This window comes from Halomonas alimentaria, from assembly GCF_009902005.1.
GTDB classification, from domain to species: Bacteria; Pseudomonadota; Gammaproteobacteria; order Pseudomonadales; family Halomonadaceae; genus Halomonas; species Halomonas alimentaria.
The window spans coordinates 1106872-1162611 of sequence record NZ_WUTT01000001.1; the positions used below are offsets into that span (position 1 = coordinate 1106872).

Annotated in this window: 52 protein-coding genes and 2 tRNA genes; 41 read left to right on the top strand and 13 right to left on the bottom strand. The window is 67.3% G+C overall.

Annotated elements, in window-relative coordinates:
* Positions 1 to 85 precede the first annotated feature (85 nt).
* The gene (locus GRB96_RS05300) at positions 86 to 1066 is read right to left on the bottom strand and encodes a tRNA dihydrouridine synthase (protein WP_161431138.1); all 981 of its coding nucleotides are present in this window, start codon (positions 1064 to 1066) and stop codon (positions 86 to 88) included.
* 182 nt (positions 1067 to 1248) lie between these two features.
* Between GRB96_RS05300 and GRB96_RS05305 the strand changes: the two genes are divergently transcribed.
* Genes GRB96_RS05305 through GRB96_RS05315 form a run of 3 tightly spaced genes read left to right on the top strand, consistent with a single transcriptional unit; the run spans position 1249 to position 4701 of the window.
* Positions 1249 to 1497 carry an OadG family protein gene (locus GRB96_RS05305; protein WP_133483483.1) on the top strand — a complete coding sequence of 83 codons (249 nt, stop codon included), beginning with the start codon at positions 1249 to 1251 and terminating at the stop codon, positions 1495 to 1497.
* Positions 1498 to 1547: 50 nt separating this feature from the next.
* Positions 1548 to 3368 (top strand): sodium-extruding oxaloacetate decarboxylase subunit alpha, encoded by a 1821-nt coding sequence (oadA, locus tag GRB96_RS05310; RefSeq protein ID WP_161431140.1) that lies wholly within the window; start codon positions 1548 to 1550, stop codon positions 3366 to 3368.
* A gap of 10 nt (positions 3369 to 3378) precedes the next feature.
* Positions 3379 to 4701, top strand: coding sequence for a sodium ion-translocating decarboxylase subunit beta (locus GRB96_RS05315; protein ID WP_161431142.1), 1323 nt, complete (start codon positions 3379 to 3381; stop codon positions 4699 to 4701).
* A 79-nt stretch (positions 4702 to 4780) separates the two neighbouring features.
* Here GRB96_RS05315 and GRB96_RS05320 read toward each other — a convergent pair whose 3' ends face one another.
* Positions 4781 to 5398 (bottom strand): IMPACT family protein, encoded by a 618-nt coding sequence (locus GRB96_RS05320; RefSeq protein ID WP_161431144.1) that lies wholly within the window; start codon positions 5396 to 5398, stop codon positions 4781 to 4783.
* Positions 5398 to 5880, bottom strand: coding sequence for a transcriptional repressor LexA (lexA, locus tag GRB96_RS05325; protein ID WP_161431146.1), 483 nt, complete (start codon positions 5878 to 5880; stop codon positions 5398 to 5400). Before lexA ends, GRB96_RS05320 begins: the two co-directional genes overlap by 1 nt.
* Before the next feature lie 188 nt (positions 5881 to 6068).
* Between lexA and ccmA the strand changes: the two genes are divergently transcribed.
* The 13 genes from ccmA (at position 6069) to GRB96_RS05390 (ending at position 21033) form a co-directional block, all read left to right on the top strand.
* Positions 6069 to 6713 carry a cytochrome c biogenesis heme-transporting ATPase CcmA gene (ccmA, locus tag GRB96_RS05330; RefSeq protein WP_161431148.1) on the top strand — a complete coding sequence of 215 codons (645 nt, stop codon included), beginning with the start codon at positions 6069 to 6071 and terminating at the stop codon, positions 6711 to 6713.
* Between the two features lie 7 nt (positions 6714 to 6720).
* On the top strand, positions 6721 to 7461 hold the full coding sequence (ccmB, locus tag GRB96_RS05335) for a heme exporter protein CcmB (protein WP_161433015.1): 741 nt from the start codon (positions 6721 to 6723) through the stop codon (positions 7459 to 7461).
* A 14-nt stretch (positions 7462 to 7475) separates the two neighbouring features.
* Positions 7476 to 8216, top strand: coding sequence for a heme ABC transporter permease (locus GRB96_RS05340; protein WP_161431151.1), 741 nt, complete (start codon positions 7476 to 7478; stop codon positions 8214 to 8216).
* Positions 8216 to 8455 carry a heme exporter protein CcmD gene (ccmD, locus tag GRB96_RS05345; RefSeq protein ID WP_161431152.1) on the top strand — a complete coding sequence of 80 codons (240 nt, stop codon included), beginning with the start codon at positions 8216 to 8218 and terminating at the stop codon, positions 8453 to 8455. Before GRB96_RS05340 ends, ccmD begins: the two co-directional genes overlap by 1 nt.
* A gap of 1 nt (position 8456) precedes the next feature.
* Positions 8457 to 8960 (top strand): cytochrome c maturation protein CcmE, encoded by a 504-nt coding sequence (gene ccmE / locus GRB96_RS05350; RefSeq protein WP_161433016.1) that lies wholly within the window; start codon positions 8457 to 8459, stop codon positions 8958 to 8960.
* A gap of 14 nt (positions 8961 to 8974) precedes the next feature.
* Positions 8975 to 10981: a heme lyase CcmF/NrfE family subunit gene (locus tag GRB96_RS05355; RefSeq protein ID WP_161431153.1), complete on the top strand. Its 2007-nt coding sequence runs from the start codon at positions 8975 to 8977 to the stop codon at positions 10979 to 10981.
* Entirely contained in the window at positions 10978 to 11511 is a 534-nt protein-coding gene (locus GRB96_RS05360) for a DsbE family thiol:disulfide interchange protein (RefSeq protein WP_161431154.1), read from the top strand. Before GRB96_RS05355 ends, GRB96_RS05360 begins: the two co-directional genes overlap by 4 nt.
* Positions 11502 to 11984: a cytochrome c-type biogenesis protein gene (locus GRB96_RS05365; RefSeq protein ID WP_161431155.1), complete on the top strand. Its 483-nt coding sequence runs from the start codon at positions 11502 to 11504 to the stop codon at positions 11982 to 11984. The genes GRB96_RS05360 and GRB96_RS05365 overlap by 10 nt, the downstream gene beginning before the upstream one ends.
* Positions 11981 to 13231, top strand: a complete 1251-nt coding sequence (gene ccmI / locus GRB96_RS05370) for a c-type cytochrome biogenesis protein CcmI (protein WP_161431156.1) — start codon at positions 11981 to 11983, stop codon at positions 13229 to 13231. Before GRB96_RS05365 ends, ccmI begins: the two co-directional genes overlap by 4 nt.
* A 19-nt stretch (positions 13232 to 13250) precedes the next feature.
* Positions 13251 to 16742 (top strand): chromosome segregation protein SMC, encoded by a 3492-nt coding sequence (gene smc / locus GRB96_RS05375; protein WP_161431157.1) that lies wholly within the window; start codon positions 13251 to 13253, stop codon positions 16740 to 16742.
* Positions 16743 to 16967: 225 nt separating this feature from the next.
* The gene (gene zipA, locus GRB96_RS05380; protein ID WP_161431158.1) at positions 16968 to 18551 is read left to right on the top strand and encodes a cell division protein ZipA; all 1584 of its coding nucleotides are present in this window, start codon (positions 16968 to 16970) and stop codon (positions 18549 to 18551) included.
* 134 nt (positions 18552 to 18685) lie between these two features.
* Positions 18686 to 20767, top strand: coding sequence for an NAD-dependent DNA ligase LigA (ligA, locus tag GRB96_RS05385; RefSeq protein ID WP_161431160.1), 2082 nt, complete (start codon positions 18686 to 18688; stop codon positions 20765 to 20767).
* A complete protein-coding gene (locus GRB96_RS05390; protein WP_161431162.1) occupies positions 20764 to 21033 on the top strand; it encodes a YheU family protein in 270 nt (89 codons plus the stop codon). Before ligA ends, GRB96_RS05390 begins: the two co-directional genes overlap by 4 nt.
* Here the strand turns inward: GRB96_RS05390 and mnmC are convergent.
* Together mnmC and GRB96_RS05400 are read right to left on the bottom strand one after the other, a co-directional pair.
* Positions 21030 to 23045 carry a bifunctional tRNA (5-methylaminomethyl-2-thiouridine)(34)-methyltransferase MnmC2/FAD-dependent 5-carboxymethylaminomethyl-2-thiouridine(34) oxidoreductase MnmC1 gene (gene mnmC, locus GRB96_RS05395; RefSeq protein ID WP_161431164.1) on the bottom strand — a complete coding sequence of 672 codons (2016 nt, stop codon included), beginning with the start codon at positions 23043 to 23045 and terminating at the stop codon, positions 21030 to 21032. The two genes, GRB96_RS05390 and mnmC, sit on opposite strands and share 4 nt — an antisense overlap.
* Positions 23046 to 23199: 154 nt before the next feature.
* Positions 23200 to 23499, bottom strand: a complete 300-nt coding sequence (locus tag GRB96_RS05400) for a YciI family protein (RefSeq protein ID WP_161431166.1) — start codon at positions 23497 to 23499, stop codon at positions 23200 to 23202.
* 126 nt (positions 23500 to 23625) lie between these two features.
* On the opposite strand from GRB96_RS05400, the gene GRB96_RS05405 reads away from it, so the two are divergent.
* Together GRB96_RS05405 and GRB96_RS05410 are read left to right on the top strand one after the other, a co-directional pair.
* On the top strand, positions 23626 to 24531 hold the full coding sequence (locus tag GRB96_RS05405) for a PHP domain-containing protein (RefSeq protein WP_161431168.1): 906 nt from the start codon (positions 23626 to 23628) through the stop codon (positions 24529 to 24531).
* A gap of 4 nt (positions 24532 to 24535) precedes the next feature.
* On the top strand, positions 24536 to 25159 hold the full coding sequence (locus tag GRB96_RS05410) for an L-threonylcarbamoyladenylate synthase (RefSeq protein ID WP_161431170.1): 624 nt from the start codon (positions 24536 to 24538) through the stop codon (positions 25157 to 25159).
* Positions 25160 to 25177: 18 nt separating this feature from the next.
* Here the strand turns inward: GRB96_RS05410 and GRB96_RS05415 are convergent, their stop codons facing one another.
* Positions 25178 to 26089, bottom strand: a complete 912-nt coding sequence (locus tag GRB96_RS05415; RefSeq protein WP_161431172.1) for an ion transporter — start codon at positions 26087 to 26089, stop codon at positions 25178 to 25180.
* A gap of 23 nt (positions 26090 to 26112) precedes the next feature.
* Positions 26113 to 26979, bottom strand: a complete 867-nt coding sequence (locus GRB96_RS05420; protein WP_161431174.1) for a CYTH domain-containing protein — start codon at positions 26977 to 26979, stop codon at positions 26113 to 26115.
* A 104-nt stretch (positions 26980 to 27083) separates the two neighbouring features.
* On the opposite strand from GRB96_RS05420, the gene GRB96_RS05425 reads away from it, so the two are divergent.
* The 6 genes from GRB96_RS05425 (at position 27084) to glrR (ending at position 34931) form a co-directional block, all read left to right on the top strand.
* Complete coding sequence (locus GRB96_RS05425) at positions 27084 to 27764, top strand: TIGR00153 family protein (RefSeq protein ID WP_161431176.1); 681 nt, start codon at positions 27084 to 27086, stop codon at positions 27762 to 27764.
* 74 nt (positions 27765 to 27838) lie between these two features.
* Positions 27839 to 29104, top strand: coding sequence for an inorganic phosphate transporter (locus GRB96_RS05430; protein ID WP_161431178.1), 1266 nt, complete (start codon positions 27839 to 27841; stop codon positions 29102 to 29104).
* A gap of 173 nt (positions 29105 to 29277) precedes the next feature.
* A complete protein-coding gene (gene argA, locus GRB96_RS05435) occupies positions 29278 to 30591 on the top strand; it encodes an amino-acid N-acetyltransferase (RefSeq protein ID WP_161431180.1) in 1314 nt (437 codons plus the stop codon).
* Between the two features lie 843 nt (positions 30592 to 31434).
* A complete protein-coding gene (locus GRB96_RS05440; protein WP_161431182.1) occupies positions 31435 to 32922 on the top strand; it encodes a sensor histidine kinase in 1488 nt (495 codons plus the stop codon).
* 4 nt (positions 32923 to 32926) lie between these two features.
* Entirely contained in the window at positions 32927 to 33502 is a 576-nt protein-coding gene (locus GRB96_RS05445; RefSeq protein WP_161431184.1) for a hypothetical protein, read from the top strand.
* Between the two features lie 58 nt (positions 33503 to 33560).
* The gene (gene glrR, locus GRB96_RS05450; protein ID WP_161433017.1) at positions 33561 to 34931 is read left to right on the top strand and encodes a two-component system response regulator GlrR; all 1371 of its coding nucleotides are present in this window, start codon (positions 33561 to 33563) and stop codon (positions 34929 to 34931) included.
* Between the two features lie 64 nt (positions 34932 to 34995).
* On the opposite strand, the gene GRB96_RS05455 is transcribed toward glrR, so the two are convergent.
* Positions 34996 to 35652, bottom strand: coding sequence for a peroxiredoxin (locus GRB96_RS05455; protein WP_161431186.1), 657 nt, complete (start codon positions 35650 to 35652; stop codon positions 34996 to 34998).
* 152 nt (positions 35653 to 35804) lie between these two features.
* On the bottom strand, positions 35805 to 37172 hold the full coding sequence (gene xseA, locus GRB96_RS05460) for an exodeoxyribonuclease VII large subunit (RefSeq protein WP_161431187.1): 1368 nt from the start codon (positions 37170 to 37172) through the stop codon (positions 35805 to 35807).
* A gap of 140 nt (positions 37173 to 37312) precedes the next feature.
* On the opposite strand from xseA, the gene guaB reads away from it, so the two are divergent.
* The 5 genes from guaB to GRB96_RS05485 all read left to right on the top strand — a co-directional run bounded on the left by guaB (position 37313) and on the right by GRB96_RS05485 (position 42503).
* Positions 37313 to 38782, top strand: a complete 1470-nt coding sequence (guaB, locus tag GRB96_RS05465; protein ID WP_161431189.1) for an IMP dehydrogenase — start codon at positions 37313 to 37315, stop codon at positions 38780 to 38782.
* Positions 38783 to 38878: 96 nt separating this feature from the next.
* A complete protein-coding gene (gene guaA, locus GRB96_RS05470) occupies positions 38879 to 40456 on the top strand; it encodes a glutamine-hydrolyzing GMP synthase (RefSeq protein ID WP_161431191.1) in 1578 nt (525 codons plus the stop codon).
* 168 nt (positions 40457 to 40624) lie between these two features.
* Positions 40625 to 41065, top strand: coding sequence for a hypothetical protein (locus GRB96_RS05475; protein WP_161431193.1), 441 nt, complete (start codon positions 40625 to 40627; stop codon positions 41063 to 41065).
* Positions 41066 to 41261: 196 nt separating this feature from the next.
* On the top strand, positions 41262 to 41936 hold the full coding sequence (locus GRB96_RS05480) for a glutathione S-transferase family protein (RefSeq protein WP_161431194.1): 675 nt from the start codon (positions 41262 to 41264) through the stop codon (positions 41934 to 41936).
* A 90-nt stretch (positions 41937 to 42026) separates the two neighbouring features.
* Positions 42027 to 42503: a phosphate-starvation-inducible PsiE family protein gene (locus GRB96_RS05485; protein WP_205743497.1), complete on the top strand. Its 477-nt coding sequence runs from the start codon at positions 42027 to 42029 to the stop codon at positions 42501 to 42503.
* 56 nt (positions 42504 to 42559) lie between these two features.
* On the opposite strand, the gene GRB96_RS05490 is transcribed toward GRB96_RS05485, so the two are convergent.
* Together GRB96_RS05490 and GRB96_RS05495 are read right to left on the bottom strand one after the other, a co-directional pair.
* Positions 42560 to 43558, bottom strand: a complete 999-nt coding sequence (locus GRB96_RS05490) for an NADP-dependent oxidoreductase (RefSeq protein ID WP_161431195.1) — start codon at positions 43556 to 43558, stop codon at positions 42560 to 42562.
* Positions 43559 to 43765: 207 nt separating this feature from the next.
* Positions 43766 to 43969 (bottom strand): cold-shock protein, encoded by a 204-nt coding sequence (locus GRB96_RS05495; RefSeq protein ID WP_161431197.1) that lies wholly within the window; start codon positions 43967 to 43969, stop codon positions 43766 to 43768.
* A gap of 310 nt (positions 43970 to 44279) precedes the next feature.
* On the opposite strand from GRB96_RS05495, the gene GRB96_RS05500 reads away from it, so the two are divergent.
* The 6 genes from GRB96_RS05500 to nadA all read left to right on the top strand — a co-directional run bounded on the left by GRB96_RS05500 (position 44280) and on the right by nadA (position 48461).
* Positions 44280 to 45197 carry a segregation and condensation protein A gene (locus GRB96_RS05500; protein WP_420841744.1) on the top strand — a complete coding sequence of 306 codons (918 nt, stop codon included), beginning with the start codon at positions 44280 to 44282 and terminating at the stop codon, positions 45195 to 45197.
* A gap of 5 nt (positions 45198 to 45202) precedes the next feature.
* On the top strand, positions 45203 to 46072 hold the full coding sequence (scpB, locus tag GRB96_RS05505; protein WP_161433020.1) for an SMC-Scp complex subunit ScpB: 870 nt from the start codon (positions 45203 to 45205) through the stop codon (positions 46070 to 46072).
* Positions 46069 to 46920 (top strand): 23S rRNA pseudouridine(2605) synthase RluB, encoded by an 852-nt coding sequence (gene rluB / locus GRB96_RS05510; RefSeq protein WP_161431199.1) that lies wholly within the window; start codon positions 46069 to 46071, stop codon positions 46918 to 46920. Before scpB ends, rluB begins: the two co-directional genes overlap by 4 nt.
* A 77-nt stretch (positions 46921 to 46997) precedes the next feature.
* Positions 46998 to 47073: transfer RNA gene (locus GRB96_RS05515), tRNA-Lys, on the top strand.
* Between the two features lie 28 nt (positions 47074 to 47101).
* Positions 47102 to 47177: transfer RNA gene (locus tag GRB96_RS05520), tRNA-Lys, on the top strand.
* 255 nt (positions 47178 to 47432) lie between these two features.
* Positions 47433 to 48461: a quinolinate synthase NadA gene (nadA, locus tag GRB96_RS05525; protein WP_161431201.1), complete on the top strand. Its 1029-nt coding sequence runs from the start codon at positions 47433 to 47435 to the stop codon at positions 48459 to 48461.
* A 102-nt stretch (positions 48462 to 48563) separates the two neighbouring features.
* Here the strand turns inward: nadA and GRB96_RS05530 are convergent, their stop codons facing one another.
* A complete protein-coding gene (locus GRB96_RS05530) occupies positions 48564 to 50030 on the bottom strand; it encodes a M48 family metalloprotease (RefSeq protein WP_240894130.1) in 1467 nt (488 codons plus the stop codon).
* A gap of 132 nt (positions 50031 to 50162) precedes the next feature.
* Here GRB96_RS05530 and GRB96_RS05535 point away from each other — a divergent pair, with 132 nt between their 5' ends.
* Positions 50163 to 50411: a sulfurtransferase TusA family protein gene (locus GRB96_RS05535; RefSeq protein WP_161431203.1), complete on the top strand. Its 249-nt coding sequence runs from the start codon at positions 50163 to 50165 to the stop codon at positions 50409 to 50411.
* On the top strand, positions 50408 to 51508 hold the full coding sequence (locus GRB96_RS05540) for an AI-2E family transporter (protein WP_161431205.1): 1101 nt from the start codon (positions 50408 to 50410) through the stop codon (positions 51506 to 51508). The genes GRB96_RS05535 and GRB96_RS05540 overlap by 4 nt, the downstream gene beginning before the upstream one ends.
* Positions 51509 to 51537: 29 nt before the next feature.
* Here the strand turns inward: GRB96_RS05540 and GRB96_RS05545 are convergent, their stop codons facing one another.
* Positions 51538 to 52026 carry a peroxiredoxin gene (locus GRB96_RS05545; RefSeq protein WP_161431207.1) on the bottom strand — a complete coding sequence of 163 codons (489 nt, stop codon included), beginning with the start codon at positions 52024 to 52026 and terminating at the stop codon, positions 51538 to 51540.
* Positions 52027 to 52260: 234 nt separating this feature from the next.
* On the opposite strand from GRB96_RS05545, the gene dapA reads away from it, so the two are divergent.
* From dapA to purC, 4 genes are read left to right on the top strand one after another with little or no spacing between them, the layout of a single operon-like run.
* Positions 52261 to 53145, top strand: coding sequence for a 4-hydroxy-tetrahydrodipicolinate synthase (gene dapA, locus GRB96_RS05550; RefSeq protein ID WP_161431208.1), 885 nt, complete (start codon positions 52261 to 52263; stop codon positions 53143 to 53145).
* A 45-nt stretch (positions 53146 to 53190) separates the two neighbouring features.
* Positions 53191 to 54147 (top strand): lipoprotein, NlpB, encoded by a 957-nt coding sequence (locus GRB96_RS05555; RefSeq protein ID WP_240894131.1) that lies wholly within the window; start codon positions 53191 to 53193, stop codon positions 54145 to 54147.
* Entirely contained in the window at positions 54147 to 54953 is an 807-nt protein-coding gene (locus tag GRB96_RS05560; protein ID WP_161431212.1) for an MBL fold metallo-hydrolase, read from the top strand. The genes GRB96_RS05555 and GRB96_RS05560 overlap by 1 nt, the downstream gene beginning before the upstream one ends.
* A gap of 40 nt (positions 54954 to 54993) precedes the next feature.
* Positions 54994 to 55707, top strand: a complete 714-nt coding sequence (gene purC, locus GRB96_RS05565) for a phosphoribosylaminoimidazolesuccinocarboxamide synthase (RefSeq protein ID WP_161431213.1) — start codon at positions 54994 to 54996, stop codon at positions 55705 to 55707.
* Positions 55708 to 55740 lie beyond the last annotated feature (33 nt).

Here is a 55740-nt window from a genome sequence, read left to right on the forward strand (position 1 = left end):
TACTCGGATTTACCGCCGTTTCTCTATCCCGCCGTCGCCTAAGAGTACTTCGTTTTCACGCCAGTCTGCGAAGAACCTTTCTTTTCTATATCACCGCTGCACTTGTCGCCGTCTGTCGGAGGCCGGCTGCCTCCGTGGTGTCGGCGATCAGGCCCGCGAGCAGGTCATCCAGCCCGGTGAGACGCTTGAGGCGCTGGAAACGTCGGGCCGCCTCGGCGTCTGCCTGGCGCATATGGTTGAGCCACTGCTTTACCAGGGAGGTGACGACGCGTTCGGGCAGAGCTCGGCGCTGGAGGGTGGCGAATTCTTCGAGGATTGCTGCCCGCGCCGCCCAGGGGGTGGGCGGCAGCCGCTCGCCGGTATGCTGCCAGTGGCGGATGCGGGCTGCCAGCCAGGGGTCGGCCAGGGCGCCTCGGCCAAGCATCACGTGTCGGCAGCCGGAGAGGGTGCGGGCCTTCCAGTAGTCCTCGAGGGTCCAGATGTCGCCGTTGGCGATCACCGGGATGGTCAGGTCGCGTCGAATGCGGCCGATCCACTCCCAGTGGGCCGGTGGGCGGTAGCCCTCTTCCCGGGTGCGGCCATGCACCACCAGGTGGCGGGCACCCCCTGCCTGGGCAGCGCGCCCGCAGGCCAGTGCCAGGCGTCGATCGGCGAAGCCCAGGCGGATCTTGGCGGTCACTGGAATATGCTGGCCCACTGTCTCATGCACGGCAGCGACCACGGCATGCACGCGCCGCGGGTCGCGCAGCAGCGAGGCGCCGCCATCGTGGCGGTTGACCAGCTTGGCCGGGCAGCCGAAGTTGAGGTCGACACCGGTGGCGCCTAGGCGCAGTGCCTGGGCGGCGTTGGCCGCCAGGGCCTCGGGATCGGAGCCGAGCAGCTGTAGCTGAACCGGTACGCCGGCCGGAGTCGTCATGCGAGCGCCCTGGAGTTCGGGGCAGTGCTTATGGAAGACGCGCGGTGGCAGTCGGGCATCTACCACGCGGACGAACTCGGTGACCGCCCAGTCGAAGCCCGGCTGCCGGGTCAGCAGGTCCCGGGTGTGGGCGTCGATAACGCCCTCCATAGGGGCCAGGCCGACCCTGCCCGGTACATCTTGTAGTAAATTAACAACGCCGACTTCCACCACAGCACCATTGCAATCTGATCAGAGTGTGGCAGGTTATAGCATCGAAAATTTTGCGCAAGCCGCCATGTCTCGCACCGTTGAGGCGCATGGAGGTACATGTTCAACAGGAGAGGCGCGCGATGCAGGACATGCAGCTGCTGGAAGAGGGACTCTCCCTCATGGCCCTTGGCATGGGCTTCGTTTTTGTTTTTCTTACCTTGCTAGTCATCGTCACCACCCTGATGTCCAAGATCATCGGTCGCTTCTTCCCGGAGCCCGTGGCGCCTCCGGTGCCGGCACGCGGTCGTGGTGCCGCTCCCCAGGACGATGACGTCATGGTGGCCATCAGTGCCGCGGTGCATCACTATCGCCGCCGACACCGCCGCTGAACCCCGCCTGCCTCCCTTCTCCCTACATCCACTACCTCAAGGTCAAACCCATGACTGACAACGCTCGCCCGCTGGGCATCACCGATGTGGTCCTGCGTGACGCCCACCAGTCGCTGTTCGCCACCCGCATGCGTCTCGACGACATGCTGCCCATCGCCGAGAAGCTCGACCGCGTCGGCTTCTGGTCTCTGGAGTCCTGGGGCGGGGCCACCTTCGACGCCTGTATCCGCTACCTCGGCGAGGATCCGTGGGAGCGGATACGGGCGTTGAAGGCCGCCATGCCCAACACCCCCCAGCAGATGCTGCTGCGTGGCCAGAATCTGCTGGGCTATCGCCACTACGCCGATGACGTGGTGGACAAGTTCGTCGAGCGGGCCAGGACCAACGGCGTCGACGTGTTCCGTGTCTTCGATGCCATGAACGACCCGCGCAACCTGGAGCGCGCCATCCAGGCGGTGCGCAAGGTCGAGGGTCATGCCCAGGGCACGCTCTCCTACACGGTGAGCCCGGTGCACACCCTGGACGGCTGGGTCGAACTCGGCAAGACCATCGCCGCCATGGGTGCCGATTCGCTCTGCATCAAGGACATGGCCGGCCTGCTCAAGCCCTACGACGCCTTTGAACTTGTCACCAAGCTCAAGAAGGCGGTGGATATCCCCATCCACATGCAGTGTCACGCCACCACCGGCATGTCCACCGCTACCGCCCTCAAGGCCGCCGAGGCAGGCATCGATAACGTCGACACCGCCATCTCCTCGATGTCGATGACCTATGGCCACAGCCCCACCGAATCGGTGGTGGCGATCCTCCAGGGCACCGAGCGCGACACCGGCCTCGACCTCGAGCTGCTCGAGGAGATCGCCGCCTACTTCCGCGAGGTGCGCAAGAAGTACGCCGCCTTCGAGGGCTCGCTGAAGGGCATCGACTCGCGCATCCTGATTGCCCAGGTGCCGGGCGGCATGCTCACCAACATGGAAGGCCAGCTCAAGGAGCAGGGCGCCGGCGACAAGCTCGACGACGTGCTTAAAGAAATTCCCAAGGTACGGGAAGATTTGGGCTTTATTCCGCTGGTCACCCCCACCTCCCAGATCGTCGGCACCCAGGCGGTGATGAACGTGATGATGGGGGAGCGCTACAAGTCGATCTCCAAGGAGGTCCAGGCGCTGCTCAAGGGCGAGTATGGTGCCGCCCCGGCGCCGTTCAACAAGGAGCTGCAGGCGCGCGTGCTGGAGGGGGGCGAGCCGATTACCTGCCGCCCGGCCGACAACCTCAGCCCCGAGATGGACAAGCTGGCCGCCGAGCTCAAGGAGAAGGCCAAGGCCGACGGCATCCGCCTGGCCGAGGGCGAGCGCGAGATCGACGACGTGCTCACCTATGCGCTGTTCCCCCAGATCGGCCTGAAGTTCCTCAACAACCGCGACAACCCCGATGCCTTCGAGCCGGCGCCCCAGGTCTCCGAGGCCGGCGCCAGCCTGCCCGCGAAAGCAGAGGCCAAGGCACTCGCGACCCAGGGCGGAGCCCCGGCCGGCTCCGAGACCTATACCGTCAAGGTCAACGGCAAGCAGTATGTGGTCGAGGTCGCCGAGGGTGGCGAGATCGGCCAGGTCGCCGAGAAGGGCGAGGCCGCCAAGCCCGCCGAGAGCGCCCCCGCCGCCCCCAGCGGCGAGGCGATCACTGCGCCCCTGGCCGGTAACATCTTCAAGGTCAACGTGCGCGAGGGGGACAGCGTCGCCGAGGGGGATGTGGTGATCATCCTCGAGGCGATGAAGATGGAGACCGAGGTGCGTGCCGCATGCGCCGGTACCGTCTCTTCCGTCAAGGTCGGCGAGGGCGACAGCGTCGCCGTCGGTGACGTGCTGATCGAGCTCTAAGGGCCCCGACATGGAGAAACTACTGACACTCTGGTACGGCTCGGGGGTCTACAACCTGACGCCGGGTCAGGCCGTGATGATCCTGGTCGGCATGCTGCTGCTCTACCTGGCCATCGCCAAGAAGTTCGAGCCGCTGCTGCTGGTGCCCATCGGCTTCGGCGGCATCCTGGCCAACATTCCCGAGGCGGGCCTGGCGCTGTCGGCGCTGGACCAGGCCATCGAGGTGGCCAAGCCAGCGGTGCTGCAGCAGCTCGCGACGGCGCTGGGCGTGACCCTCGACCCCCTGGCCAACGCCGAGGCGTGGCGCGAGTCGCTCAAGGGCGTGGCCCACGACGGGGCCGCGCCGGATGCGCTGCGCGCCGCGCGCGACATCGCGGTGGGCGTCGGTTATGGCGACGGCATGCTCTACAGCTTCTACAAGGTTGCCATCGCCTCCGGCATCGCCCCGCTGATCATCTTCATGGGCGTGGGTGCGATGACTGACTTCGGCCCGCTGCTGGCCAATCCGCGCACCCTGTTCCTGGGTGCGGCGGCCCAGTTCGGCATCTTCGCCACCCTGTTCGGCGCGGTGGGCCTCTCGTCGCTGGGCGTGATGGACTTCTCGCTCAACCAGGCCGCTGCCATCGGCATCATCGGCGGCGCCGACGGCCCCACCTCGATCTACGTGTCGAGCGTGCTGGCTCCCGAACTGCTGGGTGCGATCGCCGTGGCCGCCTACGCCTACATGGCCCTGGTGCCGCTGATCCAGCCGCCGATCATGAAGCTGCTGACCTCGAAGCGGGAGCGCGAGATCACCATGACCCAGCTGCGGCCGGTGTCGAAGCGCGAGAAGATCGCCTTCCCCATCGCCATCCTGCTGCTGGTGGCCTTCTTCCTGCCCGATGCGGCACCGCTGCTGGGGATGTTCTGCTTCGGCAACCTGATGCGCGAGTGCGGGGTGGTGGAGCGCCTCTCCGATACCGCCCAGAACGCCCTGATCAACATCGTCACCATCATCCTGGGCCTCTCGGTGGGCTCCAAGCTGATGGCCGAGAGCTTCCTGGCCGTGGAGACCCTGGGCATCCTGGCGCTGGGCATCGTGGCCTTCGGCATCGGCACCGCCGCGGGGGTGCTGATGGCCAAGCTGATGAATGCGGTGAGCCGCATTCCGATCAATCCGCTGATCGGCTCGGCGGGCGTCTCGGCGGTGCCCATGGCGGCCCGGGTCTCCAACAAGGTGGGCCTGGAGGCCAACCCGCACAACTTCCTGCTGATGCACGCCATGGGGCCCAACGTGGCCGGGGTGATCGGCTCGGCGGTGGCCGCGGGGGTGATGATCAAGTACCTGGGCTGATCGCCACAGGATGCCAGCCACTGCGAAAGGCGCCCTCGGGCGCCTTTCGTCTTTTCCGGGTGGTAACAGGGGGGAGGGGTCAGGCCTCGAGGAGCTCGAGGTGACCGCGCAGCCGCGAAGCCAGCGGGCTCAGCTCGACCTCGACGTCGCGGGGCCAGCCGACGGTGAGGCGCACGCCCTGGGCGTCGTAGTCGGCCGCCTCGACGGGGATCTCGCGCTCGGCGAGCCAGGCCCGGGCCTCGGCCTCACCCGCGAAGTCGACCCGTAACTGCAGCGGGCTACGCTCGATGATCTCGCGTCTCGGCAAGGTCTCCAGTGCCTGGGACACGGCCTGGCTGTAGGCGCGGGCCAGGCCGCCGGTGCCCAGCTTGGTGCCGCCGAAGTAACGTGTGACCACGCAACCCACCTGGCCCAGGCCCGAGCCCTCCAGCACCTGAAACATGGGGCGGCCGGCGGTTCCGCCGGGCTCGCCGTCGTCGGAGAAGCCGATGGCGGACTGCTCGCCGGGCGGTCCGGCTATAAAGGCGCTGCAGTGGTGGCTGGCACCGGGGTGGCGCTCGCGGGCGGCCGACAGCAGTGTCTCGAAGGCGGCCACGTCTGGGGCATGGCAGAGCCAGGCGATAAAGCGGCTGCGTTCGACGTCGGTCTCGGTTTCCCGCCACTCTCCCGGCGGCAGGTCGGGTATCGGGTAGCGCATCAGGCGGCCAGTTCGCCCTGGCGCACCACGCCCATCACCATGCCCAACACCTGGATATCGCTGTTCTTGAGGAAGATGGGGGCCATCTGCTGGTTGGCGGGCTGCAGGCGTACGCCGGACTTCTCGATATAGAGCTTCTTCAGGGTGACCTCCCGGTTGTTGATCATGACCACCGCGGTCTCGCCGTTCTCGGCGCTCTCGCACTGTTCGATGATGATCACATCCCCATCGAAGATGTTGCAATCGATCATCGAGTCACCGCGCACGCGCAGGGCGTAGGTGTTGCGCCGCACCATGCGCCGGGGGACGCGGATATGGCTCACGCTGGGGCAGGCCTCGATGGGCATGCCCGCCGAAACGTTGCCCAGCAGCGGGACCTCGACCATCTCCTGCGCATCGCCGGGCATGGGGCAGGGCGTCCAGGCCTCGGCCAGGCGCTGGTTGGGGCGGCGGATCAGGAACTGCGTGGTGACCTCGGGCATGCTGCATCTCCTGTTGAAACATACAGTGTCTGGTGAGCATAGCAGGGCGCCCGAATCTGGCAAGGCGACCAATCGACGATGCGCTTGATGCATGTCAACCGCGACCTGCTGACGCGGCAGGCGTCTCTGGTAGAAAAAGCCCTTTCCGTGTAGAGTCTCGAGCCAAATTACCCACGCCGGAGAGTGTCTTGACCCTGCGCCTGCAAGCCAGAGGCCTGGCCTGTGAACGGGATGATCGGTGGCTGTTCGAGGATCTCGACCTGGATATCCGCGGCGGTGAGATCGTGCGCGTCGAAGGCCCCAACGGCAGTGGCAAGACCACCCTGCTCAAGATCCTTTCCGGCCAGCTCGCCGACTACCATGGCGAACTGTTCTGGAACGAACGGCCCATGCGCCAGGCGCGCCAGTCCTTCCTCGAGAACCTGCTCTATCTGGGCCATGCCCCGGGGGTCAAGGCGGCGCTGACACCGCTGGAGAACCTCGCCTGGTACCAGGCGCTGGCCGGTGAAGCCGTCCATGAGGCCCCGCGCCTGGCAGCGCTGGAGTCGGTGGGGCTGGCGGGCTTCGAGGACGTGCCGGCCGGACAGCTCTCGGCCGGCCAGCAGCGTCGGGTGGCGCTGGCCCGCCTGGAGCTCACGCCGCGTCCGTTGTGGGTGCTGGACGAACCCTTTACCGCCATCGACCGCCATGGGGTCGCGGCGCTGGAGGAGCGTCTTGTGGTCCACGCCCGTTCGGGGGGCTGTGTGCTGGTGACCACTCACCATGAACTCAAGGCGTCGGAAGAGCTGCGGCATGTCCGTCTCGGCCGGGGAGGGCAAGATGCCGAGCGCTGATACTCGCATGAACGGCAGCGACAGCAAGCGCGATAACGGCGACCGTCAGGTCACTGCAGGGGAACCCCGCGGCGGCCTGACGGTCGCAGTCTGGGCGACGCTCAAGCGCGACCTGACCCTGCTGATGCGTCGACGCAGCGAGGTGCTCAATCCGCTGGTGTTCTTCGCCCTGGTGATCACCCTGTTCCCGATCGGCATCTCGCCGGACCCGGAACTGCTGGCCACCATCGCCCCCGGGCTGCTGTGGGTGGCGGCGCTGCTGGCGGCGCTGCTCTCCCTGGACAGCCTGTTTCGCGGCGACTACGAGGACGGCTCCCTGGAGCAGCTGCTGCTGACGCCACAGCCGCTGCCCATGCTGGGGCTGGCCAAGGTGGCGGTTCATTGGCTGCTGACCGGACTGCCGCTGGCGCTGATGGCCCCGGTATTGGGCATCATGCTGGCGCTGCCGGCGGGCAGCTACCTGATACTGGCCTTCTCCCTGGCCCTGGGCACCGCCAGCCTGAGCCTGATCGGTGCCATCGGCGCGGCGCTCACCGTGGGGCTGTCACGCGGCGGGGTGCTGCTGTCACTGCTGGTACTGCCGCTCTATATCCCGGTGCTGATCTTCGGCGCCGGTGCCGTTCAGGCGGCGATCATGGGCGATGGCGCCGCCGCACATCTGGCGATTCTGGGGGCCCTGTTGGCCCTGTCACTGATGCTGGCCCCCTGGGCGATCGCGGCGTCGCTGCGCATCAGTATCAACGGTTGAGAGGTGGAAAAGGCATGTGGGCCTTCATTAACAAGTTGCGTTCCCCCAAGTGGTTCTACGCCATCAGCGAACGGCTGCTGCCGTGGTTCTGGGTGGCCGCGGCTGCGCTGATCCTGGTGGGCAGCGTCTGGGGGCTGGCCTTCGCGCCGGCGGACTATCAGCAGGGCAACAGCTTCCGCATCATCTACGTGCACGTGCCGGCGGCCTTCCTGGCCCAGTCGATCTTCGTCAGCATGGCGGTGTGTGGCCTGGTCTACATGGTGTGGAAGATCAAGGTGGCCGACATGGTCGCGGCGATGATGGCGCCACTGGGGGCCGCCATGACATTCATCTCGCTGTTCTCCGGGGCGGTGTGGGGCGTGCCTACCTGGGGCACCTGGTGGATGTGGGATGCGCGGCTGACCTCGATGCTGATCCTGTTTTTCCTCTACCTGGGAGTGATCGCCCTGCGCGGCGCCTTCGCCAGCCGCGACAGCGCTTCTCGGGCCGCCTCCGTGCTGGCCATGGTGGGGGTGATCAATATCCCCATCATCAAGTACTCGGTGGACTGGTGGTACACCCTGCACCAGCCCGCCACCTTTACTGTTACCGGGCGTGTCGGCATGCCCATGGAGATGTGGGTCCCGCTGCTGATCATGGTGCTGGGGTTCTACAGCTTCTTCATCGCGGTGACCCTGATGCGCACGCGCAGCGAGATCCTGCGCCGCGAATCCAACAAGCGTTGGGTGCGTGACCTGGCCGGAGGAGAGCGCTGATGGCCTTCGAATCCTTCAACGAATTCATCGCCATGGGGGGGCATGCCCCCTATGTCTGGGCGGCCTGGGCGGCGACCGCCGCGCTGCTCGTCGCCATCGTCCTCCACGCCCGCGCCGAGCGCCGCCAGCTGCTGCGCAGCCTGCAGCGTCGCGTCCGTCGCGAGCAGCGCCTGGGAGTCGATCAGGACGAGGCAGCGAAAGTTTCACATCAATCGGGTGGTAATCGTCATGACACTTAGCCTGACACCGAAGCGCAAGCAGAGGCTCTTCGTGATCCTGGGGCTCGTCGCCCTGGCCGCGATCGCCGTGGGCCTGACCCTCTACGCCCTGCGCAGTAACATCAACCTGTTCTTCAGCCCGGTACAGATCGCCGCCGGGGATGCCCCCTTCGAACGCCAGATCCGTGCCGGAGGCATGGTCAAGGAGGGCACCGTGGCCCGTGATCCGGAGAGCCTCGATGTGGCCTTCGTGGTCACCGACTATGTCGATGATCTCGAGGTGCGCTACAGCGGCATCCTGCCCGACCTGTTCCGCGAGGGGCAGGGCGTGGTGGTGGTCGGCGAACTGCAGTCCGAGGGCTGGCTGCGTGCCGACCAGGTGCTGGCTCGCCACGACGAGAACTACATGCCCCCCGAGGTGGCCCAGGCCCTGGAAGACGCCGGCTACTCGCCGGAGGACTATCAGGCCAAGGCCGCCGAGGTGGGTGAGCGGATGGAAGCCCAGCAGCAAGGCGCCAGCCAGTAACGAGCGGAGAACCCATGCAGATCCTGATGATCCCCGAGATCGGCCACTACGCCCTGGTGATCGCCATGCTGATGGCCGCCGTGCAGGGCGTGTTGCCACTGGCCGGCGCGGCCACCCGCCGCCCGCTGTGGATGGCCTACGCCCGGCCCATGGCGGCCGGGCAGCTGCTGTTCGTGGCCATCGCCTACGCCTGTCTGACGGCCAGCTACATGCTGGACGACTTCAGCGTGACCAACGTGGCCAACAACTCCAACTCCATGCTGCCCTGGTACTACAAGCTCAGTGCCGTGTGGGGCAACCATGAGGGCTCGGTACTGCTGTGGAGCCTGCTGCTGGCCGCCTGGGGCTACTTCGCCTCGCGCTTCTCCCGGGAGCTGCCTCGCGACATGGTGGCGCGGGTGCTGGGCGTGCTGGGGCTGGTCGGCACCGGCTTCCTGGCCTTCGTGCTGGTCACCTCCAACCCCTTCGAGCGCCTGCTGCCCAACGTGCCGGGCGACGGTGCCGACCTCAACCCGCTGCTCCAGGACATCGGCCTGATCATGCATCCGCCGATGCTCTACATGGGCTATGTGGGCTTCTCGGTCGTCTTCGCCTTCGCCATCGCAGCCCTGCTGGGCGGTCGTCTGGATGCGGCCTGGGCCCGCTGGGCGCGCCCCTGGACCAACCTGGCCTGGGCCTTCCTCACCGTGGGTATCGCCCTGGGCAGCTGGTGGGCCTACTACGAGCTGGGCTGGGGCGGCTGGTGGTTCTGGGACCCCGTCGAGAACGCCTCGCTGCTGCCCTGGCTGACCGGCACGGCGCTGATGCACTCCCTGGCGGTGACCGAGAAGCGCGGTGCCTTCAAGAGCTGGACCCTGCTGCTGGCGATCTTTACCTTCTCGCTGTCGCTGCTGGGCACCTTCCTGGTGCGCTCCGGGGTGCTCACCTCGGTGCATGCCTTCGCCAACGACCCCTCACGCGGCCAGTTCATCCTGATGCTGCTGGGCATCACCGTGGGCCTGTCGCTGCTGGTGTTCGCGTTGCGGGCGCCGCGGGTCGGCCACAAGGTCGGCTTCACCTGGCTCTCTCGCGATGCCCTGCTGCTGATCAACAACATCCTGCTGGTGATCATGACGATCACCGTGCTGATGGGCACCGTCTACCCGCTGCTGCTCGATGCCCTGGATCTGGGCAAGATCAGCGTCGGCCCTCCCTACTTCAACGCGCTCTTCGTGCCGCTTACCCTGCTCCTCGCGCTGTTCATGGGGCTCGGCCAGGTGGCGCGCTGGAAGCAGACACCGGTGAGCCTGCTGGTCAGCCGACTGTGGCTGGCGGCGGTGGGGGCCGTGGTACTGGGGGCGGCACTGCCGCTGCTGTTCGCCGAGCGCTGGAGTCCGGCGGTGGCGATCGGCCTGATCGCGGCGCTGTGGATCGTGCTGCCCATGCTGCGTGACCTGTTCGAGAAGGCCCGTAACGCCAGCTCCGTGGGTGCCGGGCTCAAGAAGCTGTCGCTGGCCTACTGGGGCATGCAGCTCGGCCACCTGGGCGTGGCGGTGACCATCGTCGGCGTGGCGGTGGTCTCCAACTACAGCATCGAGCAGAACGTGCGCATGGCACCGGGCGACAGCGTCGAGGTGGCCGGCTACACCTTCACCATGAACGAGCTCTCCAGCCGCCAGGGAGCCAACTTCCTGGCCGACCGGGCCAACATCTCGGTACAGCATGGCGACAGCAGTCGTAGCTTCGCCATGAACCCCGAGAAGCGCCTCTACCTGGCGACCCGCATGCCGATGTCCCAGGTGGCGCTGCGTCCCGGCTTCCTGCGTGACCTCTACGTGGCCATGGGCGAGGACCTGGGCGACGGCAGCTGGGCGCTGCGGGTGCAGTACAAGCCCTTCGTGCGCTGGCTGTGGCTGGGTGGCCTGCTGATGGCCTTCGGTGGTGTCCTTGCGGTGGCCGACAAGCGCTACCGGCGCCTGGCGACCGCGCGTGACCCCGAGGCCAGGGCGGCCCCCGCGCCGGGGCGGGAGGCCAGCGCATGAATCGTCGGCTGATCCTGCTGCTTCCGCTGGCCGGTTTCCTGGCGCTGGCGGTGTTCCTCTATCAGGGGCTGTCGCTGAACCCCTTCCATCGCGAGTCGGCCCTGATGGCGCGCGAGTTCCCCGCGTTCGACCTGGCCACCCTCAAGGAGCCCGAGCGGCGGGTCGATCGTGACCTGCTGACCACCGGCGAGCTGACCCTGGTCAACGTCTGGGGTGAGTGGTGTCCCGAGTGCAAGCGTGAGATGCCGCAGCTGCTCGACCTCGCCGAGCGCCACGACATCCGCCTGGTGGGCATCAGCTGGAAGGATACCCGCGAGAAGGCGCTGGGCTTCCTGGAGGAGTTCGGCGACCCCTTCGAGGTCAACATCTTCGACCCGGACAACGAGCTGGCCTTCGAGCTCGGCGTCTATGGCGCGCCGGAGACCTTCCTGGTGGATGGTGACGGGGTGATCCGCTACCACCACACCGGTTATATCGCGCCGGGCGATGTCACCGAGACGATCCTTCCGGAGGTGGAACAATGGCGCTGATGCGACTTTCGCGACTCCTGACCACGGCTCTTGTCCTGCTGCTGGTGGCGGGGTTGGCACAGGCCGCCGCCATCGAGGTACGCGAGTTCGATGATCCGGTGCTCGAGGAGCGCTATCGCGACCTCACCGCCTCACTGCGCTGTCCGACCTGTCAGAACCAGGCGATCAATGACTCCGACGCCCCGGTCTCCGGCGACATGCGTGATCGTGTCTACCGGCTGCTGATGGACGGTCGCGCGGACATCGAGATCCGTAACCATATGGTGGAGCGTTTCGGCGACTACGTGCTTTACAACCCGCGCCTCGAGGGCCGCACCTACCTGCTGTGGGGGCTGCCGGCGGTGCTGGGCCTGCTTGGCCTGGTGCTGGTGGGCCTGCTGGTACGCGCCCGTCGTAACGCCTCCAACAGGGAGCTCTCCGCCGAGGAACGTGCTCGCCTGGATGCCCTGATCAACCGCGAGAGAACCGAATGACCCTGCTGTGGATCGCCTTCGCCTTACTGCTGCTGCCGGCCCTGTGGCTGCTGGTGGCGCCTCTCAAGCGAGCCCGCGCGGTGCACGACGCCCAGCGCGATCATGAGACCAACGACCGCTCCGCGGATCAGAACGTGGCCATCTACCAGCGCCGCCTGGCCTCCCTGGAGGCCGCCTTCGAGCGTGGCGATATCGATCAGGCCAGTTTCGAGGAGGACCGCCTGGCGCTCGAGCGCAGCCTGCTCGAGGACACCGAGCGACTCAAGCGAGCCCCGCTCAAGGCCTCCGCCTCCGGGCGCCTGGCGGTGCCGCTGGTGATGCTGGCGGTGGTGGTGGCCAGCGTGCTCTGGTATCAGCACGAAGGCGCCGAGGGCGACCTGGCGCTGATGGCCGTACGCCAGGAGGTGATGAGCGATCCCGAGGGCTCCCCCGAGATGCTGATCGAGCGGCTCGAGGAGCAGGCCGCCCGCCAGCCGGAGAACCCCAACGTCTGGAGCATGCTGTTCCCGCTCTATCGTGACGGCGGCCAGGGGCGCGAGGCCATCGATGCCCTGGAGCGGCTGATCGAGATCGAGGGGCGCCATCCCCAGCTGCTGGCGCAGCTGGCCCAGATCGAGTTCTTCGTCGCCGGCCGCCGGCTGACCGACCGCGTACAGGAGTTGGTCGACGAGACCCTGGAGAAGAACTCCAGCGAGCCCACGGTGCTCGGCTTGCTGGGCATCGAGGCCTTCGACCGCGGCGCCTATCAGGAGGCCATCGACAACTGGCGGCGTGCCATCGCCGGCATGAGTGATCCCGCCTCCGGTGAGGCGCTGCGCCAGGGTATCCAGATCGCCCAGCAGCGCCTGGGTCAGGAGCCCGAGGGTGACGTGGCGGTGGAGGAGGAGCCCCAGGGTCCCGGTATCCTGGCCCGCGTCAGCCTGGACGAGGAGCTCGCCGGTCGCCTCGACGACAACACCCCGGTGTTCGTGGTCGCCCGGGACATGGCCGGCGAGCTGCCGCCGCTGGCCGTGGCCCGCCTGACACTGGGCGACCTGCCCACCGAGCTGGTGCTCGACCAGCGCCATGCCATGTCGCCCCAGGCCAACCTCGGCCAGGTCGAGCAGGCACGCCTGGTGGTGCGCGTCTCCGAGAGTGGCCAGGCCACGCCCCAGCCCGGCGACATGTTCGGCCAGCGTGGCGGTGTCGCCGTGGGCGACACCGACGGCGAGCCGGTCGAGATCGTGATCGACAGCGTCGTCGATTGAACGGAGTGGACCGCCCGCGATGCGCCTGACCTCGATCCGCCTGGTGGGCTTCAAGTCCTTCGTCGACCCGGTCACGGTGCCCTTCGACAGCAACATGACTGCCATTGTCGGTCCCAACGGCTGTGGCAAGTCCAACATCATCGATGCGGTGCGCTGGGTGATGGGGGAGTCGTCGGCCAAGACCCTGCGTGGCGAGTCCATGGCCGACGTCATCTTCAACGGCTCCACCGGCCGCAGGCCGGTGGGGCAGGCCGCCATCGAGCTGCGCTTCGACAATCGCGACGGTGCCATGGGGGGGCTTTATGCCCAGTACGCCGAGATCGCGGTGAAGCGCCAGGTCACCCGCGAGGGGCAGTCCAGCTACTTCTTCAATGGCCAGAAGTGCCGTCGCCGCGATATCGCCGACCTCTTCCTGGGCACCGGACTGGGCCCGCGCTCCTACGCCATCATCGGCCAGGGCATGATCTCGCGGCTGATCGAGGCGCGCCCCGACGAGTTGCGCGCCACCCTCGAGGAGGCCGCGGGGATCTCCAAGTACAAGGAGCGGCGCCGCGAGACCGAGAATCGCATGCGTCGCACCCAGGAGAATCTGGAGCGTCTGGAGGATATCCGCGAGGAGCTCGACAAGCAGCTCGAGCGACTCAGGCGCCAGGCCGAGGCGGCACGCCGCTATCAGCAACTCAAGAACGAGGAACACCGCGTCAAGGGCGAGCTGACCCTGCTGCGGGCCCGTGCGCTGCGTGCCAGCCAGGGCGAGGAGGAGAGTCGCGTCGCCGAGCTCGAGACCGCCGTGGAGCGCGAGGTGCTCGGGCTGCGCCAGTGCGAGACCCGCCTGGAGGAGGCCCGTGCCGACCACGACCGCCTGGCCTCCGAGCTCGACGCCGAGCAGTCGCGCTTCTTCGAGACCACCACCGCCATCGCCCGCCTGGAGCAGGACCTGGAGCATGGCCGTTCCCGGGATGCCCAGCTGGCCCGCGACCTCGAGACGGCACGCCGCGAGCTGGCCGACCTCGAGCGTCTCGGCGAGGACGACGGCGAGCGCCTGGTCAGCCTCGACGAGCGTCTGGCAACCCTGGTCCCCGAGCGTGAAGAGCTCGCCGAGCGCCTCGAGGAGCTTGAGGCCGCCCTGGAGGAGGCCGAGCCCGAGGCGGAAGAGGCCGATGCCGCCTGGGAGACGTTCAGCGAGCAGTGGCGCGAGACCAGCCGAGAGGCCGAGCGTAGCCAGGATCGCCTGCGCGAGCTGGAGTCACGCCTGGAGCGGCTCGACGCCGATCTCGCGCGTCGCCGCCAGCAGCAGCAGGAGCTGCCCGACCTGCAGGCGTTGACCGCCCAGCGCGACGAGCTCGCCGAGCAGCTCGCCGAGATCGAGCTCGAGCGCGAGGCACTCGAGGATCGTCGCGATGCCCTGGCCCAGGCCCGGGAGGCCGCTCGCGAGAGGTCGCGAACCGCCGAGGAGGGACGCGAGGTCGAACGCCAGGCGCGCAGCGAACTGGCCGGTGAGCTGGCGTCGCTGGAGGCGCTGATCGAGGCGGGGCTGGCCGACCACGACGAGACGCTGGATGCTCATCTTGCCGAGCATGGGCTCGGCGATGCCCCACGCCTCGGCGAATGCCTGGCGGTGGCCCCCGGCTGGGAGGAGGTCGTCTCCTGGGTGCTGGCACCCTGGCTGCGCGCCCGGATGGCACCACTCGATGGCCGCCTGGAGGCCCTGGCGGCCTCGCCGGGGGAGCTGGGGCTGGTCGCAGCGAGCGAGTCCGCGGCACCGCCCGACAGCCTCGCCGCCCGGGTGGAGGGAGCCGGTGGTGCCGGCCAGTGGCTGGCCACGGTGCGCTGCGCGGAGAGTCGCGATGACGCCTGGTCGCGTCGCCACGAGCTGGCTCCTGGCGAGAGCCTGATCACCGCCGATGGCCTGTGGCTTGGGCATGGCTGGGCACGCCGGCGGGGCAGCGGCGACGGCCCGGATGCGCTGCTCGTCAGCCGGCGCCGCCAGGCCGAGGTGCGCGGGCTCCTCGACGCCGTCGAGGCACGCCTGGCCGATCACGAGACACGCCTGGCGCATGCCCTGGAGGAGGCCGAACGTGCCGATACGGACCTCGAGGCGTGCCACCAGGCGGAGCGCGACCTCGATCGCCGCCATCAGCAGCTCGCCGTCCAGGACAGTGGCCTGGCCAGTCGACTCGAGCACCTGCAGGGTCGCGCCGCCGAGCTGAGCGAGGAGCTTGCCGGCCTCGGCGAGTCTCGCGAGGAGGCGCGCCTGGCCATCGATGAGGTGCGCGAGCAGTGGCAGGCCGCCATGGTGCGCCTGGAGGAGGGCGCCGAGCGTCGGGAACGCTTGGAGAGGCTGCGCCAGGCAGCCCGCGAGCGGCTCGCCAGTCTGCGTGGCCAGCAGCGCCCGCTGGCCGACCAGCTGCAGCACCTGGCCCTCGAGCAGGAGCGCCTGGCCGCCGAGCGTGCCGGCCTCGCCGAACAGCAGGGGCGTGCGGGAGAGGCGCGGGAGCGGCTCCAGGGGCGCCTCGCGGAGCTGGAGGAGGAGCTTGAGCTGCTCCGCGAGCCCGAGGAGGAGAGCCGCGAACGCCTCGAGGAGCTGCTCGACCGGCGCGAGCGCGAGGAGCGCAGCCTCAACGCGGTGCGTGCCCGGGCCGCGGAACTGGTCGAGCGACTGCGCGAGGACGAGCAGGCTCGCCAGGGTCACGAGCGTGCGCTGGAGGGCATCCGCGAGCGTCTGCAGGAGTCGCGCATGCAGGTCCAGGCGCTGCGTCTCAAGGCCGAGGGCCAGGATGAGCAGCTGCGGGAGCTGAACCACGACGAGCAGGCCCTGGGCGAGTCGCTCGACCCCAACGCCACCGAGTCGGCCTGGCAGACCCGCCTCGAGGAGCTCGGCGAGCGCATCCGCCGCCTGGGTGCCATCAACCTGGCGGCCATCGAGGAGTACGACCAGCAGGCCGAGCGCCGCGACTACCTGGAGGCCCAGCACGCCGAGCTGAGCGAGGCGCTGGAGACACTCGATCGGGCGATTCGCCGCATCGACCAGGAAACCCGTAGTCGATTCCGGGACACCTTCGAGCGAGTCAATACGGGTCTGCAGGCACTTTTTCCGCGAGTCTTCGGTGGCGGAACCGCGTGGTTGACGCTGACCGGCGACGATTTGCTGGAGACCGGGGTCGCCATCATGGCGCGACCGCCGGGCAAGAAGAACAGCACCATTCATCTGCTGTCGGGGGGCGAAAAGGCGCTGACAGCCCTGTCCCTGGTATTCGCCATCTTCCAGCTCAACCCGGCACCCTTCTGCATGCTCGACGAGGTGGACGCTCCCCTGGATGATGCCAATGTGGGACGCTACGCCAGGCTGGTGAAGGAGATGTCCGAGAGCGTGCAGTTCATCTACATCACCCACAACAAGATCGCCATGGAAGCGGGCGAGAGGTTGATGGGGGTGACGATGCAGGAGCCAGGTGTCTCTCGGCTCGTGGCGGTGGATGTCGAAGAGGCCGCGGCACTCGCCGAGGCCTGAACGCTTGAATGAAACCCCGAAAAGGGGTAACAAGGAAGCATCACATGTTGCAATGCATGGAAGCAGGGGGATCATCGAAGGGCGATTGCGAAGGGCAGGTCCGGCTTGGCGTGGAAAATCGCCGATGCTTGACAAATAAAAAAAGTGGCCCTTTTTTCGGCAATCGCGCTATGCTGGTGACGGACAACCATCTGGCATGGCGCCCTAGCGAAAGGCTGACGACCCATGGAACTTAGAGAGTGGCTGATCATCCTGGGGTTGGCGCTGGTGACCCTCATCGTGGTGGATGGAGTGCGTCGCCTGCAGCGTCAACGACGTATTCCCCGCCTCGATGAGGTGGCGGAAGACGCCCACGGCACCGACCCCGACGAAGAGGCCCGCAAGGCCGAAATCAACTGGGAACTGCCCAACGGAGGGGCGCGAGTCGTCAGGCCCGCCGATTACAGCCGTGTGCAACCCAAACCCAAGCTCGAGCGCCAGGAGCATCCTGGTCCGTCGCGTGTGCTTTCCAGCTGGAAGGCTTCCGCCCCCCGGCAGGAGGCGCATGAGGCGGTAGCTGCCGAACCGACAGCGCCACGTGCCGCCGCTGCCGGCGTCGCGCATCCTGAGTCATCGGTATCCGCCGAGAGGGCGGAAGAGGCGACGTCACGCGAGAGCGTGAGAAGCTCGGTCAAGAGCGAGCCCGAGCCGCATGTGGCCGCCGCAGAGCGCGATACCGAGGTTCGCAGCACCCGGCAGCAGGCCGAGAGCCCCGTAGAAGAGCGTCGCGAGCCTACCCTCGCCGCCTTCGAGGAAGCCTCCGGGGCTACCTCTGCACCGGGCGAGCCGATGGCAGACGCCGGCGCCGAGCCCCTCGCCGCCGATCCCCGGGATCACGAGGATGCCGAGGACGACGAGCGCTACCGCCTGGTCGATTTCGATGGTGTCGGCGACTCCCTGAAGAGTGGCTCGAAGCGCATGGGCGCCTCGGTCCAGCGCTTCGGGGCTTCGCTGCAGAAGAGCCTGGCCGAGCGTCGCGAGCAGAAGCGCCAGGACAGGATCCGTCGCGAGGAAGAGAAGGCTCGCAAGGCGGCCGAGGAGTCCGAGCGCAAGCGCCAGGCCCAGGCCGACGCGGAGTCTGACCGTGTCGCCCGCGAGGCCGAGCGTCGGCGCCTGGAGTCCGAAGCCGCGGCCGCCGAGGATGGCGACGACCCGCTCTTCGCGCCGCGTCGGCAGGCCGATGAGGCGAACGATGCCATGGCGGTCGCCGAGGAGGAGGCCGTCGAGGCATCTCGCCACAGCGACAAGGTACGGATCCATCCGGTGCTGGAGAAGGCGCTGCGTCACGACGTGAGCGCGGAGCATGCCCGCCTGACCCTCAGCCAGGCCGAGGAGATCATCGTCATCTCGGTGATGGCCCGGGATGACGAGGGTTTCTCCGGTACCGCCCTGCTCGACCTGATGCTGGCCTGTGGCCTGCGTTATGACCGCGAGATGGGGGTCTTCCACCGCTTCGAGACCGAGGACCCCGAGAGCCGTCTGCAGTTCTCCATGGTCAATGGCGTCAAGCCCGGGACCTTCCCCATCGAAGCGATCGATGACTTCCGTACGCCGGGGATCACGCTGCTGATGCCGCTGCCGGGAGCCGAGGACTGCGGCGCCGCCTTCGAGGCGATGGTGGAGACCGCGATGGTCATCGTGCGCCATATGGGTGGCGAGCTGAAGGACGAGAACCAGAGCGTGATGACCGCCCAGACGGTGGAGTTCGCCCGCCAGCGCGTGCAGGAGTTCGTACGCCGCAATCGCCTGCACCGCTATCAGGTCAACTAGCGGCAAACCATAGGCGTGAAGCTGGAATACACCCCCCGTGAGGTAGCCCCACGGGGGGTGTTGCTTTGGTAAGCTAGTCGATCATCTTGCCTCGTGCCCCGAGGCCCACGCGATAGACCGTGACACGGATTGCCATGAACCAGCCCGACTCGAAGATCCGCGACGAGCTCGAGCGCCTGCGCGCCGAGCTAGACGATGCCAACTACCGTTACTACGTCCTCGACGATCCGGTCCTTACCGATGCCGACTACGATCGACGGCTGCGTCGCCTCCAGGAGCTCGAGGACGAGCATCCCGAGCTGGTGACGGCGGACTCGCCCACCCAGCGAGTCGGGGCGCCTCCGGAGGCAGGCTTTCCCGAGGTCGAGCATGCGGTGCCGATGCTCTCCCTGGACAACGCCTTCGACGAGGAGGAGATCAAGGCCTTCGTCAGGCGTGTCGCCGACCGCCTGGAGGCAAATGGTGAGCCGCTGGCCTTCTGCTGCGAGCCCAAGCTCGACGGGGCCGCGGTCTCGCTGGTCTACGAAGGTGGCGAGCTGACTGCCGGAGTTACCCGGGGCGACGGCCGTACCGGTGAGGGGATTACTTCCAGTGTGAAGACGTTGAGGTCGATTCCTCTCAGGCTACGTGGAAAGGAGTGGCCCGATCGCCTCGAGGTGCGTGGTGAAGTCACCATGCGCCACGCAGACTTCGAGGCCATGAATGACAAGGCCAGGGAGGAGGGAAGCAAGGTCTTCGCCAACCCTCGTAACGCCGCCGCCGGCAGTCTTCGCCAGCTCGACCCGCGAGTTACCGATAAGCGTCCCCTGGAGTTCACGGCCTATCAGCTGGTGGATCAGGACATGGCTAGCCTTGCCAATGTCGATGTGCCGACCCACAGCCAACAGATGCAGTTGCTGCGTGACTGGGGGTTTCGGATAAATCCCGAACTGGCGGTGGTCGAGGGGGCCGAGGGGGTCATCGATTACTGCCGGGGCCTCGGCGAGAAGCGTGATTCACTCGGCTACGATATCGATGGCGTGGTGATCAAGGTCGACGACCTGCGCCTGCAGCGCGAGCTGGGCTTCGTGGCGCGCGCCCCGCGCTGGGCCATCGCCTTCAAGTTTCCCGCCCAGGAGGAGACCACCCGCCTCAATGACGTCGAGTTCCAGGTCGGCCGCACCGGGGCGATCACCCCGGTGGCACGCCTGGAGCCGGTCTCGGTGGCGGGGGTCACCGTCTCCAATGCCACCCTGCACAACGCCGACGAGATCGCCCGGCTCGGGGTGATGATCGGCGATACCGTGGCGATCCGTCGGGCGGGTGACGTCATTCCCCAGGTGGTCCGGGTGCTCGAGGAGCGCCGTCCGGTCGATGCACGGGCGATCGTCTTCCCCGAGCACTGCCCGGTATGTGGCTCGCAGATCGAGCGCCTGGAGGGCGAGGCGGTGGCACGCTGCTCCGGGGGGCTCTACTGCCCGGCCCAGCGCAAGGAGGCCCTCAAGCACTTCGCCTCGCGGCGCGCGCTGGATATCGATGGCCTCGGCGAGAAGCTGATCGACGCCCTGGTCGAGCGCGACTGGGTATCCACCCCGGCGGATCTCTTTCGCCTGGAGGCCGAGCGCCTGGCCACGCTTCCGCGCATGGGCAAGAAGTCCTCCGAGAACCTGGTGGCCTCGCTCGAGAAGGCCAGGCAGACCACGCTTCCGCGCTTCATCTACGCCCTGGGCATTCGCGAGGTAGGCGAGGCCACCGCAGCCAACCTGGCGCGACACTTCGGCTCCCTTGAGGCGTTGATGGCGGCCGAGATCGAAGCGCTCGAGGCGGTGGAGGACGTGGGACCGGTGGTCGCCGCCCATGTCCACACCTTCTTCCGTCAGGCCCACAACCGGGAGACCATCGACGACCTGGTCTCCTGCGGCGTGCACTGGGAGGAGGAGGCCGTGGCCGAGCGGCCCCAGCCCCTGCTCGGCCAGACCTGGGTGCTCACCGGTACCCTGGAGAGCATGACCCGCGATCAGGGCAAGGCTCGGCTTCAGGCGCTGGGGGCTAAGGTGGCCGGCAGCGTATCGAAGAAGACCGCCGGTCTGGTGGCCGGCGAGGCCGCCGGTAGCAAGCTGGAGAAGGCGATGCAGCTGGGTGTGCCGGTACTGGATGAGGAGGCCTTCCTGGCGCGGCTGGCCGCCTGGGAAGCCGGCGAATCCTCAGAGGGAGAGACACGGGAGGGCGAGTCTTGAGTGGCGATCGTTTTATCGAGGTGCCCTACCGCATGCTGCCGGGGGAGACCCTGGATGCCTTGCTGGAGGCCTTCGTCACCCGCCAGGGTTATGACACCACCGATACCGGGGAGGGGATGCGCGGCTGGGTGGCCGAGCTCAAGCGCCAGCTGGAGCGCGGCGAGCTGCTCATCGCCCATGACCTGCGTACCGAGACCACCGAGGTGATGACCCTGGCCCAGTGGCGCGCCTTCGGCCGCGACCTGGCCGACGACGAGGAAGGTTAGTTTCCTCGGATCAGGTCGCGGATCAGCCGCCGCCCCGGGTGCAGGTGGTCCACCAGCGGCTGCTCCAGGGGCAGCGGCTCGTCGCAGATCCGTGAGGCGAGCAGCTCGGCGCACAGCGGCGCGCTGGCCATGCCGCGGGAGCCATGGGCGGCGCTGACCCAGAGGCCCGCATGGTGGCCGCCGGGTGTCTCGGGGATGCGCGTCGCGTCCTTGGCCAGTACCGCGTACTCCTCCCGCCAGGCGTCGGCGTCGGGCACCGGACCACAGTAGGGCGTCTTGTCGGGGCTGGCCGCTCGTACGCCGACCAGCGCGGTGAGATTCTCGGGGGCGAGGTCGGCGCCAGCGTCGCGCAGGGCGGCGACGAAGTGCGGCAGGCCGCGCTCCAGCTCCTCCAGATTGGCGCGATGGTCGGCCTCGCGTTCGCTGGTATCGGTATCGCCAGGTCCGAAGGTTGCCCCGAAGTTGAGCACGCCATCCGCCGCCGGAGGCACATAGCCGCCGGCGCAGACCACGCGTCCCAGCCGAGGCGCCCCCGCGGGCAGCGTGAGCTGGCTGAGCTGGCCGCGAACCGGCTGCAGCGGCAGCGAGGCGGTCTGGGCGAAGGTGGCCGTCTCGACGGCGCCGGCGAGCACCACCTGATCGGCCGTGAGCGGCTCGCCCGTGGCCATCTCCAGCATCCAGCCACTCTCCTGCTGGCGGAGTGCCACCACCTCGCCGCGCCGGAAGGTGACGCCAGGCGTTGCCGCCAGGCGCACGCAGAGCTCCATGGGTCTGACCCAGGCGGCGTCGGGATAGTCCAGCGCCGGGGCATCGATCCTGATGCCGGCGGCGGCGCTGGCCGCCTCGGCATCCAGCCCTCGCACCACGCTCTCCGGCAGGGGGTGGTTGGCCAGGAAGCGTGCCTGACGCGCCTGCTCCTTCTCGCTCCGGGCCAGCTGCAGCACCCCGCTGGCCCGCCACAGCTCCTGCCGCGGGTCGAGCCATGCCAGCCAGCGGCGGCTGTGCAGGAAGCCCGCCAGGTAGGTACGGCTCTGCCGGTTGGTGTCGGCGGCAAGCTTGACGTAGAGGGCCCCCTGCAGGTGGGTGCTGCCGAGATCGGCGCGCGCGAAGCGGTCGATCAGGGTGACGGCGATGCCGCGCCGGGCCAGGGCGGCGGCCGTGCTGGCGCCGGCGATTCCCGCACCGATGACTGCCACATGGCGGGGTGGCAGGGCGGTCGGCGGTGTGAACCAGGGCGTCTGTCGCCGGCGCTCATCCATGGGAGGCGTGGCGATCTCGCCGCACAGCATCTCGCGCTTGCGACCGAACCCCGGTGCCTTGTGCCAGGTGAAGCCGGCAGCGGCCAGGCCGCGCTTGACCACCCCGGCGCAGCTGAAGGTGGCGAAGGTGGCGCCCGGCCGCGAGCGGGCCGCCATGGCCTTGAAGAGCTCGGGCCGCCACATCTCGGGGTTCTTCGCGGGGGCGAAACCGTCCAGGAACCAGGCGTCGACCCGGCCTTCGAGCAGCGCCAGCCGCTCGGCGGCGTCGCCCAGGTGCAGGTCCAGGGTGACCCGCTCGTCGAGCCATAGCCGATGCACGCCGCCCACCGGTTCGGGCCACTGTGCCACGAGTGCCTCGCCGCGTTCGGCCAGGTCCGGCCAGGCGGCCAGCGCCCTGGCCAGATCCTCGCGGCCGAGCGGAAACTTCTCGGTGGAGACCAGGTGCAGCCGTGCCCCGGCCGGGGCGTGGGCGTCGAAGCAGGCCCAGGCGCAGAGCATGTTGAGTCCGGTGCCGAAGCCGGTCTCGCCGACCACGAAGGGGCGCGGCTCCCGCCACTCCCTGAAGCGCTCCGCCAGGCGATTGCCGGCGACGAAGACGTGCTCGGTCTCGGCGCGACCGTCATGCCGGGAGAAGTAGACGTCATCGAAGGCGGGGGAGTGCGGGGCGGCCTCGCCGCTGGCATCGCTGCGCCAGTCGAGGCGGGCGGTTTCCAGGGCGGCGAGGGGCGGCAGGCCATCGGGGGCGGCGGTCAAGGGGAGCTCCGGAAGCGTTCAAAATTTGATCGGTCACGCCGCGGGGCCGGGGCCAGGGGGCTGGCGAAAGGCATCCGCGGCGTTTCAACAGTGTTATCCACAGCCTCTGTGCAAAACCGGCTGTTGATAAGCCATCCTGTTCAGGCCGGCGCTCTCAGGGAAGCACCTTCTTGAAGGGCTTCACCGTGACCTTGGCGTAGACCCCGGCGATCATGTAGGGATCGGCGTCGGCCCAGGCCTGGGCCGCCTTGAGGCTGTCGAATTCGGCGACCACCAGGCTACCGGAGAAGCCGGCCTCGCCCGGGTCCTCGCTGTCGATCGCCGGGTGGGGGCCGGCCAGCACCAGGCGGCCGTCGTCGCGCAGCGCCTCGAGGCGTGCCAGATGGTCCGGGCGAGCGGCCAGTCGGCGCTCCAGGCTGTTGTTCACATCCTCGCTGATGATCGCATAGAGCATGGGTGGCTTCCTTCTGTGGGGGCGGCATTGCCGAGGGGCGGGCGTCATTGACCTGCACTGGATTGACCGGCATTGGCCAGGCGCGCACCATGGTAGGCCATTCTGACAAAGTCGCCGGTCGGCGTCATGCCAATGCCTCCACTTCCCGTTCGCTTCGAGGGTGATCCCGAGCCTCTCCGCATCGATCTGCACATGCACTCCACCGCCTCGGATGGCGCCCTGCCGCCCGCCGAGGTGGTGGCGTTGTGTGCCGCGCGGGGCCTGACCCATATGGCGCTGACCGACCATGACACCGTCGCCGGCGTGGCCGAGGCCGCCGCGGCCGCCGAGGAGAAGGGGCTTGTACTGATCGCCGGCTGCGAGCTCTCCACCCAGTGGCGCGGCATCGGCATCCATGTGGTGGGATTGTTGCCCGACGGCGCCCGGGGCCCGCTGGTCGAGGGACTGGCGGCCCAGGCCGTGGCACGCGAGAAGCGCGCGGGGACCATCGCCTCACGCATGGAGAAGGTCGGTCTCGCCGATGCCCTGGCCAAAGCCCGGGAGCAGGCCGGCAGCGAGCGTCCCCTGGGGCGCCCCGACTTTGCCCGGGCGCTGGTCGCGGCGGGGCTGGTCCCCGATGTGGCGACCGCCTTCAGGAAGCACCTGGGAAACGGCAAGCCAGGCGACGTCAAGGCGCTGTGGCCGGGTCTCGCCGAGGCGGTGGGCTGGATTGTCGATGCCGGCGGCGTGGCCGTGCTGGCCCATCCGCTGCGCTACTCCCTGACGCGGCGCAAGCGCGGCCTGCTGCTCGACGACTTCGTCGCCGCCGGCGGCCAGGCGGCCGAGCTGGTCAGCGGCTTCCAGAACCCCGACGTGACCCGCGACCTGGCGCGCCAGCTGCAGGAGCGCGACCTCTACGCCTCCCAGGGCAGCGACTTCCACTTTCCCGGCGGCCACCTGGCGCCGGGCAGCATGAGCCCGGTGCCGCGCACCGCTACGCTACCGGTATGGACCCATCCGCGGCTGGCGCCGCGACTCAATTCAGGAGCGTGACCACATGAGCCAGTTCTTCCAGATCCACCCCGAGAACCCCCAGAAGCGCCTGATCGACCAGGCGATCGGGATCATCCGTGCGGGCGGCGTGGTGGCCTATCCCACCGACTCCGGCTATGCCCTGGGCTGCCACCTGGGCGAGAAGAAGGCCATCGACAAGATCAAGTGGCTGCGCTCCCTGGACGACAAGCACAACTTCACCCTGGTGTGCTCCGACCTCTCCGAGATCGGCACCTATGCCAAGGTCGACAACGCCGTGTTCCGCCTGCTCAAGGCCCACACCCCCGGCGCCTACACCTTCATCCTCAACGCCACCACCGAGGTGCCACGCCTGCTGCTGCACCCCAAGCGGCGCTCCATCGGCGTGCGCGTGCCTGACCACGCCATCACCCACGCCCTGCTGGCGGCCCTCGGCGAGCCGCTGATGAGCGTGACCCTGATCCCGGTGGGCGAAGAGTTGCCGATGACCGATGCCGAGGAGATCCGCGACCGCTTCGGTGCCCACCTCGACCTGATCATCGACGGCGGCGCCTGCCACCTGGAGCCCACCAGTGTGGTGGACCTGCGTGACCTGCCGCCGGTGATCCTGCGCGAGGGGCGCGGCGACGTCGAACCCTTCCGCGAGTAAGTCTCTCCCCCGTGGCGGTCAGGCGTCGTTGCCCTTGCCGCCATGTTCCTCCCACCAGGCCTCCTGCTCCTCCTCGGAGAGCTGCGGGTCGGGGCTGTCCTCATCCAGCCAGGTGCCGCACAGCAGGCAGTACTTGGCGCGCTGCTCGTGGCGGTCGTGGCCGCAGCCGGGGCAGGCCTCGTCGGAGTAGCGGTCGGCGCGGATCGAGCGAATCACTTCGGCGGAGAAGACCCCGGTGGGCACGGCGATGATGGAGTAACCGATCAGCATCACCATCACCGAGATCGCCTGACCCAGCGGGGTCACCGGCACGATGTCGCCGAAGCCCACCGTGGTCAGGGTGACGATGGCCCAGTAGATCGCCGTGGGGATGCTGGTGAATCCGGCCTCGGCGGGCTCGATCAGGTAGACGATCGAGGCGAAGATCGAGACCAGCATGAAGACGGTGAACAGGAACAGGAAGATCTGGTGGCTGCTGCGCTTCAGGGCCCCGATCAGCAGCCGGCCTTCGCCGACGAATTCCATCAGCCGCAGTACCCGGAAGATGCGCAGGGTGCGCAGCAGACGCACCATCACCAGGGTCTGGGCCCCGGGCAGAAGCAGCGCCAGCCAGGTGGGCAGGATGGCGATCAGGTCCACCATGCCGTAGAAGCTCTTGAGGTACTGAAGAGGCCGCTCCAGGCAGTAGAGGCGTGCCGCCAGTTCCAGGGTGAAGGCGATGGTGAACCCCCACTCCAGCCAGAAGAACAGCGTGCCGTAGTCGGCCCGCAGGCTCTCGATGCTCTCCAGCATCACCACCAGCACGCTGGCGAGTATCGCCACGATCAGGGCGATATCGAAGCCCTTGGCCAGCGGGGTATCGGACTCGAAGATGATCTGGAAGACCCGGGTACGCAGGCCTTCGCCGGCGGGTCTGGGCAGGTGGTTCACGGGCGGCGTCCTTGTAGGTGGGGTCAGGCCAGGGGCTCTCGGCCCGACAAATGGTGCGACAACTCCAGCAGGCAGCGTCCGAGGGCAGGCGTCAGCCACCTATCATCGACCAGGGCGTCGGCGAGTGCACCTGCCGCCTCGCGCGTAACAGTGTCGCCCTGCGCGGCGAGTCGCCGGAAGGCTTCTCGGGCCGCCGCGTGGCACTCGGCGCGACCGCTGTCGGCGTGGGCGTCAAGTGCCACCACGGCGCGGTGCAACCAGGCCTGTGGCGAGCCCCCCTCGGGCAGGCGCCACTCGCTCGCGAGCAGGGCGCCGCCGCGAGCCGCCTTGCTGGTGTCCGAGGGGTGCAGTGCCACGCGCGCGGCCAGCGCCTCGGCCAGCGACCACAGGGCGGCGGGCTCCCCCGCCTTGAGCTCCAGCTCCAGCTCGCGGATCGCCACGCGGCGATCCCCTGCGATGATCTCGCCCTCGTCCAGCGCCAACTCGATCCTTGCCCCGCGGTGCTCCAGCTGCCAGGTCTCGCGACGAAAGTCCGTGGTAAAGCGCGCCTCCAGGCGTTCCAGCACGTCCCGGCCCAACGCGGCCGGCGGCAGCCCTGCCAGGCCGGCCAGGTCCAGCCCCGGCCCCGGGACCTGCCACTCCCACTCGCCGCGCCGCGACAGGCCACCACCGCCTTCACCACGGGTTTTCACCGTCTGCAGCAGACGGTCATCGAGCCGGCGCAGGCGCAGTGCCATGCGCGCCGCTTCCAGCTCACCCGCGGGGGTGTCGAAGTAGGTGTTGCCGAGGAAGGCGACGCCGGGTGTGATGTCTGCGAGCAGGGGGTGATGGCGCAGGGCGTCGGGGCCTTCGGGACCCAGGGCAAGCTTCAGTTCGATCTCTTGACTCATGTGGCGGCGGCCTCGATCAGATGACGTTTGAGTGAATATTTCATGACGATAGCAGCAGGGGTCACTATACTGTCGCCGCCATTTTCCAGGTTTCGAGATGCCCTATGGTGACATCCAATCCCTTCTCCGCGATGTTCGGTCGCTCGCCATTCCAGCCGTTGCTGACCCATATCGTCAAGACGAGCGAGTGTGCCGACCAGCTGCTGCCGTTCTTCGAGGCGACCCTGGTGGGCGACTGGGATGCGGCGGCGATCCACCGCGAGTCGGTCACGCGCCTCGAGCATGAGGCCGATGAGCTCAAGACCGAACTGCGCCTCAACCTCCCCAATACCATGTTCCTGCCGGTATCACGCTCCGACCTGCTCGATCTGATCAGCGTACAGGACAAGATCGCCAACAAGGTCCGCGACATCACCGGCATCATGCTCGGCCGGCGCATGCAGGTGCCCGAGGAGCTGGCTCAGCCGATGCGTGACTACATGCGCACCGCGGTGGCCTGCGTGGCCCAGGCGCGCCACGCACTGGAGGAGCTCAAGGATTTGCTCGAGTCCGGTTTCGGCCGCAACGTCAGCGACGTGATGCAGAAGCTGATCCGCGAGCTGCATCGACTGGAGCAGCAGGCCGACGACCAGCAGATTGCCATCCGCCGCCAGCTGTTCGGCCTCGAGGATCGCATGCCCCCGGTAGACGTGATGTTCCTCTACAAGATCATCGACTGGGTGGGTGAGCTTTCCGACCGCGCCGAGCGCGTCGGTAGCCGCCTGCAGATCATGACGGCCAACTGAATTCCACGGCCCCGGTGATCCCGGAGCCGCCACCAGCACGCCATCCAACGACCGCAACGAGGGGACACATCCTCATGTCGATCATTGCGCAGCACGGCGAGATCTTCATCATCCTGGCCTGCCTCTTCGGCTTCTTCATGGCCTGGGGTGTAGGTGCCAACGACGTCGCCAACGCCATGGGCACCTCGGTAGGCTCTCGCGCCATCACCATCAAGCAGGCGATCATCATCGCCGTGATCTTCGAGTTCCTCGGCGCCTGGCTGGCCGGTGGTGAGGTCACCAACACCATTCGCAAGGGGATCATCGACCCCGAGATGCTCCAGGAAGACCCGCAGCTGCTGGTCTACGGCATGCTGGCGGCGCTGCTGGCGGCCGCTACCTGGCTGCTGATCGCCTCCATGAAGGGCTGGCCGGTCTCCACCACCCACTCCATCGTCGGCGCCATCGTCGGCTTCTCGGTAGCCGGCCTTGGTGCCTCTGCCGTGGACTGGGGGGCGGTTGGCCAGATCGCCGCCAGCTGGATTGTCTCACCACTGCTCGCCGGTACCATCGCCTTCACCCTGTTCAAGTCGGTACAGCACCTTATCTTCGAGGCCAATGACCCCTTCGCCGCGGCCAAGCGCTATGTGCCCATGTACGTCTTCCTGGTCGGCTTCGCGGTGACCATGGTGACCCTGACCAAGGGCCTCAAGCACGTCGGCCTGGACCTCGGCTTCGGCGCCAGCCTGCTGCTTTCGATCCTCGCCGGCCTGCTTGTCTCGGCACTCGGCGGTTTCATGGAGCGGCGGGTGCAGGCCAGCAGCCGCAAGACCGATCAGTTCGGCTTCAGCGGGGTCGAGCGGGTGTTCGGCGTACTGATGATCTTCACCGCCTGCGCCATGGCCTTCGCCCACGGCTCCAACGACGTGGCCAACGCCGTGGGCCCGCTGGCGGCGGTGATCAGCGTGGTGCAGACCGGCGGTGAGATCGAGGCCGCGGCCCTGGTGCCCTGGTGGGTGCTGGTGCTGGGCGGCGGCGGCATCGTCGTCGGCCTGGTCACCTACGGTCGAAAGGTGATCGCCACCGTGGGGACCGGCATCACCGAGCTGACGCCCAGTCGTGGCTTCGCCGCCACCCTGGCCGCCGCGGTCACCGTGGTGCTGGCCTCGGGCACGGGCCTGCCGATCTCCACCACCCACACCCTGGTGGGGGCCGTGCTGGGCGTGGGCCTGGCCCGCGGCATGGCGGCGCTGAACCTGCGCGTGATCGGCACCATCGCCATGTCATGGCTGATCACCCTACCCGCCGGTGCGGGCCTGGCGATCCTGTTCTTCTTCACCTTCAAGGGCATGTTCGGCTAAGCGTCGAGCGGCAAGCACCGAGCGACAGGAAACCCCGAAGGCCGAGGCCTCGGGGTTTCCATTTGTCGCGGCCGGTGCCACGCTGCCGCTTGGCCGCTGCCGCCGTTTTCATCGCTCTGCTATAGTCGTGGCTCCCCAGCTGCTATCGTTCACCCGCTGCCGGAGAGCGGCCCTTGGATACACGCTTCCCCTTCGTCGACTGGTTTCGCAACTCCTCGCCCTACATCAACGCCCATCGCGGACGAACCTTCGTCATCCTGATCGAGGGCGAGGCGATGGCGCGCGGTCGCGGCGAGCAGCTGGTGCAGGATCTGGCGCTGCTGCATACCCTGGGGGTGCGGCTGGTGGTGGTGTTCGGCATCCGCCCTCAGGTTCGACAGGCGCTGGAGGCCGCGGGAATCACGCCGGGACAGCACCAGGGGCGCTGGGTCGCCGAAGGTGAGGTCATGGCTTGCATCGAGCGTGTTGCCGCCGAGCAGCGGCTGTGGCTGGAGGCGCGTTTCTCGCTGGGGCTGCCCAACACGCCCATGCATGGCGTCGAGCTCACTGCGGTCTCCGGCAACCTGGTGATGGCCAAGCCGCTGGGAGTTCGTGAGGGGGTCGATTTCGATCACAGCGGGGAGGTGCGCCGGGTGCGTACCCAGGCGATCGAAGGGCTGCTGGAAAAGGGGGCGTTGGTGGTGCTGCCGCCGTTGGGCTTCTCCAGCACCGGCGAGGTGTTCGACCTTGATGCCTCCGACGTGGCCCAGCACGCCGCCATGGCGCTGTCAGCCGACAAGCTGATCCTGCTCGGAGAGGCCAGCGGCCTGTTCGACGCCAGCGGCCAGCTGCAGCGCCAGCTGACGCCCGCCGATGCGGGGCCGCTGCTGGCCCAGGCGGTCCCCGGCAGCGAGTTGGCGCGCCATCTGGAGGCCGCCTGCCAGGCGGCCCGCCATGGCGTGGCACGCACCCACCTGCTCTCATGGCATGACCACGATGCCCTGCTCGGTGAGCTCTTCACCCGCGACGGTGTGGGTACCATGATCACCCAGCACCGCTACGAGCAGCTGCGTTCGGCGGAGCTGGCGGATATCGGCGGCCTGCTGGAACTGCTCGAGCCCCTGGAGCGGCGTGGCATGCTGGTACCGCGCTCCCGGGAGCGTCTCGAGCACCAGATTGACGACTACGTGGTTATCGAGCGCGATGGCATGATCATCGGCTGTGCGGCCCTGCACCGTTTCGACGAAGCCGAGATGGGCGAGCTGGCCTGCGTGGCGGTTCACGACGACTACCGCGGCGGTGCCCGGGGTGAGCTGCTGCTCGCCGAGCTCGAGCGCCGCGCCCGGCGCCAGGGATTGTCGGCGCTGTTCGCCCTGACCACCCACACCACGCACTGGTTCTTCGAGCACGGCTTTCGTCTGGCCGATCTCGAGGCGCTGCCGCCGCTGCGCCGGGACACCTATAACCACGCCCGCAAGTCCAAGGTGCTGGTCAAGTCGCTGGGCTGAGCCGGGGTGTCGCCGCTTGGCACCATGCATGGCGCCGCTGTCGCCGCATTGCGACCCTCCAAGCTGTTGAAAATAAAGTGTTTATCGAAAGTCTCTCGCTTTCCGTCGCCTACTGGCGACGGATTGTCGCCCGAAATCCCTCCGTTATCTTCCTCCTGCCATCGTGCCAGATGAGCGATTTTTTCAAGTAACTGAAAATAAATGATTTTTCATTTTGTGGCACGGCGATCGCAATACTCTTGGTGAGCAACGAAAGCGGTTCATTACGGCTCGAACCGCTTCGATCGTCCAGGGGGCGGAACCACACTGCCCTGTGCCTCGCCTCCCGGCGATCAGCGTCTGCTCCTAGCGATGTGTGACTTAGGTTGCGATGAGACGGGTACCGACACGGTCACGGACGCGTACCCCAAGGGCAAGGATGCCCTGGCATGGATGCCTCTCCCCCTTGCGGGGGATCGAATCGCGCAGTGGCGTCACGGCCCGACCCGAAGTGGCCAGGTCTGACGACACTGCCAGACACGAAGCAGGACGATGCGCCTGGCGCATCGGCCGCATGAGGAAGGCCAGCCCCTGGTGGCAGATGGCTGACTCATGGCTTCGAGGGCCTTCCCCGGCCCGTTTGGAAGGGTGAGCGCTGGATGGATCAGGCCACCAGCGGTGATCCTTTCAGACCCTTCAGTTCCCTGCGTACTTGGGCCGGCCCTGCCGGCCTTTTTTTTGCCGCCCACCCGGCCTCGGGCGAAGGGCACGGCTCCCGAGCAAACTCTGGTATCCTGAAGGTCCGACATGATGGCAGCCCCATCCACCGTCCCGCCCCTCGGCCTCCTGCAAAGAACGCTGGATATGACCACTCGAGTCGCCCGTCGCTGGCGCCCCCGCTCCCTGTTGCAGCTGGTGCTGATCGCCTTCCTGGTGGTGATGCTGCCGCTGGCCGTGTTGATGTTCCAGGCCGCCCAGGCGCTCTCCGAGCTCTCCCGCCTGGCCGACGTCAGCGCCCGCCAGGCGGTGGAAGAGACTCGGCGCGCCCGGACCCTGGGCGCCCTGGCGCTGGAGATGGAGCGCAGCGCCCGCCAGTATGCGGTACTCGAGCAGGAGAGCCTGCTGGAGATCTACAGCGAGCGCCTGGCGGAGTACCGCGAGCTGCTGGGGCTGCAGCGTGAGCTGCTCCCCGAGGACCCTGACGTGGCGGCACAGGCGCGCCAGCTCGACGAGTTGGCGGCGCTGCCGGGGCTCCCTCTGGAGGCACTCGAGGAGAAGCTCGCCGAGTTCCCTGTGTTTGCTCAGCGCACCGAGGCGATCCGTCAGGCCACCAATCGGCGCATCGATACCCGTATCGATGCGATCCGCGAGCGGGCCCAGGGCGTCCAGGGCCGGCTGTGGTGGCAGACCGGTGCGCTGGTTTCCGCCAGCCTGGTGATGATGCTGCTGTTCTCGTGGCTGATCATTCGCCCGGTGCACCAGCTGGAGCGCCGCATCCTGCGGATCGGCAGCGGTGCCCGTGATGAGCCGCCGCGCCCGGTGCAGGGGCCGGCGGAGCTGGTCAAGCTGGATGAACGCCTCGACTGGCTCGCCTCGCGGCTTGCCGAGCTGGAGGCCGAGAAGCAGCAGTTCCTGCGTCACATGTCCCACGAACTCAAGACCCCGCTGGCCAGCGTGCGTGAGGGCTCGGCGCTGCTCGCCGACGGGGTGGTCGGAGAGCTGACACCCCAGCAGCTGGAGATCCTCGAGCTGATCGATGGCAGCGGCCGCGAGCTGCAGCGGCTGATTGAGCAGCTGCTCGACTACAACCTGCTGCAGCAGAGTCGGCGCGTGGAGGTCGAGCGGCTCGACGTTGCCACCCTGGTGCGTGAGGTGCTGGCCAAGCACCGCCTGGCGCTGTCCAACAAGGGGATGCGGGTCGAGTGCTTCGACGGCCCGGTGACGTGGGTGCTGGACCGCACTGCGACTGGCCATATCCTCGACAATCTGGTGTCCAACGCCATCGCCTACGGTGCCGATGGTGGCGAACTGGAGATTCGTGCTCGCCAGCGACGCGGCAGCCTGGAGCTGGAGGTGGCCAACAGCGGTGAGCCCATCGCCGAGGTCGACCGTCCGCGTCTGTTCGAGGCCTTCTACCAGGGGCGCACCCGACGCAAGGGGCCGCTCAAGGGCTCGGGCATCGGCCTTTCGGTGGCGGCGGACTGTGCACGCCTCCAACAGGGGGAACTGGCGCTGGTGGAGGACCCGCGCCTGGCCGTCTGCTTTCGCCTCACGCTGCCGCGGGCCGCCCTGCCCAGTGATGACCATAACCGCACGCCTGCCGGGATGGCAGGCCAGGATGCAAGGAGCTGATGCCATGACCCTTCGCCCTCTGCTGGCCTGCCTGCTGGCCGTGTGGCTGGCCGGTTGCGAGCTGCTGCCGCCGGTCCCCTTCGAGCTGCCCTCCAGCCGCACCACCTCCGAGGCGGCCGCCTCGGCCAGCGGCTGCCATGCCGATCTGCCGAGCTTCGCCGACGATGACTGCCTGCTGCCGGAGTGGGTGGCCTTCGGGCTGGCGTCCCAGCGCGGTGATCGTGTCTGGCGCCAGGCGATGCTTACGCGCCTCGAGGGGGATTCCACAGAGCGTCGCCTGGCCCGCGCCGTGGCGCTCGCCTGGGGCAACCCGAGCCAGTGGGAGCGCGCCTCGGAGCTCTACAAGGCTGATCTCGCCGCCGCGCCGGTGCTTCTGCAGCCGCTGCTGCGCTACTGGCTCAACGAGCTCGAGGGCCGTCGTGCCAGGGCCGGCCGCCTGAATGCCGCAGAGTCGGCTCAGGCACAGAGCGAGGCGCGCCGCGCCGCGCTGGAAGAGGAAAATGCCGACCTGGAGAAGAAGCTCGAGGCGCTGACCGCCATCGAGCGCAGCATCAACCTGCGTCAGCAGGCCGACGAGTGATGGAGGACCCGACGTGAAGAACCTGCCCCCCCTGCAAGCCCGCGCTGAATCGACACGGATGGCGGCCGCCGGGAGTGCCGGTCGTCGGCAACCTGCGCATATCCTGCTGGTGGATGATGACGTCAGCCTGCTCAAGCTGCTGGGCATGCGCCTGGAGAGTCGCGGCTACCGGCTGACCACCGCTGAGAGCGGCTGCGAGGCGCTACGCTCGCTGGAGGTCGATCGCCCCGACCTGGTGCTTACCGACCTGCGCATGGACGAGATGGATGGCCTGGCGCTGTTCCGTGAGGTACAGCGCGAGGCGCCGGGACTGCCGGTGATCCTGCTCACCGCCCACGGCTCGATTCCCGACGCCGTCGCCGCCACTCGCGAGGGGGTGTTCAGCTTCCTGACCAAGCCGGTGGACCGCGATGAGCTGTTCGAGGCCATTGAGCAGGCGCTGGCCCAGGCACCGGGGGTCACCCCCGAGGGTGACGAGGCCTGGCGCGCCGGGATCATCACCCACAGCCCCGAGATGGAGCGGCTGCTGGAGCAGGCGCGCATGGTGGCGGCTTCCGACGTCAGCGTGCTGGTGACAGGCCCCTCCGGCTCCGGCAAGGAGCTGATGGCCAAGGCCATCCATCGCGCCAGCCGACGAGCCGACAAGCCCTTCGTGGCGATCAACTGCGGTGCGCTGCCGGAACAGCTGCTCGAGAGTGAGCTCTTCGGACACGCCAAGGGCGCCTTCACCGGGGCGGTGAGTGAGCATCAGGGCCTGTTCCAGGCCGCCGATGGTGGCACCCTGTTCCTGGACGAGATCGGTGACATGCCGCTGTCGCTGCAGGTCAAGTTGCTGCGCGCCCTGCAGGAACGCCAGATCCGCCCATTGGGCTCCACTACCCAGGTCCCGGTGGATGTGCGGGTCATTTCCGCCACCCATCGCGACCTCGATCGCGCCATGAGCGAGGGGGAGTTCCGCGAGGATCTCTACTACCGCCTCAACGTGGTCAACCTGCGCCTGCCCCCGCTCCATGAGCGCGCCGAGGATGTGCCACTGCTGGCCAAGCACCTGGTGGCCCAGGCCGCCGAGCGCCACAAGCCCTTCGTCAAAGGCTTCTCGCCGGAGGCCCTCAAGCTGCTCGCCGCCAGTGCCTGGCCGGGCAACGTCCGCCAGCTGGTCAACGTGGTGGAGCAGTGCGTGGCGCTGACCGGGACCGCCATCATTCCCGAGGCGCTGGTGGCCCAGGCCCTGGCCGCCGAGGAGCAGGCCCTGCCCACCTTCAACGACGCCCGGGCGGCCTTCGAGCGCCGCTACCTGATCAAGGTGCTCAAGCTCACCGAGGGCAACGTCACCCAGGCGGCGCGCATCGCCGGACGCAACCGCACCGACTTCTACAAGCTGCTGGGGCGTCACGACCTGGAGCCCTCCACCTTCAAGCCCGAGCGCTGAGCTCCCTTCCAACGCAAGGCCCCCGCCGATTGGCGGGGGCCCGGGGCGACGCGCGGTAGAGCGCTTACATCTGCGGCAGCTTGGCGCGACGCAGGTAGGGGAAGACGGTCTCGAACTCGCCGTACTTCGCCTTGGCATCCTCGTCGGAGACGCTGGTGGGGATGATCACATCCTGGCCCAGGTTCCAGTCGGCCGGGGTGGCCACACCTTCGCCGTTGGCGGTCTGCAGCGCATCCAGCGCGCGCAGTACCTCGGCGAAGTTGCGACCGACGTTCATCGGGTAGGTCATGGAGAGCTTGAGCTGCTTGTCCGGACCGATGATGAACACCGAGCGCACAGTGGCGCTGTCATTGGGGGTGCGGCCGTCCGGGAGGTAGGCATCGGCGGGCAGCATGTCGAACAGCTTGGCGACCTTGAGGTCCTCGTCGGCGATGATCGGGAAGCCGACGTCACAGCTGGCGAAGCTGGCGATGTCCTTGATCCAGCCCTTGTGCTCCTCGACGCCATCCACCGAAATGCCGATCACCTTGGTGCCGCGCTTCTTCCACTCCTCGCCGAGCTTGGCGACGGCGCCGAATTCCGTGGTGCACACCGGGGTGAAGTCCTTGGGGTGGGAGAACAGGATCGCCCAGCTGTCGCCGATCCACTCATGGAAACGGATTGGGCCCTGGCTGGTATCGGCTTCGAAATCCGGTACAACATCATTGATGCGCAGAGACATGGTGGTACTCCCTGTTGCGTGGTGATAAGCCCCCACCCGTGGCGGGGACGTCGTGAGGATATTCGACGTAACGGCATCTGGCCGATGGCGTCAAGACTTCTTGTGACTAAGCTTAGGTAGTTCTCTTTGGAATAACTATATTCCTAAAACTATCAGCTCGATTGTTCCCTGGCCTGCGGTTTGGTGTCGCAGCGGAGCACCTCCAGCGTCAGGCGCCCTTCGCCCAGTCGGGCGGCCAGGCGGTCGCCGGGGGCGGTGTCGTCGGCGCGACGCACCACGCGTCCCTGCTCGTCCTCGAGGATCGCGTAGCCGCGGCCGAGCACCGCCAGCGGGCTGACCGCCTGCAGCTCCCGGGCCACCCCGGCCAGGCGCTCGCGATGGCGCGCCAGCTCCCGCGGCGCGGCGGTGGCCAGGCGTTGCCTGGCCGCCTCGAGCCGACGTTCGGCCAGCGTCAGCTGGCGGCCGGGAGGATGTGCCGCCAGGCGGCGCTCCAGCTGGCTCTGGCGGCGCCGGGCCTCGGCCAGGCGTGCCTGGATGGCACGCGTCAGGCGCCCGGTGAGCTGGGCCAGGGCCTGGCGCTGACGCTCGAGCCCCTCGCCGGGGTGGCGCAGCCGCGCACGCAGGTGATCCAGGCGCTGGCCCTCGGCGTCGAGGCGTGCCTGAACCGCTCGCTGCAGGCGAGACTCCCGCGCCTCGAGACGCTGGGTGAGCTCGCGGCGATCCGGCACCAGCCGCTCCGCGGCGGCGGAAGGCGTGGGGGCCCGCGCGTCGGCGGCGAAGTCGGCGAGGGTCACGTCCACCTCGTGGCCCACCGCCGACATCACCGGCAGCCGTGAGTGGAAGATCGCCCGGGCCAGGTGCTCGTAGTTGAAGGCCCAAAGGTCCTCCAGGCTGCCCCCGCCCCGGGTGAGCAGGATGGCATCCCGGCCCGGGTCCAGGCTCGACTGGCGATTGAGCAGACCCAGCGCCGAGATCATCGCCGGCACCGCCTCGCGCCCCTGCACCGCCACCGGGATCAGCGTCACGTTGACCATCGGCCAGCGGGCGGCGAGCACCGCCAGTACATCACGGATCGCCGCACCGCTGGGCGAGGTGACCACCAGCAGATGGCGCGGGGGGCAGGGCAGGGGGCGGGCGTTGGCGAACACCCCCTCGGCGGAGAGCCGCGCCTTGAGCCGCTCGAAGGCCGCCAGCAGCTCGCCCACGCCGGTGGCCTGTACCGCTTCCGCGATCAGCTGGTAGTCGCCCCTGGGCTCGAAGATCGACAGCCGCCCGCGGACCTTGACCCGGTCGCCGTCGCGCATGGGCGCGCCCACGAAGCGCGCACGGTTGCGGAACAGGGCGGCGCGCAGCTGGGCCTGCTCGTCCTTGAGGGTGAAGTAGACGTGGCCGGAGCTCGGTCGTGACACCCCGGAGAGTTCGCCCTCGACCCAGACCTCGCCGAAGCGCCCCTCCAGCAGCTGGCGGGCGCTGCGGTTGAGCTCGCTGACGGAGAGTGGCGGGGCGTCGGGGCGGTGCATGGCGTTGGCTCGGTTGGTATCAGGCGTTCAGGGTAGCATGACGTCTCGCTGGACCGTGACGTGACCCGCCCTCGGCCGTTATAATGGTTGATTAACTTCACCTGCCCCTTCTTCCCACCAGCTCACTGGGTGTTGCCGATATGCTACGTATGGCCCAAGAAGCCCTGACGTTCGATGACGTCCTCCTCGTGCCCGGTTACTCCGATGTCCTGCCCAAGGACGTCAGCCTGCGGACCCGACTGACCCGCGACCTCTACCTCAATATCCCGCTGGTCTCCGCCGCCATGGATACCGTGACCGAAGCCCGCCTGGCCATCGCCATGGCCCAGGAGGGGGGCATCGGCATCATCCACAAGAGCATGACCATCGCCCACCAGGCGGCCGAGGTGCGCAAGGTCAAGAAGCACGAGAGCGTGATCGTCAAGGACCCGGTCACCGTGAGCCCCAAGGCCAAGCTCGAGGATCTGCTGGCCATGGCCGAGGAGCACGGCTTCTCGGGTTTCCCGGTGGTGGAGGGCGAGACCCTGGTGGGCATCGTCACCGAACGTGACATGCGCTTCCAGCCCAACCACGGCGACAGCGTGGCCGACATCATGACCCCCGCCGAGAAACTGGTCACCGTGCCGGTCGGCACCGAGCTCGCCGTGATCAAGGGCAAGATGCAGGAGCACCGCATCGAGAAGATGCTGGTGGTGGATGACGCCTTCCGCCTGCGTGGCCTGGTCACCTTTCAGGATATCGAGAAGGCCCGCACCTTCCCCAATGCCGCCAAGGACGCCGATGGCCGCCTGCTGGTCGGTGCCGCCGTGGGCACCGGCCCCGAGACACCGGACCGCATCGCCGCCCTGGCCGAGGCCGGCGTCGACGTGGTGGTGATCGATACCGCCCATGGCCATTCCAAGGGCGTGATCGAGCGGGTGCGCTGGGCCAAGGAGCACTTCCCGCAGGTCCAGGTGATCGGCGGTAACATCGCCACCGCCGAGGCGGCGAAGGATCTGGCCGAGGCCGGCGCCGACGCCGTCAAGGTGGGCATCGGCCCCGGTTCCATCTGCACCACCCGCATCGTCGCCGGTGTCGGCGTGCCGCAGATCACCGCCGTCTCCAACGTGGCCGCGGCGCTCGCCGCCTACGATATCCCGCTGATCGCCGATGGCGGCATCCGCTTCTCCGGTGACCTGGCCAAGGCCGTGGCGGCCGGGGCCAGTGCGGTGATGGTGGGCGGCCTGCTTGCCGGCACCGAGGAGGCCCCCGGCGAGATCGAGCTCTACCAGGGGCGTACCTACAAGGCCTACCGCGGCATGGGCTCCATGGGTGCCATGTCCCAGACCCAGGGCAGCGCCGATCGCTACTTCCAGGACAAGGATGCGGGCGCCGAGAAGCTGGTGCCGGAAGGCATCGAGGGCCGCGTACCCTACAAGGGCATGATGGGCGCCATCGTCCATCAGCTGATGGGCGGCCTGCGTGCCTCCATGGGCTACACCGGCTGCCGCGACGTTCAGGAGATGCGCACCAAGCCGCAGTTCGTGCAGATCACCGGTGCCGGCTTCGCCGAATCCCATGTGCACGACGTGCAGATCACCAAGGAAGCCCCCAACTACCGCGCGGGTTGATACACGCTTGACGCCGGGAGGCTTGAAGCTGGAAGTGGCCGCGCCGCTTCCAGCTTTCGTGTTTCCGGGCCGTTCGCCTCTCAAAGGAAAGGCCAGATGACCGACATTCACGCCCACAAGATCCTGATCCTCGACTTCGGCTCCCAGTACACCCAGCTGATCGCCCGCCGGGTGCGCGAGATCGGCGTCTACTCCGAGGTTCGCGCCTTCGACATCAGCGAGGCCGAGATCCGCGAGTACGCCCCCAATGGCATCATCCTCGCCGGCGGCCCGGAATCCGTCACCGAGCTCGACTCGCCCCGTGCCCCGGCGTGCGTGTTCGAGATGGGCCTGCCGGTGCTGGGCATCTGTTATGGCATGCAGACCATGGCCGAGCAGCTCGGCGGCGCCGTGGAGGGCTCCCATGTCCACGAGTTCGGCTACGCCCAGATCCGCCTCGACGCCGAGACGGCGCTGTTCCGCGACATCTCGGACCATATCGACCACGAGACCGGCCGCAACCTGCTCGACGTCTGGATGAGCCACGGCGACAAGGTCTCCCGCGTGCCCGCAGAGTTCACCGTCACCGCCTCCACGCCGAGCTGCCCCATCGCCGCCATGGCCTGGGAGGAGAAGCGCTTCTTTGGCGTGCAGTTCCATCCCGAGGTGACCCATACCCTGCAGGGCCAACGCATCCTCGAGCACTTCGTGATCGATATCTGCCAGGCCGAGTGCAACTGGACCCCGGCCCAGATCATCGAGGACCAGATCGCCCGGGTGCGCGACCAGGTGGGCGACCGCCATGTGCTGCTCGGCCTCTCCGGCGGTGTGGACTCCTCGGTGGTGGCAGCACTCCTGCACAAGGCGATCGGTGACCAGCTGACCTGTGTGTTCGTCGACAACGGCCTGCTGCGCAAGGCCGAGGGCGACCAGGTGATGGAGACCTTCGCCCGCCACATGGGCGTGAAGGTGATCCGCGTGGACGCCGAGGACCTGTTCCTCGACAAGCTGAAGGGCGAGGCCGACCCCGAGGCCAAGCGCAAGATCATCGGCAACACCTTCATCGATGTCTTCGATGCCGAGGCCGCCAAGATCGAGGGCGTGGACTTCCTGGCCCAGGGCACCATCTATCCGGATGTGATCGAGTCTGCCGCCGCCAAGACCGGCAAGGCCCACGTGATCAAGTCGCACCACAACGTGGGCGGCCTGCCCGAGACCATGAAGCTCAAGCTGGTCGAGCCGCTGCGCGAGCTGTTCAAGGATGAGGTGCGCAAGCTCGGCGTCGAGCTCGGCCTGCCCTACGACATGGTCTACCGCCACCCCTTCCCGGGGCCGGGCCTGGGCGTGCGCATCCTCGGTGAGGTGAAGAAGGAGTACGCCGACATCCTGCGCGAGGCCGACGCCATCTTCATCGAGGAGTTGCACCGCGCCGACTGGTACCACAAGACCAGCCAGGCCTTCGCGGTCTTCCTGCCGGTCAAGTCCGTCGGCGTGGTCGGCGATGCCCGCCGCTACGAGTGGGTCATCGCCCTGCGCGCCGTGGAGACCATCGACTTCATGACCGCCCGCTGGGCCCACCTGCCCTACGAGCTGCTGGAGACGGTCTCCAACCGCATCATCAACGAGATCAGTGGCGTCTCCCGCGTCACCTACGACGTCTCGAGCAAGCCGCCGGCTACCATCGAGTGGGAATAAGTAAAGTTACCAAGGTGTATTTTTCGTAACGGGAGTGCCAGAAGGCGCTCCCATTTTTAATAGGTGCTTATGTTTTATCTATCTTTTTTTGCTCTTGTTGTTTCGGCCCTTAGTTTTTTTATATCTTTTTTTGCCTTTTATAATGATAGGGCAAGGGTTGTTTCATGGGTGGAGATGCGCTTCCATTCTTTCAGTCGCGATACCCCTGGGTCGCCTTTTATAGCTTTGAAGGTTTTGAATCAGGGGCGTAGGCCTGTTGTTATAACAAACTTGATAAAAGTGGTTGAAGGTAGAGAGTATTCTGAGATTATTTCAGAGCCAGAAAGTCAAGGGGAAATTATTTCTATTAATGATTTAGAAGATCCGTTGTCTTATTTTGCAGATCTTTTCTCAATGGAAAATACCAGCAAGATTCTCAAGGAGGCCGAGTATTTTGAAAAATTTGTTGTCGAGAATGGGGCGGTTCAGGATTTGGTGGTTGAGCTTGATAGTGGTGAATATAGACTTCCGGAGAAACTGCTTGTTCAAGATATAAAAGGTCGTAAGTATAAGGTCAGGAATAGTTTGGATGTACTGAATGAGTTTAAATCGCTTTCTTCTGCTTGTTAATGGTTATTAACCTTCTTGGAAATTTTTCTCCACGGAACAGTGCAGCTCTGGAGGGGGTCACTTCATCCCCTCGATGCCGAGGGCAATACCCGGCTCAGTTGAGTGCCGGCGCTGGCCGGTTAAGGCGTATGTGGGGCTTTCGCGACCCGCGGTGTTCGGGGCACCATGACCGGAAGACCGTTGCCGGGATACCGCCATGATCAGACTCCACCACTGCGTCAGCGCACGCTCCTTCCGTCCCCTGTGGCTGCTCGAGGAGCTGGGGCTACCCTATGAGCTGGTGATGCACGCCTTTCCGCCTAGGGTGCACGACGAGGCCTTCCTCGAGATCAACCCGCTGGGCACCGTGCCGGCACTCTTCGACGGTGAGGTGGCCATGACCGAGTCCGCGGCCATCTGCCAGTACCTGGCCTCGAGGCTGCCCGAGGCGGGGTTGGAGGTGGCGCCGGGTGAGCCCGCCTATGGCGACTACCTGAACTTCCTGCACTTTGGCGAGGCGACCCTGACCTTCCCCCAGACCTTGGTGCTGCGCTACGGCCAGTTCGAGCCGCCGGAGCGCCGTCAGCCCCAGGTGGTGGAGGACTATGCTCGCTGGTGCCTTTCCCGCCTGCGCGCCCTGGAGCCGCGACTCGAGCATGAGCCCTTCCTCTGCGCGGGACGTTTCACCGCCGCCGATGTCTCGGTTGGCTATGCGCTGCTCCTGGCCAGCCATGTTGGCCTCAGCGAGCGCTTCAAGCCTGCCGTTTCCGCCTACTGGGAGCGCCTGCAGCGACGCCCGGCCTTTCGGCGTGCCCTGGCCGTGGAGAGGGAGGCGGCCCTGGCTCAGGGCGTCTCGCCCGAGCCGGCCATGGCGGCGGGCAGGTCTTTCTGAGGTCTTGAGGGAGCAGGCATCGATTGACAGCGCCGTGTGGCCGGGCATCAATGGACGGGCCCCGCTGCGGGGCTATCGGGAGAGACCACGATGGATCGGCAAGATGATGACCTCAACCACGGGCCCCAACTGCTGCATGACGAGCTTCCCAAGGAGCATGAGGATCCGCTGATCCGCCGGCTGCACCTGGTCATCCGCTTCGCCATCAAGGTGCTGGCGGTGCTGATGGTGCTGGTGATCATCTGGGGCGTGCTGGACGTGATCTACGTGCTCTACTCGCGCTTCATAGCACCGCCGGTGATGCTGTTCGAGGTCAGCGATATCTTCGTCATCTTCGGCGCCTTCATGGTGGTGCTGATCGCCGTCGAGATCTTCATCAATATTCGCCTTTACCTGGGCACCAACCTACTGCCCATTCGGCTGGTGGTGGCCACGGCGTTGATGGCGATAGCCCGGAAGGTAATCATCCTGGATATCGCCACCGTCACGGCACAGCAGATGCTGGCGATAGCCGCCGTGGTGCTGGCGCTAGGCGTGACCCACTGGCTGGTGGGCAAGGAGAATTAGGTGCCGGCGATCAGCGCCAGCCCACCGGCCAGTGGATGTGCAGAGGGCGTGAGTGCTCAGAGCCTGACCAGCATCTTGCCGGTATTGGCGCCTTTGAACAGGGACAGGAAGGCGTCGGGGGTATGCTCCAGGCCCTCCTCGATGGTCTCCGTGTAGTCGATCTCGCCATTGGCGACCAGGGGGCCGACTTCCTCCAGGAAGCGCGGATAGTCGTTCCAGTGATCGAAGATGATGAAACCCTGCATGCGGGCGCGGCGGATCAGAATCATCGCCAGGTTGCCGGGACCGGCGCTCGCTGATTCCTCGTTGTAGCGGGCGATCATTCCGCAGACGGCGATGCGCGCGCCGACCTTGAGGGTGTTCAGCGCTGCTTCCAGGCAGGTGCCGCCGACGTTCTCGTAGTAGACGTCGAATCCCTCAGGGCAGGCGCCCTGCAGTGCCTCGGTGAGCTGGGCGGCGTCCCTGTCCCGGTAGCTCACCGCCTTGATGCCGTGGGACTCCAGCCACTCGAGCTTCTCGGCGGACCCGGCGATGCCGACCACGGTGCCGCCCCTGGCCTTGGCCAGCTGCACGGCAAGCGATCCCACCGCGCCGGCGGCGCCGCTGACCAGCACGTTGTCACCGTCTTTCATCTCGGCGATCCGGTTGAGGCCTGTCCAGGCAGTCATGCCTGGCATGCCGAGCACGCCCAGGTAGGCCTGCTCGGGTACCTCGATCCCCGGAAGTGGCTCCACTTCCTCGCCGGGCAGCTGGGCGATATCGCGCCAGCCCGCCATATGCCGGACCTTGTCGCCCACCGCCAGGCGCGCGTGGCGCGACTCGATCACCTCGCCCACCGCGGCGCCTTCCAGCGGCTCGCCGATGGTGAAGGGGGCGATGTAGGTCGTTACGCCGCTCATGCGCCCGCGCATATAGGGGTCCACCGACAGCCAGGTGTTGCGGATGCGCACCTCACCCTCGGCCAGGGCGGGCAACTCTGCCTCGTGCAACTCGAAAAGCTCGCGTCCCGGCGTACCCTGGGGGAAGCCGTTGATGGTGAAGTAGCGTGACTGCATGGTGTCGTTCCTTCACGTGATGAGTAGCGCGCCAGTCTATGCCAGCGAAGAGGGCGCACGTCAATTTCGCCGAGAATCGGCGGGAGGTCATGGGCGTCGAGGGCAATGTGCCGGCAGGCCGCAGGGCAGGCACACAACGAAACAGGGCCCGCCGAAGCGGGCCCTGTTGCACGAACCCTGGGGTTCGTCAGCGTTTCTGATCGGAGATCAGAGCGGCTTGATGTTCGAGGCCTGAAGGCCCTTCTTGCCCTGGGTCACGTCAAAGGAGACGCTTTGACCTTCCTGCAGGGACTTGAAGCCGTCAGCCTGAATTTCGGAGAAATGGGCGAAGACGTCATCACCGCCGTCGGACGGAGAGATGAAGCCGAAGCCTTTAGAATCGTTGAACCACTTCACGGTACCAGTCGTCATGTTAAATCCTTTCGCGCTTAGCGCCTTGCAAAGTTCCTGGTGTCACCCAGATGTATAGCGGGTAAAACAAGAATGATCATACAGGCGGTCGAAAGAATTCGAATGCTGCTGAAACCATGCTGCTTGCCAACCTACTGACGCTACAGTCTCATTCCTGGCGGCTCGGGTCAAAGGCTTTCGTGATTTATTTTTCGGGGGGCCGGCAGTGGCTGCCCCGCCGGTGGTTCCTGAACCGCGATCACGCTGTTTCCATGGGCATGCACTTGCTAGACTTCGCCGTTGATCCTGCGTCCCCGGAGAGGCACGCCGCGTGAGCGCTACCCCCGATACCACCAGCCTCGCACAGACCGCTGCCGATGCCGGCCCCGCCGGGGTGCTCGGCAGGCTGTTCGACGAGCCGATCACCGAGCTGCCGGAGGACCTGTATATCCCGCCGGAGGCGCTGCGCGTGTTCCTCGAGGCCTTCGAGGGGCCCCTCGACCTGCTGCTCTACCTGATCCGTCGCCAGAACCTGGATATCCTGGCCATCGACGTGGCCGCCATCACCCGCCAGTACATCGAGTACGTGGAGCTGATGAAGGCCATGGAGATCGAGCTGGCCGGGGAGTACCTGCTGATGGCGGCGATGCTGGCCGAGATCAAGTCGCGCACCCTGCTGCCGCGCCCGCCGAAGGAGGGGGGTGACGATGAGGAGGAGGATCCCCGGGCCGAGCTCATCCGTCGCCTGCAGGAGTACGAGCGGCTCAAGAATGCCGCCGAGTCGCTGGCCGAGCTGCCGCGCCTGGGACGTGACTGGTTCCCGGCCCGGGCGGCACTGCCGCCGCTGGAGAGTCGCGTGATCCACCCCGATGTGGGGCTGGATCAGCTGCTGGGAGCCCTGGCCGGTATCCTGCGCCGTGCCGAGCTCAATCAGACCCACCAGATCAGCCGCGAGGTGCTCTCGACCCGCGAGCGCATGCTGGCGATCATGGAGCGGCTCGAGGGTGGACGTTTCACGCCCTTCGAGGCGCTGTTCTCCCTGGAGGAGGGGCGCGCCGGGGTGGTGGTCACCTTCATGGCGATTCTCGAACTGGCCAAGGAGGCGATGATCGAGATCGTCCAGAACGCGCCCCTGTCGCCACTGCATGTGCGTGCCCGGGCCGCTGCCGCCGAGGGAGGTGATCTGGATGATCTGGAGGGCGAGGGGGAGAGCGCCTTCGAGGAGGATCATGAGGAGGGGATGCCGTGACCGCCATGGAGTTTCCCGACGCCCTGGACGAGATCCTCGAGGCGGCGCTGCTGGCTGCCGGGGAGCCGTTGCCCCTGGAGCGCCTGGAGGTGTTGTTCGATGACCACGAGCGGCCGCCGCGGCGCGCCCTGCGCGAGGCCCTGGAGCGCCTGGGTGTCCGCCATGAGCGCGGGGCCATGGAGCTGATCGAGACCGCCTCGGGCTACCAGCTGCGCATCCGTCCACGGCTGTCGCCCTGGGTATCGCGGCTGTGGGACGAGCGGCCCCAGCGTTACTCCCGGGCACTGCTCGAGACCCTGGCGCTGATCGCCTACCGCCAGCCGGTGACCCGCGGGGATATCGAGGAGGTGCGCGGGGTCACGGTGAGTGGCTCGATCATGCGCACCCTGCTCGAGCGCGGCTGGATCCGTGTGGTGGGGCATCGCGACGTGCCGGGACGTCCGGCGGTCTATGCCACCACCCGTGGCTTCCTCGATGACTTCGGCCTCAAGACCCTTGACGAGCTGCCGCCCATGCACGAGCTGAAGGAGTTCGAGGAGCCGGAAGCGATGAAGGCGCTCGAGGAGGAGGGCCCGCCGCCGGCCCAGGCCGAGATTCTCGCCCAGGCGGATGCGGCGCCGGCGGAGGGTGACGAGACGGAGGGTGCCGACGAGGCATCCGGTAGCGCTACACTAGAGGAGGTGCCTGCCGAGGCCGGCACCCCCGATACGACGGCCGGGAAAGCCGACACAGACCACGCCGGGACGGCGTCCGAGCGGACAGGGTTGAGCTTCGCCGATCTCGAGGCTCGCCTGTCCGAACGTGCCCGGGGCCGCGTCGACGATGACGCTGCCCCGGGCACGGAATCCACACCCAGTGAGAACGACGATTCATGAGCAATACCAGCGAAAAACTGCAGAAGGTCCTGGCGCGTGCCGGGCTTGGCTCGCGCCGCGAGATGGAGACCGCCATCGCCGCCGGCCGGGTCCAGGTCAATGGCCAGGTGGCGACCCTGGGCGACCGCATCGAGACCCGCGACAAGGTACTCTTCGACAGCCGTCCGGTGACCCTGCGTGCCGCCGAGGAGGTGCCGCGGCGGGTGATCATGTACAACAAGCCCGAGGGCGAGCTGTGCACCCGCAAGGACCCCGAGGGGCGTCGCACCGTGTTCGACCGCCTGCCGCGCCTCAAGGGCGAACGCTGGATCGCCATCGGACGCCTCGATATCAACACCAGCGGCCTGCTGCTGTTCACCACCGATGGGGAACTGGCCAACCGCCTGATGCACCCCTCTACCCAGGTGGAGCGCGAGTATGCCGTGCGGGTGATGGGTGAGGTGACCAAGGAGCAGGTGGTGGCCATGGTCGAGGGCGTGATGCTCGACGACGGGCCGGCGCGTTTCACCGACGTCCAGGAGTTCGGTGGCGAGGGCATCAACACCTGGTTCCACGTGGTGATCATGGAGGGGCGCAATCGCGAGGTGCGCCGGCTCTGGGAGTCCCAGGGGCTTACCGTCAGCCGCCTCAAGCGGGTGCGCTACGGCAACATCTTCCTCGACAAGCGGGCCAAGGCCGGCGAGTGGGTGGAGCTTACCCAGGAGGAGGTCGACGACCTGGCCGAGCTGGCCGAACTGCCGACGCGCAAGGTGCCCGAGCTGACCCCTGACGAGAAGAATCGCTGGAGTCGCGATAAGCACAAGCGCAAGCCGGTGCAGGCGATGCGCAAGCCCAAGCCCCGGCGCTGATCGTTCGCTGCAGCAGAAGGCAAAAAAATCCTTGCCAGGCCGGGGGCATGCCAGTATTATCTGCCCCCGTTCGGAAGGGGTCGTTAGCTCAGTTGGTAGAGCAGTTGGCTTTTAACCAATTGGTCGTAGGTTCGAATCCTACACGACCCACCACTCCGGACTCTGGCTTGCTCGCAAGCTCGGGTCGTTAGCTCAGTTGGTAGAGCAGTTGGCTTTTAACCAATTGGTCGTAGGTTCGAATCCTACACGACCCACCAATTCAGACGCCCCGGCCTCCTTGAGGTCGGGGCGTCTTGCTTTGGGCGACTGCGGGTCGGGCTTTATGTGCCGAGGTGGTGATTTCTTGACCAGGAGTGGCCAATTGCCGGGCGTTGTGGGCTAGAATGATCACCAGAGCCGGCAGGCGAGAGACGCGGCCGGGCTCGTTGGCGCATCACGCCACGCGGAGTGCGTGGGGGTGATGCTCCCGTAATACGCAGGGGGAGCCCCTGCCAGTCACAGTGGTAGACACGATGACGATCATGACTTCCCGTGCCCAGGTGCGCGAGCACCTGACCCGCACTTACTGCCCTACCCGTATTCCCGCCGAGGACGAGGCGCGTGTCGAGGAGATCAAGCGCCTCCTCGAGGCCCACAACGCCGTCCTGGTGGCCCACTACTACACCGACGATGCCATCCAGCAGCTCGCCGAGGAGACCGGTGGCTGCGTGGCCGACTCTCTGGAGATGGCCCGCTTCGGCGCCCGTCATCCCGCCGAGACCCTGGTAGTGGCCGGGGTGCGCTTCATGGGCGAGACCGCCAAGATCCTCTCGCCGGAGAAGCGCGTGCTGATGCCCACCATGGAGGCGACCTGCTCGCTGGACCTGGGCTGCCCGGCGGACGAGTTCGCCGCCTTCTGCGACCAGCACCCCGACCGCACCGTGGTGGTCTATGCCAACACCTCGGCGGCGGTGAAGGCGCGTGCCGACTGGGTGGTGACCTCCTCGATCGCCGTGGACGTGATCGAGCATCTCCAGGCCCGCGGCGAGAAGATCCTGTGGGCCCCGGACAAGCACCTGGGCGGTTACATCCAGAAGCAGACCGGCGCCGACATGCTGCTCTGGGATGGTGCCTGCATCGTTCACGAGGAGTTCAAGGCCCAGGGGGTCGAGGACCTCAAGGCGCTATATCCGGAGGCCGCGGTACTGGTGCATCCGGAGTCACCTGCCGCGGTGGTGGGGCTGGCGGACGTGGCGGGCTCCACCTCCCAGCTGATCAAGGCGGCCAAGGAGCTGCCCAACGACAAGCTGATCGTGGCCACCGACCGCGGCATCTTCTTCAAGATGCAGCAGGCGGTCCCGGAGAAGACGCTGTTCGAGGCGCCCACCGCCGGCAATGGTGCCACCTGCAAGAGCTGCGCCCACTGTCCCTGGATGGCGATGAATGCCCTGGACAACCTGGCCGACGCCCTGCATCACGGCAGCGGCGAGATCCATGTCGACGCCGAGTTGCGTCGCGCAGCGCTAAAGCCCCTGGAGCGGATGCTCAACTTCCAGAAGTAAGTGCCGAGCTGCAAGCGCCGAGTGACAAGAACCCCCGAAGGCCAAGGCATTCGGGGGTTCTTTCGCTGCGGGCCACATCAGGGTGTTGGCTTGTTCCTGCGCTTACTGGAACTCCTCCAGTGTCTCCCGATAGCCCAGAAACGCCTCGTAGCGCTGTTCGATGCGCGCGGTGGCGGCGTTGTTGCCTTCGCGTTCGGCCACCCGGCGGGCCACGCCCAGCTGGCGGATGGCGTCGGTGATGCGCCCGGTGAGCTGCTGGTGTTCGGCGCGGGCCAGGTGGCCCAGGGCCTCGCGACCGCTGCGTCCTGCGGCCTCGGTAAGCAGCGCAAACACGCGATGATCCTCGGGGCGCCGCTCGGCCAGCTCGCGCAGCAGCCGCCAGGCCTCGTCGGGGTCGCGCTGGAGCAGCGCCTCGGCAAGGATAAGGGTGGTCGGCACATGCCCCGGGACCAGGCGCAACAGGCGCCGGCTGCGTTCGATGGCGTCATCGGCGTGCCCGGCCTCGAAGGCCACCTCGGCCGCCGAAGCCGGAATCAGGGTGAGGTCGGGCAGCTCCCGGGCCAGGGCATCGAGCCGGCGCAGCGCCGTGGCGGTATCGCCTCGCTCGGCGCTGATCAGGGCGTCCAGGTAGCGACCCGCCTCCCGGGGTGGGGCGCCCTGGCCCAGTCGCGTGGCGGCCTGGCCGGGGTCTCGCTGGTGAATCGCCAGCAGCGCCCGGGCGCGTACCAGGTGATACTGCAGGTCCTCACGGCCACCTTTCCCCGCGAGCTGGGCGGCGCGCGAGGCGGTATCGCTGATGCGTGATTCGGTGAGGGGGTGGGTGAGCAGGAACTCCGGCGGTGTGCCCCCCTGGAGGCTGGCCAGCCGCTGCATGGCGCGGAACATCGAGGCCATGGCCTCGGGGTCGTAGCCAGCTTCGGCCATGACCTGCAGGCCCACTCGGTCAGCCTCCTGTTCGTAGCGCCGCGAGTAGGCCAGCTGGTCCTGGATGAAGGCAGCCTGGGAGCCCATGGCCACGCCGATGCCGGCATCCCCCCCGCCTGCGGCGGCGATCAGCATGCCGGCGAGCATGGCAGCCATGGCGGGAACCTGAGTCTGTTCGGCACGGGCCCGGCCGCGGGTGTAGTGGCGCTGGGCGAGGTGGCCGAGCTCGTGGGCCAGTACCGAGACCAGCTCCGCCTCCTGCTCGGCGAAGGCAAACAGCCCGGCGTTGACGCCGATCACGCCGCCCGGCACCGCGAAGGCGTTGAGGCGGTGGCTGTCGACCAGGGTTACGACCAGCTCGCTGCCGCCCAGCCCGCTGTGCGGGGCCAGCCGCGATACCAGCGATTCGACATAGGTCTGGGCGAGGGGGTCCTGCCACTCCGGGGCGCGGGCGCGGAACTGGCGCAGCCAGGCGCGCCCCAGCCGGTACTCCTCGCCGTCGGCGGCTCGGCTGCCGGGGCTCGACAGGCTGGGCAGGCCGGCCTCGCTCTCCCAGGCAGGCTCGGTCCACTGGCCGGTGGCAGGCAGGGCCAGGGACAGGCCCATCACCAGGGCGATAACGCGGGGGAGGTGGCGCGACAGCATGGACAAGCTCTCCTTCGGGCGAGGCGGGCCCACTCTCTGACATTGATTCGCCCCGCAAAGTGCCTTTAAATCCCTAGGGTTCCCGCTGCCGGCACGCCGGCGGCGATATCCTGCATTCTTCCGGGAGTCTCCATGTCTCTGCAACCCGACCAAGTGCTCGACGTCTGCGGACTGCCGTGCCCGCTTCCCCTGCTCAAGGCCAAGCAGGCGCTCTCCCGGCTCGAGGTCGGCCAGCTTCTCGAGGTCAGGGCTACCGATGCCGGCTCCTGGCAGGACTTCGCCAGCTACGTCGAACTGAGTGTCCACGAGATGCCGGCCAGGGATGAGCGCGACGGCGTCTACCACTATTGGCTCCGCAAGGGCGGGGAGCGCGCCTCATGACGCTGCGGGCGGTGCTCAAGGGCTGGGTCGACCACTACCTCTCCGACGAGGAGGCGGTGATCCTGCTGGTGGTGCTGGTACTGGGCTTCGCAGTGGTGATCTTCCTGGGTCGCATGCTGGCCCCCTTCCTCACCGCGCTGGTGATCGCCTTCCTGCTGCAGGGGGCGGTGAGCTGGCTGGAGCGGCGACATGTGCCGCACCTGCTGGCGGTGATTCTGGTGTTCCTGGGCTTCATGGGCCTGCTGCTGGCGCTGGCCTTCATCCTGATGCCGCTGATCTGGAACCAGCTGGTGACCCTGGTGCAGGAGACGCCACGGATGTTCGCCAGTGGCCAGCAGCTGCTCGACGACCTGCAGGCGCGCTACCCTCAGCTGATCACCCCGGACCAGATCCAGAACTGGATCGCCACCGCCGGTCGCGAACTGACCCAGTTGGGCCAGCGCGCCCTGACGCTGTCCCTGGCCTCGCTGGGCAACGTTCTGGGGTTGATCATCTATCTGGTGCTGGTGCCGATCCTGGTGTTCTTCCTGCTCAAGGATCGCGAGCGGCTGGTGGACTTCATCCTTTCGCTGCTGCCCCGCAAGCGGACCCTGATGACCCGCATCTGGCACGAGATGGATAGCCAGATCGCCAACTATGTGCGCGGCAAGTTCATCGAGATCATGATCGTGGGCACCGTGGCCTTCCTCACCTTCGCCTTCTTCGGGCTGCCCTATACCGCCCTGCTCTCGGTAATGGTCGGCTTCTCGGTGCTGGTGCCCTATATCGGGGCGGCGGTGGCCACCTTGCCTGTGGCTGCGGTGGCCGGCTTCCACTTCGGCATGACCGACGAGTTCCTCTATGTGCTGGTCGCCTACGGGGTCATCCAGGCGCTGGACGGCAACGTGCTGGTGCCGGTCCTGTTCTCCGAGGCGGTCAACCTGCACCCGGTATCGATCATCGTGGCGGTGCTGTTCTTCGGCGGGATCTGGGGCTTCTGGGGAATCTTTTTCGCGATTCCCCTGGCGACCCTGCTCAAGGCGCTGGTCTACGCCTGGCCGCGGGGGATCAAGCGCCACCGGCAGGATGAGGGTGGTGAGGTGGTGGTGGAAAAGTGAGGGCCGCCGCGGGGCGGCCCTGGTGGCTGTCACGCGCTGTCGAGAGAGCCGTCGTTCAGAGCCTGGGCCGCCTCCAGTACCTCCTGGGCGTGGTCCTTGACCTTGACGCCGCGCCACTCCCGGGCCAGCTTGCCTTCGCTGTCGATCAGGAAGGTGCTGCGTTCGATGCCGAGATGCTCCTTGCCGTACATCTTCTTGAGCTTGATGACGTCGAAAAGCCGGCACACGCTCTCGTCCTTGTCGGAGATGAGGTCGAAGTTGAATGCCTGCTTGGTCTTGAAGTTCTCCTGCGCGCGGATACCGTCCCGGGAAACCCCGAGGATCACGGTGTTGGCGGTATCGAAGTCCGCCTTGCGATCGCGGAAGTCGCCGCCCTCGGTGGTGCAGCCGGGAGTGCTGGCCTTGGGGTAGAAGTAGATCACTACCTGGCGGCCGCGGAACTGGGCCATGGTGATCTCCTGGTCGCCGGTAGCCTGGGCGGTGAAGTCGGGGATGGATTGGCCGATGCTGACGCTCATGAAAGCCTCCTGGATGAGAACCTGGGTGAGAGTGGCAAGGCGTCGATTACACGCAACCGTCGCCTGGCTGTCAAAGCGGGGCGGGGGGAAAGTAGCACCGCCGCTGTACAGGCTCAGGCCGCCTGAGTACCATTTGCCCTTTGGGGCAGTGTCCTGCCCCGTTTTGGCTCCGGTGCGGCCGGGGCAGCGCGCGGCAATCGAACCGGCAGCAGTCGAACCGAGAGGATAGAGAGGATGGTCACGGGAAGCATCGTCGCCCTGGCGACGCCGATGAAGGTCAATGGCGATATCGATTGGGAGGCCCTGCGCCGCCTGGTGAACTTCCATCTCGATCACGGCACCGATGGCATCGTCGCCGCCGGCACCACCGGCGAGCCCACCACCATGTCCTTCGCCGAGCACTTCGATGTGATCCGCGCCGTGGTGGAGGAGGTCGACGGGCGCATTCCGGTGATTGCCGGCACCGGCGCCAACGCCACCTCCGAGGCCGTCGAGCTGGCCCGCTACGCCAGCGAGGTGGGGGCGGACTACTGCCTGTCGGTCTGTCCCTACTATAACAAGCCGACCCAGGAGGGGCTCTATCGCCACTTCAAGGCGGTGGCCGAGGGTAGCGAGCTGCCGGTGATCCTCTACAACGTGCCCGGTCGCACCTGCTCCGACCTCTACAACGAGACGGTGCTGCGCCTCGCCGAAGTGGACAACATCGTCGGTCTCAAGGATGCCACCGGCAACCTGGAACGCGCCGAGGACCTGATCAGTCGCCTCAAGGGCAGCGGTTTCATGCTCTATTCGGGCGACGACGGCACCGCCTGCGACTTCATGCTGATGGGCGGCCATGGCGACATCTCGGTGACCGCCAACGTCGCGCCCCGGGCCATGCATGACCTGTGCGCTGCCGCGATAAATGGCGACGCCGAGCATGCCCACCAGCTCAACACTCGCCTGATGCCGCTGCATACCAATCTCGGCATCGAGTCCAACCCGATTCCCGTCAAGTGGGCGCTACATCGCATGGGCCTGATCGAGCCGGGCATCCGCCTGCCGCTGACCTGGCTCTCGGAGAAGTACCACTCCACCATCAGCGAGGCCCTGCAGCTGGCCGGGCTGATCGACGACTGATCGGCGTCGCGCCGGACCCTGGAGAACTGGATGCAAGGTAGACCCATGACCTCAGCGCTGAAATGGCTGCCGCTGGCGGCACTTGTCGCCCTGGCCGGCTGTGCCCGAGACGACGGTTATTATCACGACCGTAATATCGACTACGCCGATGCCCGCCAGGCGCCCCCCCTGGTGCTGCCCGAGAGCCGCAATTCCCAGCGCTACCGTGACGCCATGCCGGTGCCCGAGGCCGCCGGCAGCTTCCGCGCCGGCGACGACGGTTTCGAGGCTCCCGCACCGCAGGCATTGGGCGCCGGGCGTATCGAGCGGGAATTCGTCGAACGCCGCCGCGTGGGCGATGACGCCTGGCTGGTGGTGGCTGCGGGCCCGGATGCCGTCTGGCCCCAGCTGGAGGGCTTCGCCCGCAGCCGCGGCCTGGACGTGACCGCCAGCGATACCTCCCGTGGCGTGGTCGAGACACAGCAGGGCCGCCTGAGCGTACGCCAGGGGCTGCGCGCCGGTGACAGCGAGGTGCGCTGCGACCAGTCCGGGCGCCCCGTGGATGCCTGCCTGAACGCCCTGGAGCAGTACTTCGGCGCACGCAGCGCCACGGCATCCGGCACCGCCTCCCTGCAGGCCCAGCGCCTGGCCGGAGAGGAGCGCCTGAGCCTTGCCCAGCGTGGCGAGGAGTGGGTAGTGGAGGTGCCGCTGGATATCGAGCGGACCTGGGCCGAGCTGGAGTATCAGCTGCGTCAGGACTTTACCCTCGAGGGAAGCCGTGAGCTGCTGGAGAGCACCCCGGCGGACTACTCCCATCGCATCCGGTATCTGCCTCTTTCCGAGCGCCGTGAAGGCTTCTGGAAGGGACTGGTGTCATCGCCGTCGCCGCGCGAGATCCGCCTGGTGCTGGAGAGCGAAGGGCCCGAACGGACCCTGTTGCGCGCCGAGAACGCCAGCGAGCGGGGCTTCAGCGCTGGTGACCAGCGTGAACTGCTGGAGCGGGTGGCGAGCCTGCTGCGCTGATGACGGTAGCCTGCAAGAGTGCTGCCCCGCTCGACGGGCCGCTGTGTTTCGCCTCCCTGGGCAGCGGCAGCAAGGGCAACGCCACCCTGGTCAGCGACGGCGAGACCCACCTGCTGGTGGATTGCGGCTTCACGCTGCGCGAGGCCGAACGCAGGCTGGCCCGGCTGGGCGTGCACCCGCGTCAGCTCGATGCCCTGCTGGTAACCCACGAGCACGGTGACCATATCCGCGGGGTGGGCCCCCTGGCGCGGCGCTACGGGGTGCCGGTGTGGCTGACGCCGGGCACCTGGGCTTCAGGGCGCCTTGGCGAGCTGCCCGAGCGTCACTGGATCACGCCCCAGGCGCGCTTCGCGGTAAAGGGTCTGACCATCGACCCGGTGACCGTGCCCCATGATGCCCGCGAGCCGGTGCAGTTCCGTATCCAGGGCGGTGGCGGTCGCCAGCTGGGGCTGCTCACCGACCTCGGTCACCCCACCGAGCATGTGGTCCAGGCCTTCGCCGGCTGCGATGCCCTGGTACTGGAGTGCAACCATGACGTGCGCATGCTCGCCGAGGGTCCCTATCCGCCGCGCCTCAAGCGTCGGGTGGGGGGCGACTGGGGCCATCTGGCCAACACCCAGGCGGCGGCGCTGCTGGCCCGGCTCGGCCTCGATCGACTGCAGCATATCGCCTGTTCGCACCTGTCCGAACACAACAACCGTCCCGAGCTGGCCCTGGAAGCCCTGGTGCCGCTGCTCGACGGCGACGAATCGCGGCTGATGGTGACCTGCCAGGACGATGGCCTGGCGTGGCAGGCCATCGCCTGAGCCTGCAACCTTCCACCTGACCTAGCCTCCGGAGGCTTCCATGGAAAAGCGTCAAGAACTCTACGCCGGCAAGGCCAAGTCGGTCTTTGCCACCGATGACCCGGATCGCGTGATACTCCAGTTCCGCGACGACACCAGCGCCTTCGATGGGGAGCGCATGGAGTCGCTGGCCCGCAAGGGGATGGTCAACAACCGCTTCAACGCCTTCATCATGGAGACGCTGGCCGAGGCGGGCGTGCCCACCCACTTCGAGAAGCGCCTCTCCGATACCGAGAGCCTGGTCAAGGCGCTGAAGATGATCCCGGTGGAGTGCGTGGTGCGCAATATCGCCGCCGGTGGCCTGGTCAAGCGCCTGGGTGTCACCGAGGGTGAGGAGCTCACGCCCCCCACCTTCGAGCTGTTCCTCAAGAACGACGCCCTGCATGATCCCATGATCAACGAGTCGCTGGCCGAGACCTTCGGCTGGGCGACACCCGAGCAGCTGGCGGAGATGAAGGCGTTGACCTTCAAGGTCAACGCGGTGCTCAAGAAGCTGTTCGCCGATGGTGGCCTGCTGCTGGTCGACTACAAGCTCGAGTTCGGCCTCTTCCAGGGGCAGATCGTGCTGGGCGACGAGTTCTCCCCGGACGGCTGCCGGCTGTGGGACGCCAAGACCCGCGAGAAGCTCGACAAGGACCGCTTCCGCCAGGGGCTTGGCGGCGTGATCGAGGCCTACGAGGAGGTGGGGCGGCGTATCGGGGTCAGCTTCGACTGACGTTGCCTCGCCGAATCCGCATCACGAAGGGCC

Bases quoted from the DNA above. Each gene is read 5' to 3' on its own strand.
- purC (WP_161431213.1), top strand. From the start codon at position 54,994: ATGGAAAAGCGTCAAGAACTCTACGCCGGCAAGGCCAAGTCGGTCTTT.
- ccmI (WP_161431156.1), top strand. From the start codon at position 11,981: ATGACCCTGCTGTGGATCGCCTTCGCCTTACTGCTGCTGCCGGCCCTG.
- ccmD (WP_161431152.1), top strand. From the start codon at position 8,216: ATGGCCTTCGAATCCTTCAACGAATTCATCGCCATGGGGGGGCATGCC.
- GRB96_RS05410 (WP_161431170.1), top strand. From the start codon at position 24,536: ATGAGCCAGTTCTTCCAGATCCACCCCGAGAACCCCCAGAAGCGCCTG.
- GRB96_RS05545 (WP_161431207.1), bottom strand. From the start codon at position 52,026: ATGAGCGTCAGCATCGGCCAATCCATCCCCGACTTCACCGCCCAGGCT.
- scpB (WP_161433020.1), top strand. From the start codon at position 45,203: ATGGAGTTTCCCGACGCCCTGGACGAGATCCTCGAGGCGGCGCTGCTG.
- GRB96_RS05445 (WP_161431184.1), top strand. From the start codon at position 32,927: ATGACCCTTCGCCCTCTGCTGGCCTGCCTGCTGGCCGTGTGGCTGGCC.
- GRB96_RS05340 (WP_161431151.1), top strand. From the start codon at position 7,476: ATGTGGGCCTTCATTAACAAGTTGCGTTCCCCCAAGTGGTTCTACGCC.
- GRB96_RS05490 (WP_161431195.1), bottom strand. From the start codon at position 43,558: ATGCAGTCACGCTACTTCACCATCAACGGCTTCCCCCAGGGTACGCCG.
- GRB96_RS05425 (WP_161431176.1), top strand. From the start codon at position 27,084: ATGGTGACATCCAATCCCTTCTCCGCGATGTTCGGTCGCTCGCCATTC.
- GRB96_RS05315 (WP_161431142.1), top strand. From the start codon at position 3,379: ATGGAGAAACTACTGACACTCTGGTACGGCTCGGGGGTCTACAACCTG.
- ccmB (WP_161433015.1), top strand. From the start codon at position 6,721: ATGAACGGCAGCGACAGCAAGCGCGATAACGGCGACCGTCAGGTCACT.
- GRB96_RS05560 (WP_161431212.1), top strand. From the start codon at position 54,147: ATGACGGTAGCCTGCAAGAGTGCTGCCCCGCTCGACGGGCCGCTGTGT.
- dapA (WP_161431208.1), top strand. From the start codon at position 52,261: ATGGTCACGGGAAGCATCGTCGCCCTGGCGACGCCGATGAAGGTCAAT.
- GRB96_RS05400 (WP_161431166.1), bottom strand. From the start codon at position 23,499: ATGCTCTATGCGATCATCAGCGAGGATGTGAACAACAGCCTGGAGCGC.
- GRB96_RS05305 (WP_133483483.1), top strand. From the start codon at position 1,249: ATGCAGGACATGCAGCTGCTGGAAGAGGGACTCTCCCTCATGGCCCTT.
- ligA (WP_161431160.1), top strand. From the start codon at position 18,686: ATGAACCAGCCCGACTCGAAGATCCGCGACGAGCTCGAGCGCCTGCGC.
- GRB96_RS05495 (WP_161431197.1), bottom strand. From the start codon at position 43,969: ATGACGACTGGTACCGTGAAGTGGTTCAACGATTCTAAAGGCTTCGGC.
- zipA (WP_161431158.1), top strand. From the start codon at position 16,968: ATGGAACTTAGAGAGTGGCTGATCATCCTGGGGTTGGCGCTGGTGACC.
- nadA (WP_161431201.1), top strand. From the start codon at position 47,433: ATGACGATCATGACTTCCCGTGCCCAGGTGCGCGAGCACCTGACCCGC.
- rluB (WP_161431199.1), top strand. From the start codon at position 46,069: ATGAGCAATACCAGCGAAAAACTGCAGAAGGTCCTGGCGCGTGCCGGG.
- GRB96_RS05485 (WP_205743497.1), top strand. From the start codon at position 42,027: ATGGATCGGCAAGATGATGACCTCAACCACGGGCCCCAACTGCTGCAT.
- GRB96_RS05455 (WP_161431186.1), bottom strand. From the start codon at position 35,652: ATGTCTCTGCGCATCAATGATGTTGTACCGGATTTCGAAGCCGATACC.
- GRB96_RS05420 (WP_161431174.1), bottom strand. From the start codon at position 26,979: ATGAGTCAAGAGATCGAACTGAAGCTTGCCCTGGGTCCCGAAGGCCCC.
- GRB96_RS05530 (WP_240894130.1), bottom strand. From the start codon at position 50,030: ATGCTGTCGCGCCACCTCCCCCGCGTTATCGCCCTGGTGATGGGCCTG.
- GRB96_RS05440 (WP_161431182.1), top strand. From the start codon at position 31,435: ATGACCACTCGAGTCGCCCGTCGCTGGCGCCCCCGCTCCCTGTTGCAG.
- GRB96_RS05555 (WP_240894131.1), top strand. From the start codon at position 53,191: ATGACCTCAGCGCTGAAATGGCTGCCGCTGGCGGCACTTGTCGCCCTG.
- GRB96_RS05365 (WP_161431155.1), top strand. From the start codon at position 11,502: ATGGCGCTGATGCGACTTTCGCGACTCCTGACCACGGCTCTTGTCCTG.
- GRB96_RS05535 (WP_161431203.1), top strand. From the start codon at position 50,163: ATGTCTCTGCAACCCGACCAAGTGCTCGACGTCTGCGGACTGCCGTGC.
- glrR (WP_161433017.1), top strand. From the start codon at position 33,561: ATGGCGGCCGCCGGGAGTGCCGGTCGTCGGCAACCTGCGCATATCCTG.
- smc (WP_161431157.1), top strand. From the start codon at position 13,251: ATGCGCCTGACCTCGATCCGCCTGGTGGGCTTCAAGTCCTTCGTCGAC.
- GRB96_RS05480 (WP_161431194.1), top strand. From the start codon at position 41,262: ATGATCAGACTCCACCACTGCGTCAGCGCACGCTCCTTCCGTCCCCTG.
- guaB (WP_161431189.1), top strand. From the start codon at position 37,313: ATGCTACGTATGGCCCAAGAAGCCCTGACGTTCGATGACGTCCTCCTC.
- GRB96_RS05360 (WP_161431154.1), top strand. From the start codon at position 10,978: ATGAATCGTCGGCTGATCCTGCTGCTTCCGCTGGCCGGTTTCCTGGCG.
- guaA (WP_161431191.1), top strand. From the start codon at position 38,879: ATGACCGACATTCACGCCCACAAGATCCTGATCCTCGACTTCGGCTCC.
- GRB96_RS05405 (WP_161431168.1), top strand. From the start codon at position 23,626: ATGCCAATGCCTCCACTTCCCGTTCGCTTCGAGGGTGATCCCGAGCCT.
- GRB96_RS05540 (WP_161431205.1), top strand. From the start codon at position 50,408: ATGACGCTGCGGGCGGTGCTCAAGGGCTGGGTCGACCACTACCTCTCC.
- GRB96_RS05300 (WP_161431138.1), bottom strand. From the start codon at position 1,066: ATGGAGGGCGTTATCGACGCCCACACCCGGGACCTGCTGACCCGGCAG.
- GRB96_RS05355 (WP_161431153.1), top strand. From the start codon at position 8,975: ATGCAGATCCTGATGATCCCCGAGATCGGCCACTACGCCCTGGTGATC.
- xseA (WP_161431187.1), bottom strand. From the start codon at position 37,172: ATGCACCGCCCCGACGCCCCGCCACTCTCCGTCAGCGAGCTCAACCGC.
- GRB96_RS05320 (WP_161431144.1), bottom strand. From the start codon at position 5,398: ATGCGCTACCCGATACCCGACCTGCCGCCGGGAGAGTGGCGGGAAACC.
- lexA (WP_161431146.1), bottom strand. From the start codon at position 5,880: ATGCCCGAGGTCACCACGCAGTTCCTGATCCGCCGCCCCAACCAGCGC.
- oadA (WP_161431140.1), top strand. From the start codon at position 1,548: ATGACTGACAACGCTCGCCCGCTGGGCATCACCGATGTGGTCCTGCGT.
- GRB96_RS05430 (WP_161431178.1), top strand. From the start codon at position 27,839: ATGTCGATCATTGCGCAGCACGGCGAGATCTTCATCATCCTGGCCTGC.